The following is a 54322-nucleotide window of genomic DNA, read 5'->3' on the forward strand; positions in this document are numbered from 1 at the left end:
GAACATCTCGGCGGCGCTCTGCGCCCCGCCGATCACCACGGTGCGCAGCGGCGCGTCCTTGTCGACGGCGCTGATCCGGCTGCGGAACCGGGCGCTGTGGATGACCTTCTCGGCGGGCAGGTCGGCGAACACCGCCGGGATGTGCATGTCGCGGCCGGCACCGACGACCAGGTCGCGGCAGCGGATGGTGTCGCCGTCGGCGAGGGTCACCAGCCAGCCGACCAGCTTGCCGTCCGCGTCGTAGCGGGGCTCGGTGGCGGTGACCTTCGCGTCGTAGCGGATCCGCACCTTCTCCAGCGAGGCGGCCACCCACTGCAGGTAGTCGGAGAACTCCCAGCGGTGCGGGTGGAAGGTGCCCAGGTTGATGAACTGGTCCAGCCGTCCGTGCTGGTGCAGGAAATTGAGGAACGAGAAGCGGCTGCGCGGGTCGCGCAGCGTCACCAGGTCCTTCAGGAACGACACCTGGCTGCGGGCCCACGGCATCAGCAGGTCGCGCTGCCACTTGATGTCCGGGGCCTGCTCCAGCAGCAGGGTGCCCTCGGCCAGTTCGGCCGATCCGCTCTCTTCGATCGCGGCCGCGAGGGCCAGATTCGCCGGGCCGGCGCCGATCGCCAGTACGCCCACTTCCAGGTCAGCCATGCTCTCCCCCAACTCGGGTCTCTCCAGGGCGGGTTGTCGCGCCGAGAAACCTAGGGAGCCGGGGTTCCCGTCACATAGGGACGGGTTCCCGGGCCCGGGGGAAATTCCGGACGGGCCTGCGGAGGGCCCCGGGGAGCTCTCCCCGGGGCCCGGGGGCCGACGGGGGAAGCTCTCGGGGCCCGGCGGGGGCGCCTTCCCGGCCCGGGCCCGGGGCCGGGCGGCCCTACTCGGCCCACTCCGAGCCGAGGATCACCTCGACGAAGTCGCCGCGGACGAAGCCGGGCACGAAGTGCTCCAGTACGTCGGCCTTCACGTTGCCGAAGGTGGTGTCGGGACGGTCGGCGATGCCCGCGATGGCCGCGGCCACCGCGCTCAGCCCCCGCCACCTCACCCGGCTGTTCCGCACCGAACTCGGCACCACGCCCGCCCGCTGGGTCGAACGCGTCCGCCTCGACCACGCCCAGCGGCTGCTGCTCGCCGGACACACCGTCACCTCCGCCGCCCGGCACAGCGGCCTGGGCAGCGACGAGACCCTCCGCCGCGCCTTCGCCCGTCACCTGGGCGTCACCCCCACCGAGTACCGGCAGCGTTTCGCCACCACCGGCAGCCGGGCGTCCTGACCGTTTTCCCGGACCGCGGCGGGGCATGGCACAGGGGTAGCGCTGTGGTGTTCGGGACGAGAGGGGACGGGTGTGGGGACGGACTGGGCGCGGGGTGCGGTGCTGTACCAGATCTATCCGCAGAGCTTCGCGGACGGGAACGGGGACGGCATCGGCGACTTCGCCGGCCTGACGGAGCGTCTGGAGTACCTGCAGTGGCTGGGGGTGGACGCGGTGTGGCTGAACCCGTGCTTCGCCTCGCCGTTCGGGGACGCCGGCTACGACGTGGCGGACTTCCTGACCACCGCGCCGCGCTACGGCGCGCCGGAGGACCTGGCGAAGTTCACCGACGCGGCGCGCCGGGCCGGCATCCGGGTGCTGCTGGACCTGGTGGCCGGCCACACCTCGGACCGGCACCCGTGGTTCGTGCGCTCGGCGGACGACCCGGCCGACCACCGGTACGTGTGGGCGGACCGGCCCGCACCGGGCTTCGTCGCCTCGCCCGGCAGCCGCCCGGGCTGGTACCGGCCGAACTTCTTCGACTTCCAGCCGGCCCTCAACTTCGGCTACGCGCAACAGGATCCGGCCGAACCGTGGCGGCAGCCGGTGGACGCCGACGGTCCGCGGGCGAACCGGGCCGCGCTGCGCGAGATCATGGCGCACTGGTTCGGCCTGGGCGTCTCCGGCTTCCGGGTCGACATGGCCTCCTCGCTGGTGAAGGACGACCCGGGGTTCGTCGAGACCGGGAAGCTCTGGCGGGAGACCCGGGCCTGGATGGACGCGAACCACCCCGACCAGGTGATCCTCGCCGAGTGGGGAGACCCGGCGCGCTCCGTCCCGATGGGCTTCCACTGCGACTTCTTCCTCCAGTTCGGCGGCCCCACCGACGGCGCCGCGCTGCGCTCGGTGTGGGACAACGGCGCGGGCACCGTGCACGAGCACTGGCCGGAGCAGCCCTGCTACTTCGACGCCGACGGCCGCGGCTCGATGCAGCCGTTCGTCGCCGAGTGGGAGCGCGCCGCGCGCGCCACGGACGGCCGGGGCTTCGCCTCGCTGCCCACCGCCAACCACGACTGGTCCCGGCTGGCGACCGGCCCGCGCACCCGCGAGCAGCTGGCGGCGGCGTTCACCTTCCAGCTGACCTGGCCGACCGTCCCGGCGATCTACTACGGCGACGAGATCGGCATGCGGTACGTGCCCGGCCTGCCGGACACCGAGGGCAGCGTGCTCGGCCCGCGCTACAACCGGGCGGGCTGCCGCACCCCGATGCAGTGGGACGCGACGCCGGACGCCGGCTTCTCCTCGGCGCCCGCCGACCGCTTCTACCTGCCGCTCGACCCCGACCCGGCCGCCCGGACGTGGCCACCCAGCGCGCCGACGAGGCCTCGCTGCTGCACCAGGTGCGGAAGTTGATCGCGCTGCGCCGCGCGCACCCCGGCCTCGGACCGGACGCGCCGGTCGAACTGCTGTACACGGGCTACCCGTTGACGTACCTGCGGGGCGGCCGCTACCTGGTGGTGGTCAACCCGCGCCGCACGCCCGCGCACCTGCCGGTGGAGCGGGAGCTGCCCGGGCGGCTGCTGTTCGGCCGGGGCGTGTCGGTGACGCACTCGGCGCTGCACGCGGACGGCTTCTCGTACGGCGTCTTCACCTACTGACGCCCCGTCGGGTCGTCGACCCGCCCGCCCCGCAGAGCAGTTCGGCCGCGGCCGTGCGCAGGTAGAGCACGGTCCGGCCGGTGCGGTGACGGGCGGCGAGGCCCGCGGCGTGCAGGGCGTGCAGGTGGTGGGAGACGGTGGGGGCGGACAGGCCGGTGCGGGCGGCGAGTTCGGTGGTGGTGGCGGGCACGTCGAGCTCGGCGAGCAGCCGGACGCGGGCCCGGCCGAGCACCCGGGCCAGGCCCTCGGGAGTGCCGGCCGCCTCGGCCTCCCACAGCGTGGCGACGCCGCGCGGCGGGTAGATCAGGCCGGGCTGCCAGGGCGGGTTGAGCTGGGAGAACACGCCGGGCCAGGCGAACACGGTGGGGACCAGGACGAGTCCGCGCTCGCCGTCCAGCCGCCGGTCGGCGTCGAAGTGCCGGTGACCGATCCGCAGCAGGTCGTGCTCCCAGCTCACCGACGGGTGCAGGTCGGCGAACAGCCCGGCCGGCCCGCCGGCCGCCAACTGCCGGGCCCGGCGCAGGATCTCGCCCTCGACCAGCCGCTCGATCCGGGTCCAGGACGGCGCGATCGCGGCCGCCCAGTAGGCGCGCAGCTCGCCCACCAGCCGGGCCAGCCCGGCCTCCGGGTCGCGGGCCAACTCGGCGACCAGCGGCGGCGGTTCGCCCTCCATCCGGCCGAGGTCGCGGCGCACCGCGGCGGCCGGCAGGGCGGCGAGCCGGACCAACTGCTCGTCCAGGGTGGGGCTGCCGGCGGTCGGCACGGGGGTGAGGAAGTCCGGCACGTACAGCGTCGGCAGCCGGACCAGCTGGGACAGCAACTCCCAGGAGACGCCCGCCAGTCGGGCCCGCGCCTCGCGGATCCACGGCAGGTGGACGGCGCTCCGCCCCGGGTCCTTGAGCACCTCGACGCTGGTGGCGAGCTCGCACAGCGGCGAGTGCGCGAACCTGGTGCGGGCCAGGTCCTGCGCGGAGAACTTCCAGGTCAGCAACGGCCCTCCGGGGTCCGGGCCGGCACCCGTGCGGGCGGTCGCGGCGGCGAGGATTCGACCAGGATGGAATTCCTGGGCGCGAGCGATCCTCGCAGGAAGCCTGGTCCCGTGACCACCACGCCTCCCGTCCCGCTCCGGGACCGCCTCGGCCTGCCCGCCTCCGCGGGCCGGCACCGCCGGCTGATCGGCGCCCACCTGATCGACAGCCTGGGCACCGGCCTGATCCTGGCCTTCACCCTGGTGTACTTCGCCCGCACCACCCCGCTGTCGCTCACCGCGATCGGCGCGGCCGTCTCCGCCGCCCGCCTGCTGGCCCTGCCGACCGCGCTGGCCGTCGGCCCGCTGATCGACCGGTACGGCGCCCGGCCGGTGGCGGCCGCCGCGAACGCCCTGTCCGGGCTGGCCTACGCGGGCTTCCTGCTCGCCGACCGGGTGTGGCTGATCGGACTGGTCTGCCTGCTCGCCCAGATCGGCCAGGCCGGCTACTGGACCGCCAGCACCGGCCTGGTGGTGCTGGCCTCCCCGCCCGCCGAACGGACCCGCTGGTTCGCCCTGGTGCAGACGCTGCGCAACACCGGCCTGGGCCTGGGCGGCGCGCTCGGCGCGCTGCTGGTCGGCGGCGGCGCGGGCGGGCTGCGGCTGCTGGTCGCCCTGAACGCGGCGTCCTACCTGGCGGCGGCCGTCCTGCTGACGGTGTGGCGGCCCGGCGCCCCGGCCGTGCCCGCCGCGCCGGACCGCGCGGTGCGGGGCGGCTACCGGACCGTGCTGACGGACCGTCGGTACCTGCTGATGGTGGCGTCGAACCTGGCGTTCGTGCTGTCCTCGATGGCGCTGTCGGTGCTGATCGCGCTGCACGTCACGGAGGCGCTGCGCCTGGACGCCTCGGTGGCCGGCGCGCTGCTCGTCCTCAACGGCCTCCAGGTGGTGGCCACCCAGAGCCCGGTGTCGCGCCTCCTGGAGGGCGTCCGTCCGACCCGCGCGGTGGCCGCCGGGTCGGTCCTCAACGCCCTCGCCTTCGCCGGGTTCGCGCTGCTGCCCGGCGCGCCCGGGTGGGTGGTCGGCACCGGACTGGTCGCCGCGATGCTCGTCTACAACCTCGCCGAGACGGTCGCCACGCCCGGCCGCGAGGAACTCAGCGTGGCGCTCGCCGACCCCGCCCTGCGCGGCCGGTACCTGGCGGTCAACCAGCTCTCCTGGAGCATCGGCCAGGCCGTCGCGCCCGGCCTGCTGACCGTGCTGTTCGTCCACGGCCCGGCCTGGCCCTGGCTGTTCCTGCTGGCCCTCTCGCTGGCCGCCGTCCCCGCGCTGCTCCGGCTGGAACGCCCGGCGGCCGCGCTTCCCGACATTCCGTCGGAAAACGGGACGCTCCAACGGGTCTAGCATTCCGTCAGGGTGATGAACCGCAACGGGAGTTGACGATGGTCGAACTGGTGGTGGGTTCGCGGGCCAGCCAGCTGGCACGGGCCCAGGTCCGGGAGTTCCTCGCGCCGGTCCGGGAGCGCTTCCCGGAGCTGGTGATCCGCCACCGGGTGATCCTGGAGGACGGCGACCTGGACCGCAAGGCCGCCCTTCGGGAGGTCTCCGAGCGCGGCGGCGGGTCGGCGTTCTCCACCAACCAGGTGACCGCCCTGCTGAACCGCGAGGTGGACGTGATCGTCCACTCGCTCAAGGACCTGCCCACCGAGAACCCGGACGGCCTGATCCTGCTCCCCCCGCCGCCCCGCGCGGACGTCCGCGACGCGCTGTGCGGCGCGACCCTCGCCGCGCTGCCCACCGGCGCCCGGGTCGGCACCTCCGCCGCCCGCCGGATCGCCCAACTCCTGCACGCCCGGCCCGACCTGCGCCCCGAACGGATCCGCGGCAACGTCCCCACCCGGCTCGCCCGGCTGAAGGCCCTGGACGCCGTCGTCCTGGCCGCGGCCGGCCTGCGCCGCCTCGACCGCGACGCGGACATCGCCGAACTCCTCCCCCTCGACCGGTTCCCGCCCAGCCCCGGACAGGGCGCGCTCGGCATCCAGATCCGCGCCGACAACGCGCTGGCGCGCGAACTCCTCGCCGGCACGGGCGACTTCGACACCGACGCGGCGGTCCGCGCCGAACGCGCGATGCTCGCCGAACTGCACGGCGGCTGCTCCGTCCCGGTCGGCGCCTTCGCCACCACCACCGACGGCATCCTCACCCTCCACGGCCAGGTCACCTCCGTCGACGGCACCCGCCAGATCGAGGCCCACTCCTCCGGCACCCCGGCCCACCCCGAAAAGCTCGGCCTCGCCGTAGCCGGCCTCCTCCTCGACCAGAACGCCGAATCCCTCCTCACCGAGGCCCGCCACACCCCCTGACACCCCGCCCACCCCCGAACGCGGGGGCGGAATGCCGCCAGCGCCGGACGAGGCTGTCGGCAAGTATCGGTCGTATGAACCGACTTGAAGGAAACGTCGCCCTGGTGACCGGCGGCAGCCGGGGTATCGGTGCGGCCGTCGCACTCCGCCTGGCCGAGGAGGGCGCGGATGTCGCGCTGACGTACCGGGAGGGCGAGGCGCCCGCGCGGAAGGTGGTGGAGCGGATCGAGGGCCTGGGCCGCCGCGCGTTGGCCGTCCGGGCCGACAGTGCCGAACCGGTGGCGCTGGATGCCGCCGTGGCTCGCACCGTCGAGGTGCTGGGCCGGCTGGACATCCTGGTGAACAATGCCGGGGTCTTCCTGGTCGGCCCGCTGGAGCAGCTCGGCCCGGTCGAGATCGACGCCACGCTGGCCGTCAACGTCCGTGCCCCGTTCCAGCTCGCGCAGGCCGCGGCCCGGCACATGACCGACGGCGGGCGGATCATCAGCATCGGCAGCAACATCGCGGAGCGGGCCCCGTTCCCGGGTCTCGCGCTGTACTCGATGAGCAAGACCGCGCTGGTCGGCCTCACCAAGGGGCTGGCCCGTGAGCTCGGCCCGCGCGGGATCACCGTCAACCTGGTCCATCCCGGCCCCACCGACACGGACGCCAACCCCGCCGACGGCCCGAACGCCGAAGCGATCGCCGGTCTGACGGCGCTCGGCCGGTACGCCGACCCGGCGGAGATCGCCGCCACCGTCGCCCACTTGGCGAGCCCGGACGGCCGCTACGTCACCGGCGCGGTGGTCTCGGTCGACGGCGGCTTCTCCGCCTGAGGCCGTACGCCGACCCTGACGCTCCGTCAGGGTCGGCGTACCCCACCGGAATCATCCGCCCGGCCCCGGACTGCATCCGCAGCAGGGGCCGGGCTCGTCCCGCGCGGGGACGACCCGCCGGGCGGGCCCGTGATGGTCTGGTAGCCCCGGGAACGGTCACGTTCCCCCACCGGAGGACGCCGCCCATGCCCCGCCGCTCCCGTATGACCGCCTGCGCCGCGACGACCGTCCTGGCGCTGCTCGCGGCCGCCGCGCCCACCGTGGCCACCGCCGCTCCCGCCCCGCCGTCGCCGTCCGTGCAGCAGCGCCTCGACGCCCTGGTGGCGGAGCTCGGCGTTCCGGGCGCACTGGCCACCGTCCGCGACCGGCACGGCCGAACCAGCAGTGCGGGCGCGGGAGTCGGAGACCTCGCGGACGGGGCGCCGGTGCCGGTCGACGGGGAGGTCCGGGTGGGCAGCAACACCAAGACCTTCGTCGCCGTCGTGGTGCTCCAGCTGGTCGCGGAGGGGCGGGTCCGGCTGGACCGCGACATCGACCACTACCTGCCCGGGACGGTCCGCGGGGAGGGCATCGACGGGCGGCGCATCACGGTCCGTCAACTGCTCCAGCAGACCTCGGGCCTGCCGAACTACAGCGAGTATCTCGGCGAGGAGGTCCGGCACTTCGAGCCCGGTGAGCTCCTCGACCTCGCGCTCCGGCACCCGGCGGCGTTCCCGCCCGGCGAAGGCTGGCAGTACAGCAACACCAACTACCTGCTGGCGGGCCTGCTGATCGAACGCGTCACCGGCCACGACCTCGCCCACGAGCTGGACGCGCGGATCGTCCAGCGGCTGGGCCTGCGCCACACCTACGTGCCCGCCCCGGGCGAGACCGCCCTCCGCGGCCCGCACCCGCACGGCTACTACCGGGACGGCGCCGAACTGCTGGACGTCACCGGGTTCGACCCCTCCTGGGCCTGGGCGGCGGGCCAACTGGTGTCCACCAACGCCGACCTGGACGCCTTCTTCGCGGCCCTGCTCACCCCCGGCCGGCTCCTCCCCGCTCCCCAGCTCGCCCAGATGCGCGCCCGCACCGTCCCGGCCGACGCCACCTTCGGCCCCGGCGCCCGCTACGGTCTCGGCCTGGTCAGCCGACCGCTCTCCTGCGGCGGCCGGTACTGGGGGCACGGCGGCAGCTTCCCCGGCTACGAGACGCGCGGCGGCGCCACCGAGAACGGCCGCGCCGCGAACGTCGCCGTCACCGAGCAACTCACCACCCCCACCAGCCGCGCCCACCTGGACGACCTGGTCGACGCCGCACTGTGCGCCCCGAACACCTGATCCGATCCGTCATGCAGAGCTTCCTGTACGGGGCCGCCATGGCGGTGCTCGCCGTCCCGGTCCACCGCTCCATGCCCAGGAAGGCGCCGGAGCCCAGCTCCCCGCACCGGCCGGTCGAGACCCGGAGGCCCGAGCGGGCCTAACCGCCGCGCAGGCCCCCGTGGGTCAGCAGGAGGCCCAGGGCGACGGCCGTGGCCAGGATGACGGCCAGGAAGGGGAGTCGGCCGCGGGGGGCGAGGAGGGTGGCGGCGGCGGGCGGGGCGGTGACGGCGAGGACGGGCCAGCCGGGGGCGAGCAGGAGGGCGGCGGCGGTCGCGGCGAGGACGGCGAGGGCGGCGGAGGCCCGGAGGCCGAGGCGTTGCGGCAGGCCCCGGATGCCGGCGGCGCGGTCCGCGGTCAAGTCCGGGAGGACGTTGGCGAAGTGGGCGGCGACGCCGAGCAGCGCGCCCGCGCCGAGGACGGTGGCGGCGGGCCACGGCCGCCCCGGCAGGGCGAGGGTGACGAAGGCGGGGAGGAGGGCGAACGCCGCCGCGTACGGGAGCCAGGACCACGGGCCGGCCTTCAGCCGGAGGTTGTACGCCCAGCCGGTGGCCACGGCCGCCAGGTGCACGGTCGCCGCCGCCGTCCCGCAGGCCGCGGACAGCAGGACGCAGGCGGCGACCGCCCAGCCGGTGGCGGCCCGGACCCGAGGGGCCGTCACGTCGTCGAGCGCGAGCGGCTTGTCGGTGCGCCCGGCGGCGGCGTCTCGCTGCCGGTCGATCAGGTCGTTGCTCCAGCCGATCGACAGCTGCCCGGCCGCGACGGCGCCGGTGGTGAGCAGCGTCCCGGCGGGCCCGCGTCCGGCGCCGATCGCCATCGCCGCGGCCAGGCCGGTGACGGCGGCGGCGGGCACCGGGTGACAGGCCCGCACCAGGCCACCGATCCGCCGCCCCCGGGGTACCGCCGCCGCGCCGCTCACCCCGGTCACGCTAGCCGCCGCCGGCTCCGCAGCGACGCATTCACCGCGCCTTCCTGACGGTGTGTCACCGGCCTGGACGCGCCCGGTGTGCGGGGATTGCCCGGGTTCGGGACGGTCGGCTCCCTATCCTGGCCCGGTGACGCGGATCGCGGCAGTGTGCGGGGTCCTTCCGCCCCATCGGTACCGGCAGAGCGAGTTGGCCGGTGGGGTGGCGGCGTTGCGCGGTGGGGCGGGTGACGAACGGGCCCTGTCGGAGCGGTTCTTCGCGAGCGCGGGGGTGGAGTTCCGGCATCTGGCGTTCCCGCTGGAGCGGTTCGAGGAGTTCGCCGGGTTCGGCCGGGCCAATGACGCCTGGCTGGAGGGCGCTTCCGAACTCGCCTGCCGGGCCGCCGAGTCGGCGCTGGACACGGCCGGGCTGGCCGCCGAGCAGGTCGACCTGGTGGTGTCCACCACCGTCACCGGCATCTCGGTGCCCTCGCTGGAGGCGCGCGTCGCCGCCCGCCTCGGCCTGCGCGAGGACGTCCGGCGGGTGCCGCTGTTCGGCCTGGGGTGCGCGGGCGGCGCGGGCGGACTGGCCGTGGTGGACGCGCTGCTGACGGGCCGTCCGGACGGCGTGGCGCTGCTGCTGGCCACCGAGTTGTGCTCGCTGACCCTCCAGCGGGCGGACACCTCGCCGGCCAACCTGCTGGCCACGGCGCTCTTCGGCGACGGCGCGGGCGCGCTGCTCGCGGTCGGCGACGAGGTCCCGCGGAGCGGCGCCCCGGCGGGTGGCGGTCCGGTGGTGGTGGCGACCAGGAGCCGGCTGTATCCGGGCACGGAGCGGCTGCTCGGCTGGGAGGTCGGCGATTCCGGGTTCGGCATCCTGCTGGGGCCCGAACTGCCGGAGCTGGTACGGCTGCACGTCGGCGAGGAGGTGTCCTCGTTCCTCGCAGCGCACGACCTGAAGCCGGGTGACGTCGACACCTGGGTCTGCCACCCGGGCGGGCCCCGGGTGCTGGACGTGCTCGGCGAGGAACTCGGCCTGTCCGAGGCCGTGTTGGCGCCGAGCCGGGAGTCGCTGGCGCGCTGCGGCAACCTGTCCTCGGCCTCGGTGCTGCACATTCTGCGCGACGTGATTGCCCAAGGCCCGCCGCCGCCCGGCTCGTTCGGGCTGATGCTGGCGCTCGGGCCCGGTTTCGCCTCCGAACTCGTCCTGATGCGGTGGTAGTTGACGATGACTGCATACACTCTGCTGATCGCCCTGGTCGTCGTCGAGCGACTGGCGGAACTGCTGGTCGCCCGCCGGAACGCCGCCTGGAGCCTGGCGCTGGGCGGGGTGGAGTACGGGCGGCGGCACTATCCGCCGATGGTGGCCCTGCACACGGCGCTGCTGCTCGGCTGCCTGCTCGAAGTCCGCTGGGCGGAGCGGCCGTTCGTGCCCGCGCTGGGCTGGTCGATGCTGGCGCTGGTGCTCGCCGCGCAGGCGCTGCGCTGGTGGTGCATCGGCACGCTCGGGTCGCGCTGGAACATCCGGGTGATCGTGGTGCCGGGCCTGCCGCTGGTCACCGCCGGGCCGTACCGCTGGCTGCGGCACCCCAACTACTGCGCGGTGGTGGCGGAGGGCGTCGCGCTGCCCCTGGTGCACACGGCCTGGGTGACGGCGCTCGGGTTCACCGTGCTCAACGCCGTCTGGCTGGCCACCCGGCTGCGCTGCGAGGACGCCGCGCTGACCCTCTGCCGGGCCGCCGCGTGATCGACCTGCTGGTGATCGGCGGCGGCCCGGCCGGGCTGGCCACCGCGATCCACGCCGCCCGGGCGGGCCTGTCCACCACCGTCCTGGAGCCCCGCCCGACGCCGGTCGACAAGGCCTGCGGCGAGGGCCTGATGCCGGGCGCGGTACGGGCGTTGGCCCGCCTCGGGGTCAGCGCCGAGGGCCGTCCGTTCCACGGCATCCGCTACCTGGAGGCCACCGGTCCGCGTTCCGCCGAGGCCCGGTTCCGCACCGGCCACGGCCTGGGCGTGCGCCGCACCGTCCTGCACGCCGCCCTGGCCGCCCGCGCCGAGCAGCTGGGAGTGCAGCGCGCGACGGGCCGGGCGGAGCACCTCGGCACCGACGAACTCGCGGTTCACGTCGGCGAGCTGACGGCCCGTCACGTCGTTGCGGCCGACGGCCTGCACTCCCCCGTCCGGCACGCGCTCGGGCTGCACCTGCCCACCCGCGCCGGCCCGCCGGCCCGGTACGGGCAGCGGCGGCACTTCGCGGTGCGGCCGTGGAGCGACCTGGTGGAGGTGTACTGGTCGCAGCACGCGGAGGCGTACGTCACGCCGGTGTCCGGGGAGACGGTCGGGGTGGCGGTGCTCGGGTCGCAGCGGCTGCCGTTCGACCGCCAACTGGAGCAGTTCCCGGCCCTGTTGGCGCGACTGGGCGGCGCGCAGGCCGGCCCGGTCCGGGGCGCGGGACCGTTGCGGCAGCACGCGGGGGCCCGGGTGCACGGACGGGTGCTGCTGGTCGGCGACGCCGCAGGCTACCTGGACGCCCTGACCGGCGAGGGGATCGCCATCGCCCTGGCCTCCGCCGAAGCCGCCGTCCACTGCCTCACCACCGGCCGCCCCGCCGCGTACGAACGCGCCTGGCGGCGCGCCACCCGGCCCTACCGGCTGCTCACCACGGCCCTGCTGAGCGCCCGTCACCACCCGCTGCTCGGCCCCCGGATCGTGCCGCTGGCCGCCACCGCCCCGCCGCTGTTCCGGGCCGCCGTCAACCTGCTGGCGCGCTGACCCGCGCCGTCAGCCGCACCGGCTGCGGGCCGGGCGACAGCACCAGCCGGGGCACCGGGCGGACCGCACCGTCGGACACCGGGCGCAGCCGCCAGCGGCCGGCGACGGTGGCGAGGGCGAGGGTGGCCTCGACGGCGCCGAAGCGGTCGCCGAGGCAGCGGGTGGCGCCGAGGCCGAACGGCAGGTAGGCGTCCCGCTGGACGGCGCCGGGGGCGAAGCGGTCGGGGTCGAAGCGGGTCGGGTCGGGGAACAGGTCGGGGCGGCGCTGGAGCAGGTAGAGGCAGCAGACCACCAGCGCGCCGGCGGGCAGCCGGGCGCCGCCGAGTTCGACCGGGCGGGCGGTGGTGCGGCTGATCGCCCAGGCGGGCGGGTAGAGCCGCAGCGTCTCGTTCACCACCTGGCCGGCGTACGGGAGTTGGCCGAGGTCCTCCCAGCGGGCCGGCCGGTCGGCCGGGCCGGCGTCCACCTCGGCGTGCAACTTCCGCTCCACCTCCGGGTGTTCGGCGACCAGCCGGAGCGCCCAGGCCAGCGCGGAGGAGGTGGTCTCGGCCCCGGCCAGCACCAAGGTCGCCACCTGGTCGGCGAGTTCGCGCTCGTCCAGCGGCCGGCCGTCCTCGTCGCGGGCGGCGAGCAGCAGGGACAGCACGTCGCCGTGGTCGACGCCGCGGGCCCGGTAGTCGGCGACGATGCCGGCCACCCCGGCGTGCCAACTGCGCAGCGCCCGCCGGTACTCGAAGCGGGAGGGCGTCGGCAGCAAGTCGGCGGCGGGCAGCACGACCCGCAGGTAGAGGCCGCGCAGCAGCACGTCGAGGGCGTGGCGCAGCCGTTCGGCGGCGCCGGGGGTCAGTCCGGCCGAGAACAGGGTGCGGACGGCGACGGCGGTGGTGAGGGTGAACGCCTCGTGGGTGATGTCGACGGTCCGGCCGGGGCGCCAGCGGGCGGTGAGGGCGGCGGTCTCGGCCGTCATCGCCTCCGCGTAGCGCGGCAACAGGGCGCGCTGGAAGGCGGGTTGGACGATCCGGCGGAGCCGGCGGTGGTCGGCGTGCGGGCAGGTGGCGAGGCCGTTGCCGAGGAAGGTGCGGATCTTGGCGTAGAGCGGCCCGCTGCGGTCGTAGTCGGCGCGCTCGGTGAGGACCCGGTGGATCGACTCCGGTGTGCTGACGATGTACAGGTCGCGCGGGCCGACCCGGACGCGGACCGGGTCGCCGAGCGCGGGCAGCGTGTCGAGGAAGGCCAGCGGCCGGGTGACCATGGCCGGCAGGTGACCCAGCAGCGGCAGGCCGCCGGGGGCGGTGGCGGGGTGCACGGGCCCTCGATTCGGTGACGGAACGCGGATGGCGGACACGATACGTCACCACTCGGCCACGATGTGCAACAATCGTGCCGCATCCGGGTGGTGATGATGCGTCAGGCGCGGCTCTCGCCTCCGGCCCGGTTCCGTCCGGTTCCGGTCCAGCAACAGACGGGATGCCTGTGACCTCCACTCCCGCACCGACGGATGCCCGCACCGCCGAACCCCCCGGCACCGGTGCCGACCGCACCGCCACCGCCCTCGGCGACGCCGTCCGCCGCCGCCGCACCGCGACGGTGCACGTCGACCCGGCCGGGCGGGTGCTGCTGTACCGGCGCGCCGCCTCGGCGCCCGCCCACCCCGGCCACTACGACCTGCTGGCGGACGGCGCCCGCCCCCGGGGCGACCGCTCGACGGACGGCCCGCTGGTGGTGCGCCGCCTGCTGACGGACCGCCCGCCGGCGCCGGGCCCGGGCGAGGTGGACTGGTGCGCCTTCGTCCCGCCCGCCGAGCTGCTGACGGACCGCTACCGCCCGCTGGTCCCGGACGGCCGGGAGGTGCTGTGCCGCCTGCTCGCCGACGCCGCCGCGGGCACCCCGCCGCACGCTCCGCGACCGGCCGCGCACACCCCGCCGCCACCGCGCTGACCAGCACCGATGCCGGTCCGTCCGGGGCGCGCGACACTGGGGGTATGAGCGAGTCCGGAGACATATTCCACCCGCCGGTCGTGGTCCGCCCGCCGACCCGCGGGGCGCGGCCGTACCGGCGGGTGGAGATCTACGGGCGGACGGTGGGGCGGGCGACCGCGCCGCAGGACGTGGCGGAGTTCATCCGCCGCGCGGGCGTGGACGACCCGGACCTGGACGATCCCGACCTGGTGGCGTGGCGCGGCGGCGACCGCACCGTGTGGTCCCAGCCCGACCAGCCAGGGGCCGATCAGCCAGGACCCGACCAGCCCGAGCAGCCCGAAGCGGCCTCCTGAGCACCCGGCCGGGCGGTCAGACGGCCTTGCGGTAGAGCCAGACGCCGAGCGGCGCGAACGCCGCGACGATGCCGACGTCCCAGGCGAGGGCCTGCCAGACCTGGGAGCCGACCGGGGTGCCCAGCATCAGCGCCCGGACGGCGCCGGCGGTGATGGTGACCGGCTGGTGGTTGGCGAACACCTGGAGCCAGCCCGGCATGGTCGAGGTCGGGACGAACGCGGAGGACGCGAACACCAGCGGCGCCAGCACCGGGAAGGCGGCGGCGGTCGCGGTCTCCGGGTCGCCGACGGCCAGCCCGACCACGGCGAACACCCAGGACATCGCGAAGCCGAAGGCCAGCACCAGCAGCGCCCCGGCGAGGAACCCCCAGACGTCGCTGTGCACCCGGAAGCCGACCAGGAAGCCGACGCCGCTGATCAGCGCCACCACGAACACGTTCCGGGCCAGGTCGGCGGTGGTCCGCCCGGACAGCACCGCGGAGCGGGCCATCGGCAGCGACCGGAAGCGCTCCATCAGGCCGGTCTGCAGGTCGGTGGCCAGGCCGATCGCGGTGTTGACCGCGCCGAAGGTGACCACCTGCACGAACACGCCGGGCATCAGGTAGTCGACGTAGCTCACGCCGTGCAGGACCGCGCCGACCACCCCGCCGAACACGTAGCGGAACAGCAGCACGAACACGATCGGCTGCACCGTGGAGAAGATCAGCAGCCGGGGCACCCGGCGCAGCGCGATCAGGTTGCGCCAGCAGACGGCCAGGCCGTCCCGGACGGGGGCCAGCACGCGTTCGGACAGGCCGGGCGCGGGGGCGAGGGCGGTGGCGGCGGTCATGTCGGGCCTCCGGTGGTGCGGTGGCCGGTGAGGGCGAGGTAGACGTCGTCCAGGCTGGATTCGCGGACGGCGATGGTGCGCGGGGTGAGGCGTTCGGACTCCAGCGCGTGCAGGACGTCCATCAGCAGCAGCGACCCGTCCGGGCTGGGCAGGCGCAGCAGCGCGCCCTCGCGTTCGGGGGTCTGCGCCAGGCGGTCGGTGAGCAGGGCGGCGGCGCGGACGGCGCGCGGGTCCTCGCCCATGCCGAGTTCCAGCACGGTGGTGCCGAGGCGGGCCTTGAGGGCGTGCGGGGTGTCGTCGGCGACCACCCGGCCCTCGGCGAGGACGGCGATCCGCTGGGCGAGCCGGTCGGCCTCCTCCAGGTACTGGGTGGTGAGCAGGACGGTGGTGCCGTCGGCGACGAGTTCGCGGATCAGTTCCCACAGGGCGGTGCGGCTCTGCGGGTCGAGTCCGGTGGTGGGCTCGTCGAGGAAGAGCACGGGCGGTTCGGGGACGAGGGCGGCGGCCACGTCGAGCCGGCGGCGCATGCCGCCGGAGAAGGTCCGGACGGGCCGGTCGGCGGCCTGCGTGAGGTCGAACCGGGCGAGCAGGTCGGCGGCGCGCGGGGACCTGCGGTGGCGGGGGACCTGGGTGAGCCGGCCGATCAGCCGGAGGTTCTCACGGGCCGTCAGGTTCGGGTCGACGGCGGCGTACTGGCCGGCCAGGCCGATCAGCCGGCGCACCGTGCCCGGGTGGGCGACCACGTCGGTGCCGAGCACTTCGGCCCGGCCGGCGGTGGGCGGGATGATGGTGGTGAGGATCCGGATGGCGGTGGTCTTGCCCGCCCCGTTCGGGCCGAGCAGTCCGAACACGCTGCCGGGCGGGACTTCGAAGTCGACGTCGTCGAGCGCGACGAGGTCCTTGAACCGTTTGCCGAGCCCCCGGACCCGGATCGCGGGTGCGGTGCTGTGCCGGGTGGTCATGGGCGCCCCCTCGGGCGAGTCGTACCTCTCCAGTGTCCGCCCGTCGGGGCGGGGCGCGAATCGCCGCCGCCCGGGCAGTGGAGCTGACGGTCCGTCGGCTCCGGCGGTGGGCCGTCCAGGGCAATGGGGTACCTCCTGGTGCGGACCGGGCCCGCTCTGGAGTGGCCGGGCGGCGGACGGCGGGGCTGGATGGTGACCGAGCCCCGCCCCCCGCCGCTCCGTCGCCAGGAGTCGTGATGCCCCGTACCTGCCGTGTCGCCGCCGCAGTGCTGTCCCTGGCCGCCCTGTCGGCCCTCTCCGCCGCCTGCGGCGCCGATCCCGGCCCGAGCGCCCCGCCGGCCGCCGAGTCCGCGCGGCCGGCCTCGGCCCCGGCCTCGGCGTCGGGTTCGCCGGGGACGAACTCCTTCGCCACCGCGGTGGGCACCCAGGTGTCGCTGGCCAGCGTGGGGAGCCTCGGGCCGATCCTGGTCGACGCGCAGGGCCGCAGCCTGTACCTGTTCGGCGCGGACACCTCGGTGCACGGCAGCTGCCTGGACGAGTGTGCGAAGACCTGGCCGCCGGTGACCACGCCGGGCTTCCCGCTGGCCGGTCCGGGCGTGGACGACGGGCTGCTGGGCGCGGCGGCGCTCCCGGACGGGACGGCGCAGGTGCTGTACAAGGGCCACCCGCTGTACCGCTACGCGGGCGACCGCGGGCCGGGCGAGGCCGCCGGGCACACGGTGGCGAACCCGCAGGGGGGCACCTTCTACGCGGTGACCTCCCTGGGCGACCCGGTCGGGGTGGACATCTCGACGCTGCACGGCCCGGGCGCCGCCGCCGGCGTGCCGTCGGGCGCGGCGACGGCGGGCCCGGGCGCGACGGCCGACCCGAGCGCCGGAGCCCCGGCGGGCGGTACCGCCCCGTCGGCGGCCGGGACGGCGCCCTCCGTGCCCTCGGTGCCGACGCCGCCCTCCGTCCCGGCTGCGCCGTCCGCTCCGGCCGCGGTGCAGCCGCCCGACGCCTCCGGGAGCGGCGTGGACGACGGCACGGGGGCCGGCGCCGACACCGGTGCGGGGGGCGCCACCGGCGACGACGGTACGCAGGACGGCTGAGGTGCGGCGGGCGGGCGGGACCGCGTTGACGGTGCTGGCGGCGCTGGCGCCGTTGGCGGTCGTCGGGGGCTGCTGTGGTTCGGGCGGGTGCACGCACCCGAGCCGGGCCGCAGCCTGTTCGGGGCTGCCGCCGGCGAGGAGGCGCTGCGGCTGAAGTCGCAGCTCGGCTCGGCGTTGTTCGGCCTGGCGCTGGTGCAGGTGCTGCTGGCGCTGTGGATGTACCGGGGCGGCGCGAAGGTCCGGCAGGCGCGGACGGCGCACCGGCTGGGCGGGGCGGCGGCGTTCGTGCTGTCGGTGCCGATCGCCCAGCACTGCCTGCTGTCGTACGGGGTGCGGTTCACCGATGCGCGGGTGGCGGTGCACTCGCTGGCGGGGTGCTTCCTGTACGGGGCGTTCGCGGCGAAGGTGCTGCTGGTGCGGCACGGGCGGCTGCCGGGCTGGGCGTTGCCGGCGGCGGGCGGGGCGCTGTTCTGCGCGGTCGGGCTGCTCTGGTGGACGGCGGCGCTGTGGTTCCTGAACGACTACTCGACACCGGGATTCTGACTGCGCGTCGGATGGCGGGCGGCTGCGGTTGTGGGCGGCCCGGGCCGGTGTTCGAGTGGTAGGCAGTCGCGGCGGACGACCCTCGCCGCCGCGCGGCACGGCGCCCGGCGGGGCGCCCGAGGAGGAGTTCCCCCGATGTCCCAGCACGTCCCCTTCACCACGAACAACGCGGGTGTCCCGGTCGAGAGCGACGAGCATTCGCTGACGGCCGGTCCGGTCGGCCCGGTCCTGCTGCACGACCACTACCTGATCGAGAAGATGGCCCAGTTCAACCGGGAGCGGGTGCCGGAGCGGGTGGTGCACGCGAAGGGCAGCGGCGCGTACGGCACCTTCGAAGTGACGCAGGATGTCAGCCGGTTCACCAGGGCGGACCTGTTCCAGCCGGGCAAGCGGTGCGACATGCTGGCCCGGTTCTCCACGGTGGCGGGCGAGATGGGCTCGCCGGACACCTGGCGCGACCCGCGCGGCTTCGCGTTGAAGTTCTACACCGAGCAGGGCAACTACGACCTGGTCGGCAACAACACGCCGGTCTTCTTCGTCCGCGACCCGATGAAGTTCCAGGACTTCATCCGCTCGCAGAAGCGCCGCCCGGACAGCGCGGTCCGCGACCACGACATGCAGTGGGACTTCTGGACGCTCTCCCCGGAGTCCGCGCACCAGGTGACCTGGCTGATGGGCGACCGGGGCATCCCGAAGAACTGGCGGCACATGGACGGCTTCTCCTCGCACACCTACAGCTGGGTGAACGCGGCCGGGGAGCGGTTCTGGGTGAAGTACCACTTCAGGACGGACCAGGGCAACGACTTCCTCACCCAGGCGGAGGCGGACCGGCTGGCCGGCGCGGACGGCGACGCGCACCGGCGGGACCTGTTCGAGGCGATCGAGGGCGGCGACTTCCCGTCCTGGACGCTGCACGTGCAGGTGATGCCGTTCGACGAGGCGTGGGACTACCGGTTCAACCCGTTCGACCTGACCAAGGTGTGGCCGCACGGCGACTACCCGCTGATCGAGGTCGGCCGGTTCACCCTGAACCGCAACCCGGAGGACCACTTCGTCCACATCGAGCAGGCCGCGTTCGAGCCGTCCAACCTGGTGCCAGGCATCGGCGTCTCGCCGGACAAGATGCTGCTCGGCCGGATCTTCTCCTACCCGGACACCCACCGGTACCGGATCGGTCCGAACTACAACCAGCTGCCGCCGAACCGCTCGCACGTGCCGGTGCACTCGTACAGCAAGGACGGTCCGATGCGGTTCGACGCGGCCCGCACCGCCCGGCCGTACGCGCCGAACTCGTACGGCGGGCCGGCCGCGGACCCGGAACTGTGGGGCGGGCCGCTGGGGTGGGACGTGGCCGGGAGGATGGTCCGCGAGGCGTACCCGCTGCACCGGGAGGACGACGACTGGGGGCAGGCGGGCACCCTGGTCCGCAAGGTGCTGGACGACGCGGCCCGGGACCGGCTGGTCGCCAACATCGCCGGGCACCTGCTGGACGGCGTGTCCGCGCCGGTGCTGGAACGCGCCTTCCAGTACTGGCGCAACGTCGACCGGAACCTCGGCGACCGGGTCGCCGCCGCCGTCGCCCGCTGAACCGCCACCTCCGCCGCCCGCCCGCCCGGTGCACCTCGCCGGGCGGGCGGCGCTCGTTGACAACTCGGGCCCCCGGGGCAATCCTAAGCAAGCGCTTAGTCAGCCCACGTTCCCCTGCGAGGTGCCCCCGATGACCACCGCCGCTCCGCCCGGACTCGACCTGGAGAGGCTGCGCGCCCACCTGGACGCCGCCCTGCCCGCGCCCACCGCCGGCCCGCTGGCGGCCCGCCGGTTCGAGGGCGGCCGGTCGAACCTGACCTACCTGGTCGAGGACGCCGCCTCCCGCTGGGTGCTGCGCCGGCCCCCGCTCGGGCACGTACTGGCCACCGCGCACGACATGGCCCGCGAGTACCGGGTGCTGGGCGCGCTCGCCCCGACCGCCGTGCCCGTCCCGGAGCCGGTGCTGCTGGTCGAGGACGAGACCGTGATCGGCGCGCCGTTCTACCTGATGGAGTACGTCGAGGGCGTCGCCCACCGGGACGCCAAGACGCTGGCCGCGCTCGGCGAACAGCGCGTGCACGGCCTCGGCGTCCGGCTGGTGGACACCCTGGTCGCCCTGCACGCACTCGACCCGGAGGCGGTGGGCCTGGCCGGCTTCGGCCGCCCCGATGGCTTCCTGGAGCGCCAACTGCGGCGCTGGGGCAAGCAGTTGGAGGCATCGCGGAGCCGTGAGGTGCCGGGCGTCGACGAGCTGCACCGGCGGCTGGCGGACACCCTGCCGGACTCCCCCGCCCCCGCCCTGGTGCACGGCGACTACCGGCTGGACAACGTGCTGGTCGGCCCGGACGACCGGATCACCGCCGTGCTCGACTGGGAGATGTCCACCGTCGGCGACCCGCTCACCGACCTGGGCCTGCTGGTGATGTACACCGAACTGGCCCGCCGCTTCGACGGCGTGCTGCCCGGCGCGGCGCTCGCCCCCGGCTTCCCCGACACCGCCGAACTGGTCCGCCGCTACGCCGAATCCTCCGGCCGCGACGTCTCCGGGCTGGGCTGGTACGTCGGATTCGCCTCCTTCAAGCTGGCGGTGGTGCTGGAGGGCATCCACTTCCGCTACACCCGGGGCGGCACGCTGGGCGCCGGCTTCGACCGGGTCGGCGAACTGGTGCCGCTGTTCGTGGAGTTCGGACGCACGTCGGTGGAGGGCTGAGCAATGGACTTCGGACACGACGCCAGGACCGTCCACCTGCTGGGCGAACTCGGCTCCTTCATGGACGAGTTCGTCTACCCGGCGGAGCCGGTGCTGGCCGAGCAGCTGGCCGACCCGGGGCGCGACCCCTGGCGCATCCCGCCGGTGATCGGCGAGTTGCGGGCGGCGGCGAAGGCCCGCGGCCTGTGGAACCTCTTCCTCCCCGGCGAGCTGGGCGCCGGCCTGACCAACCTCCAGTACGCGCCGCTGGCCGAACTCACCGGCCGCTCCGTCCTGTTGGCCCCCGCCGCGGTCAACTGCGCGGCCCCCGACACCGGCAACATGGAGCTGCTCGCCCAGTTCGGCTCCGCCGAGCAGCGCGAGCAGTGGCTGCGCCCGCTGCTGGACGGCGACATCCGCTCGGCCTTCGCGATGACCGAGCCGGACGTCGCCTCCTCCGACGCCACCAACATCACCACCCGGATCGAGCGCGACGGCGACGAGTACGTGGTCAACGGTCGCAAGTGGTACATCACCGGGGCGATGAACCCGGACTGCCGGATCTTCATCGTGATGGGCAAGACCGACCCGGACGCGGACGTGCGCCGGCAGCAGTCGATGATCCTGGTGCCGCGCGACACCCCGGGCGTCCGCGTGCTGCGCGGCATGCGGGTGTTCGGCTACGAGGACGCCGACCACGGCGGGCACGCCGAGATCCTGTTCGAGGACGTCCGGGTGCCGGCGGCGAACCTGATCGGCGAGGAGGGCTCCGGGTTCGCGATCGCGCAGGCCCGGCTCGGGCCGGGCCGGATCCACCACTGCATGCGCGCCCTCGGCATGGCCGAACGGGCCCTGGAGCTGACCTGTCGCCGGGTCAACTCCCGGGTGGCGTTCGGGCGTCCGCTGGCCGACCAGGGCGTGGTGCAGGACTGGATCGCCGAGGCCCGGGTGCGGATCGAGCAGGCCCGGCTGCTGGTGCTGAAGACCGCGTGGCTGATGGACACCGTCGGCAACCGGGGCGCGCACACCGAGATCCAGGCCATCAAGATCGCCGTCCCGTCCACCGTCGAGTGGATCCTCGACAAGGCCGTCCAGGCGCACGGCGCGGCCGGCGTCAGCCAGGACACCGCCCTGGCCCAACTCTGGGCCGGCAACCGCACCTTGCGGCTCGCGGACGGGCCGGACGAGGTGCACAAGCGCTCGCTGGCCCGGCGGGAGCTGAAGAAGTACCGCTGAACCGGCCGAGGGCCCGTCTTCAAACCCGCGTCGCAGGCCCGCGGCGTCCGGTGCGTGCTCTCGGCGTGCCGGGTGGAAGGCCTCGTACTGGATGTAGTTGGTCTTTCGCCCGGTGCGGCGAGAGTGCGTGCCGGACGCCGCGGGGCAGGCGGGGGTTTGAAGACGGGCCCCAGGGGCGGTCGGACGGGCCGCCCCTGCTGGGCGGTCGGACGCTACGGCAGGACGGCGATCCGGCCCGTGGTGGCGCCGGTGACCACCCGGTGGACGGCCTCGGCGGCGCCGGCCAGCGGGACGCGCTCGGAGACCAGCGGGCGGACCGTCCCGGCGGCGGCGAGGGCGGTCAGCGCGGCGTGGCAGTCGCGGACGGCCTGCGGGTCCTCGGCCACGTACCGGCCCCAGTGCAGGCCCAGCACCGAGTAGTTCTTCACCAGGGCGTGGCCGAGCGGCGGCGCGGGGATGTCGCCGGAGGCGAAGCCGACCACCACGATGCGGCCCTCGAAGGCGATGCACTTGGTGGAGCCGGTGTACGCGCTGCCGCCGACCGGGTCGAAGACCACGTCGGCGCCGCGGCCGCCGGTGGCGGCCTTCACCGCGGCGACGAAGTCCTCGGAGGTCCGGTCGACCACCAGGTCGGCGCCCAACTGCCGGGCGGCGGCCGCCTTCTCCTCGCCGCCGACCACGGCGATCACGAACGCCCCGGCGGCCTTGCCGAGTTGGACGGCGGCGCTGCCGACGCCGCCCGCCCCGGCGTGCACCAGCAGGGTCTCGCCGGGAGCCAGCCGGGCGCGGCGGTGCAGCGCGAACCAGGCGGTCTGGTAGGCGATGTGGAGCGCGGCCGCCTCGGCGTCGTCCAGGGCGTCGGGGGCGGGGAGCGCGGTGGCGGCGTCCATCAGCGCGTACTCGGCGAACGCCCCGGCGGGCAACTCGGCGGTGCCGATGAGGCGTTCACCGGCGCGCGGGCCTTCGGCCGGCTCGCCGCAGAGCTCCACGCCGGGGGTGTACGGCAGCGGCGGGCGGACCTGGTACAGGCCGGCCGCCATCAGCGCGTCCGGGAAGTTGACGGCCGCGGCCCGGACCCGGACGAGGAGCTGCCGCTCGCCGGGGACGGGCCGGTCGGCGTCCTCGACGAGCTTCATCACGTGCAGCGGGGCGCCGAGTTCGGCGATCTGCCAGGCTCTCATCGGGTCTCCTGTCGGGCCTCGATCTGCTGCTGGAGCCGGTTCATGCCGTGCAGCCAGCGGTCGGGGGCGGTGGCACGCGCCGCGTAGTACTCGGCCACCTCGGGGTGCGGCAGGATCAGGAACTCGCCCGCCGCCATGCCCCGCAGGGCGGCCTCGGCGCACGCGGCGGGCTCGATCGCGGTCGGTGCGAGCAGCACCTGCCCGTGCTCGCCGGTGCCGTCCAGCATCCGCGTCCGCACGCCCTGCGGGCACAGCGCGTGCACCTGGACGCCGCGGTGCCGGTACGTGGCGGACAGCCACTCGGCGTACGCCAGCGCGCCGTGCTTGGTGACGGCGTACGGGGCGGAGCCGAGCATGGTGAGCAGCCCCGCGGCGGAGACGGTGGCGAGGAAGCGGCCGCGGCCGCGCTCCAGCCAGTCGGGGAGCAGCAGTCGGGAGGCCCGGACGTGGCCGAGCACGTTGACCTGCCAGGCCTGTTCCCAGGCGGCGGGCGAGGCGTCCGGGCCGCCGGTGGTGGCGACGCCCGCGTTGGCGCAGTACAGGTCGACGGCGCCGAGGTGGGCGCGGGCGGCGTCGATCAGCGCGGCGACGCCCTCGGCGCTCGCGGCGTCGCCGGGGCGGCGTGCGCGCCGAGTTCGGCGGCGACGGCGTGCGCGGCGTCCGGGTCGAGGTCGTTGACCACCACCCGGGCGCCGGCCTCGGTCAGCGCCCGGGCGAGGGCCGCGCCGATGCCGTGGCCGGCGCCGGTGACGACCGCCCCGACACCGGCGAACCCGCTTGCGGCAGAGGGTTCTTGAGGGCCGGTCACAGTCCGCCGCCGAGGGTGACGCCGCCGTCCACCACCAGGGTCTGGCCGGTGATCCAGCCGGCGTCCTCGGAGAGCAGGAAGGCGACCGCGCCGGCCACGTCCTCGGGCAGGCCGAGGCGGCCGAGCGGGTAGGCGCGGGCGACCTTCTCCTCGCGGCCCTCGAACAGGGCTTCGGCGAAGCGGGTCTTGACCACGCCGGGGGCGACGGCGTTGACCCGGATGTCGGGGCCGAGTTCGGAGGCGAGTTCCATGGTGAGGCGGATCAGCGCGGCCTTGGACACGCCGTACATGCCGATGCCGTTGGAGGAGCGGATGCCCGCGATGGAGGCGACGTTGACCACGGCGCCGCCGTGCTCGGCCATCCAGGCGGCGTGCGCGCGGCGGGTCCAGGCCAGCGGGGCGAGCACGTTGACGGCGAAGATCTTGGCGGCGGCGGCCGGGTCGGTGTCCAGGATCGGGCCGTAGACCGGGTTGATGCCGGTGTTGTTGACCAGCAGGTCGAGGCGGCCGTGGGCCTCCAGCACGCGGGCGACGGTCTCCTCCTGGTGCGCGGCGTCGTCGGACTTGCCGGCCACCGCCATCGCGTGGTCGGGACCGCCGAGTTCCTGCACCGCCTCGTCCAGGGCCTGCTGGGTGCGGGCGGTGATGCAGACCTTGGCGCCGCGCTGCACCAGTTCGCGCGCGATGCCGAGGCCGATGCCGCGGCTCGCTCCGGTGACCACCGCCACCTTGCCCTTGAACGACACTGTCATCGCCGTACCTCTCGGATGTGCTGCCGGATGGTTCCGCTGCCTCGCGCCGGTGCCGCCGACGGGGGCCGGCAGCTTGACTAAGCGCTTGCTTAGCATCTTGGCGACGGGCGACACTGTCAACAGCCGGGCCGCCCGGCGCCGCCCGGACCGGCCCGACCCATCTGCGAGGATTGCCCCATGACCGACCCAGCAACCGCCGCACTGTGGCCCGGGGAGCGGACCGAGGCAGCGCGGCGACTGCTGCTGGCCGCCGTGGACTCCTTCGCCCGCCGGGGCTACCACGCCACCACCACCCGGGACATCGCCACCGCCGCCGGCATGAGCCCCGCCGCGCTGTACATCCACTACCCGTCCAAGGCGGCGCTGCTCGCCGAGATCTCCCGCACCGGCCACCGGGCGACCCTGGACCTGGTGGAGCGGGCCGAGGCCTCCTCCACCGACCCGGTGGCGCAGATGCGCGCCCTGGCCGAGTCCTTCACCACCTGGCACGCCCGCGGCCACACGGTCGGACGGATCGTCAACCACGAGCTGCACGCGCTGCCGGAGGAGGATTTCGCGGCCGTCGCGGAGCTGCGCATCCGGATCGAGGAGACGGTGCTGCGGATCATCGCGCACGGGGTGGCGGAAGGCGCTTTCCAGGTGCCCGACCAGCGCACCGCGGCCCGCGCCGTCACCTCGCTCGGCATCGACGTGTCCCGCTGGTACACCGAGCGCAGCAGCGAGTCGCCGGAGGAACTGGGCCGCCGCTACGGCCAGTTGGTGCTGCGGATGCTCGGCGCGCCGGCCGCCGCGATCGAGGGCTGAGCGAGCGGCGCACTGGACGACCGCCTTCCGATTGCCTTAGGTTAGCCTTACCTGAGCAAGATCGAGGAGGCTCCCTGTGCTGCACCGGCCCGCCCGCCGCCCGTCCGCCCCCACCGCCGCCGAACGCGCCCGCACCCTGCTGGAGTTCGCCTCCTCCGCCGTCCTGGACGTCTCCGGCGCCGACCTCACCGCCCGCCCCGGCCTGCCCCGCTGGTCCGCTGCACCCTGCGGGCGGACGGCTCGGTGGCCGTCCGGGTCGGCCGCGAGTCCGCCCTGCACCGGATCACCGCGCTCGCCCGCACCCCGCTGACCGCCGAACTCGACTGCGTGGACGTCGCCCCCGTCGCCGTGCCGCACCGCGTCCGCGGCCGGCTCCGCGCCCGGGGCAGGCTCACCCGCTCCCCCGGCGAGAGCGCCGCCGAGGGCGTGCTGCTGCGGCTGGACCTCGACCACCTGGCGCTGGACGACCTGTGGGGCTCCGAGTGCTGCGTCGACCCGGCCGCACTCGCCGCCGCCGAGCCCGACCCGGTCGCCGCCGACGAGGCCGGGATGCTCCAGCACCTGGCCGCCGCGCACGCCGACCAGCTCCTGCTGCTCGGCGCCCGCGCTCTCGGCGACCGGCCCGACGGCCCGGGGCCGCGCCAGCTCCGCGAGGTCCGCCCGGTCGCCCTCGACCGCCGCGGCCTGCGCCTGCGGCTGCTCGGCGCCGACCCCGCCGCCCCGCTCGACGTCCGCTTCGACTTCCACCGCCCCGTCGGCCACCCGGACGAGCTCCCGGAGGCCATGCATCGGCTGTTCGCCCACACCCTCCCGCCGGTGCGTCAACTCCCTTGAGCGCGCCGCCCCGACGTGGCGCGGCGGCTCAACGCCCCGGCCCGAGCACGGAGAAGCGGCCGCCCTCCGGGTCCGCGAGGCGGGCCACCCGGCCGTACGGGCCGTCCGCCGGACCGTCCAGGACGCGCCCGCCGAGGGCGACGGCCCGCCGGGCGGTGTCGTCCACGTCGGCGGCGGAGAAGAACACCTCCCAGTGCGGGGCGAGGTCGTGGGCCGGCCGGAGCGCGGCCACGCTGCGGCCCTCGGAGCGCAGCACCACGCGCTCGTGCTCGTAGCGGACCTCGAACTTCTCCGGGTCGCGGCCGTCCCAGCGGAACACCTCGCCGTAGAACAGGGCGGCGGCGAACGGGTCGGCGGTGCGCAGTTCGATCCAGGCGGGCGCGCCGGGCGCGCTCATCCAGGTGTCGTCGCCGGGTTCGCCCTCCCAGATGCCGAAGGTCGCGCCGAACGGGTCGGCGGCCAGCGCCACCCGGCCCGCGTCGAAGGCCAGCGGCCCGACCGCGAGGGTGCCGCCGCGCTCGCGGACGCCGTCGGCGGCCCGGTCGGCGCTCTCGATTCCGAAGTAGGTGGTCCAGGCGACCGGGCGCTCCCAGTCGCCCTTCAACTGGCTGAGCCCGGCGACCTCGACGCCGTCGACGGTGGCCCGCAGGTACGGGCCCCAGCGGTCCGGGCCGGGCACGAACTCCCAGCCCAGCAGCGGCCCGTAGAACTGCTGGGCGACATCCAGGTCACGGACCGTCAGGCCCGCCAGCACGGCACCGCGGGCACACAGCGCACCGTGGCCGTCCGCTCCACCACCATCGGTCGGGCTCCCTTCGCCGCCGCGCCGGCCGCCGCGGCCGGACCGCTCCCAGCCTAGGACGGGGTCCCGGCCGGATCGTGCTCCGCCTCGCGGGCGGATCCCCGCCCGTCGGGAAGCGGCTTCCCCGCGCCGAGCAGCCCAATCCCACTCCTCCGTGACCGGCGCGGGTCCCCCGTTCGGAGGCGTGGCGGTGCCATCGTCGGGGAGACCGGGAGAGAGCCGGACGGCGGAAAGGAATTGGGCATGGACACCGGAATCGTGATCGTCGGGGCGAGCCTGGCCGGGGCGAAGGCGGCCGAGGCGCTGCGCGCGGAGGGCTACCGGGGGCCGGTCACCCTGGTCGGCGACGAGAACGAACGGCCGTACGAGCGGCCGCCGCTCTCCAAGGGGTACCTGCTGGGCAAGGAGGAGCGGGAGAAGATCTACGTCCATCCCGCCGACTGGTACCGGGAGCACGACGTGACCCTGCGGCTGGGCACGGCGGTCACCGCGATCGACCCGGCCGGGCACACCGTCGCGCTGGAGGGCGGCGAGCGGCTGCCGTTCGCCAAGCTGCTGCTGGCCACCGGCTCCTCGCCGCGCCTGCTGCCGGTGCCGGGCGGCGACGGGGACTTCGTGCAGACGCTGCGGAGGGTCGGCGACAGCGAGCGGCTGCGGGCCGCGTTCCGGCCGGGCGCCCGGGTGGTGATCGTCGGCGCGGGCTGGATCGGCCTGGAGGCGGCGGCCGCGGCCCGCACCGCCGGGGCGGAGGTCACCGTGCTGGAGGCCGCCGAACTGCCGCTGCTGCGCGTCCTCGGCCGGGAGGTCGCCCAGGTCTTCGCCGACCTGCACCGCGCGCACGGCGTGGACCTGCGCTTCGGCGTCCGGGTCGAGGAGCTGCGGGCGGACGGGGTGCGGCTGGGCGACGGCAGCACGGTGCCCGCCGACGTGCTGCTGGTCGGCGTCGGCATCAGCCCGAACACGGCGCTCGCCGAGCAGGCCGGGCTGACCGTCGACAACGGCGTCCGCACCGACCAGCACCTGGCGACCTCGCACCCCGACATCTACGCGGCGGGGGACGTGGCAAACGCTTTCCACCCGCTGTTCGGGAAGCCGATTCGGGTCGAGCACTGGGCGAACGCGCTCAACCAGCCCGCCGTCGCTGCGGCCGCGATGCTCGGCAAGGACGCCGTGTACGACCGGGTGCCGTACTTCTTCACCGACCAGTACGACCTGGGCATGGAGTACACCGGCTACGCGGAGCCCGGCGGCTACGACCGGGTGGTGTTCCGCGGCGACGTCGCCGGGCGGGAGTTCATCGCGTTCTGGCTGTCCGGCGGCAAGGTGCTCGCCGGCATGAACGTCAACGTCTGGGACGTGACCGACCCGATCCGTGAACTGGTGCGCTCCGGGCGGGCCGTGGACCCGGAGCGCCTCGCGGACCCGGCGGTGCCGCTGACCGCGATCTGACGGGCCGTCGGCTCAGCCGGGCTGCCGGACCTCCTGGTGGGCCTTGGTGAGCAGTTGCATGGCGAGGTCGTTCAGGGCGCGCGCCCCGGCGACCTCCTCGCCGACCCGCAGCTGCGGGCGGTCGGCGTGGTGACGGGTGGAGTAGCCGTGCGCGCGCAACTCCGTCCCGTCGGCGAGGCGGACCATCGCGGCGGCCCTGGTGCGGTCGCCGTCCTCCTCGAACTCCATCTCGACGTGCCATCCGACCAGCGTCCTCATGACCGCCACCTCCCGGGTGCGAGCGGGGTGTTCGGGGCGTCCCGGGGCTCGGGGCGCCTCCGGTTCGGAGTGTTCAGGGTGTCTCGCCCGTCGGCGTCCGGCTCTCCGGCCGGCCGGCCGGCGGGGTCCCGTCGGGGGCCAGGTCGCATTCCTCGCGGCCGGTCTCGGTGTGCAGCACCCGGATCGGGTGGTGCGGGTCGTCGCTGTGGACGACCGTCTGCGGCTCGCCGCAGCGCGGGCAGAGCAGGGGAATCGGGTGCATGTCGGTGTCCACGCGCCCGCGACGGGCGGCCGCCCGGGTTCGCGTGGCCTCCTCAACCCCAGTGTGCGCCGCCGGGCCGCTCCGGTCATGCGAGCGGCCCGCCGCCGGAACGCTCAGCGCTGCACCGGCACGACGACCAGCACCGCGTCGCCGGAGCGCACTTCGAAGCGGGCGATCGCCGACGAGGCCAGCCCGGTGCCGCCACCGGTGCGCAGCTCGGTGCCGCCGTCGTAGCCGGTGGCGGGGACGGTCCAGCTGGTGACGGTCTGCTGCGCGCCGTCCATGCCGACGGCGACCAGCGTGCAGCTCTGCGGGCCCCGGACGTGGCCGAGGTCCAGGGTGACCCGGCTGCCCCAGGCCGCCGGGTCGACGCCGACCGTGGCGGACACCCCGGTGGCCGGGTCCGTGGCACTGAACTGCTGGGCCACCGAGGCCACTTGGCTTCCCTCGGTGAGCGCCCAGGTGACCGCGGGACCGCCCAGCGCGATGATCGCCGCGACGGCCGCCAGCACCAGTCGGCGCACCCGGGCGCGCCGCCGCTCGGCGACCACCTGGCCGGCCAGCCGGCCGAACAGCTCGGGCGACGGCTCCGGGGCGGGGCCGGGGTCGGGGTCGGGGCGCTCGCGGTCTCCGGCGCCGTGCTCTCCAGTGCGGTGTGCTCCGGTGCGGTGTGCTCCGGTGCGGTGCTCTCCGGGCTTGCGGCCGGGGCGAGTTCGGCGAGCAGCGCGGCGACGGGGCCGAGCTGGGCGGCCTCGGCGGTGCAGCGCGGGCAGTGGGCGAGGTGGGCGGCGAACCGGGCGTCCTGCTCGGGTTCGAGGACGCCGAGCAGGTGGGCGGCGAGGTCGCGGTGCGGGTCGTCCGCGTGCGGGCCCCGGTCGGGCGGGCCGTCGTGGGGGGTGGTCATGGTGTCACTCCCCGTTCCTCCAGGGCGAGCCGGAGGGCTCGCAGGGCGTAGTAGAGCCGGGACCGGACGGTGCCGGGCGGGACGCCGAGGACGGTGGCGGCCTCGGCGGCGGTGCGGCCGCGCAGGTAGGTCTCGGTGATCGCGCGGCGGTGCGCCTCGGAGAGCGAGCCGAGCGCGTCGGTGAGGGTCATCAGCCGCAGCACGCGGTCGAGTTCGTCCTCGGCGGGGAACCGTTCCAGTTCGCCGTCGGGGACTTCCCGGGGCCGGGCCCGCTGCCCGCGCCGGCCGTCGATGACGATCCGCCGGGCGACGGTGGCCAGCCAGGGCCGCAGGTCGCGGTGGTCGGTGTCGAGCCGGTCGAGGTGCCGCCAGGCGCGGACCAGGGTCTCCTGGACGACGTCCTCGGCGCGCTGCCGGTCGCCGCCGACCAGGTGCAGCACCATGCCGTACAGCGGCCGGGCGTGCTCCCGGTACAGGGCGCGCATCAGCCGGTCCTCGGCGTCGGGGCCGGCGGTGCGCCCGGGGGCGGGTCCGGCGGCGTCGTCGTGACCGGTGGGGCGGGGGTGGTCGGCCACGGCGCCATCCTCGCGCGGGCGCCGTCGCGGGTCGATCGGTGGCAGCCGCCGGGGGCGCGGGGCGGGCGCGGGCTCTCAAGTCCGGCTCGGCTCGTGTCGATAACCGTGACGGGGGTGCGGCGCGGGCGCCCGCGCCGCACTCCTTCGGCCGCCATCGTCCGGACCGTTCGCCGGCGGTCGTTCAGTACCCGCCGCCGGACATCGCCGGCGGCGTGCTCGGCGAGGACGGGGCGGTACTGCCGGGCATCGCCTTGTCGCCGGTCGGGGTGGCGGCGAACCAGGTGCCGTCCACGCCCTGGCCGTTGGTCTGGCCCGGCTTGGTGTCGGGGCTGTAGCGGTACAACGGCCAGCCGTTCAGGGTGACTTGGTGGCTGCCGTCGGGCCGGGTGACGGTGCCGACCAGCTTGCCGTCGATGCCCTTGAGCGCGGGCGCGCCGCTGCCGGTGGTGAGTTCGGGCGGCCACAGGGTGGCGCAGGAGCCGGTGCAGTGCGTCGCCGACGGGTTGTTGGTGTCCTGGTCGAAGCGGTACAGGGTGAAGCCCTGCCCGTCGGTGACCAGGGTGCCGAGGGTGGCGTTGTGCTCGGTCATCAGCACGGCCTGGGCCTGGCCGCCGGTGTGCGCCGAGGACGAGCTGCCGCCGCCGGTGCTGCCGCAGCCGGCGATCAGCGCGGCGGCGGCGAGGGCGCCGGCGGCGAACAGGGTGGCGCGGTGGCCGCCGGGGGTCGTTCTGCCGGTGGTGGTCATGGGGGTTGCTCCCGTCGGGGAGGGTGCGGTCGGCCGGGCCGCCGGGTTGCCGGGCCCGGGGTTCGACCGGTTCGTCCGGGGGTACGTAGCGCGGGTCCGGAACGTTCAGGCGAGTCGGGTGCCCGGAATAGTTCCGCAGGTCGCGGGGTTGTGGCGGGCGTGGGTCCGGGACCGGGCCCGCTCCGGAGATACCCGGCTGTGGAAGGCAGGTGGCGGCGATGAGCACGGTGGAACTGACCAAGGACAACTTCGACGAGGTGGTCCAGGGTGAGGACGGCAAGGGGTTCGTCCTGATCGACTTCTGGGCGGCCTGGTGCGGTCCCTGCCGCCAGTTCGCGCCGGTCTTCGAGCGGGCCTCCGAGAAGCACGAGGACATCACCTTCGCGAAGGTCGACACCGAGGCGCAGCAGGAGCTCGCGGCGGCGTTCGAGATCCGCTCGATCCCGACGCTGGCGATCATCCGCGAGGGCGTCCTGGTCTTCGCGCAGCCGGGCGCGCTCCCCGAGGCGGCCCTGGAGGACTTGATCGGCCAGGCCCGCAAGCTGGACATGGCGGAGGTACACGCCGGGGTGGCGGCCCAGAAGGCCGGGCAGAACTGACGCGTGCGGCACGCGAGTCGGCCGTTCGAAGGGGCACCGGGAGTTCCCGGTGCCCCTTCGGCGTGTCTGCGGCGCCCCTGCGCCGACCACTTCGGCCGCCCGCCCTGCCTGCCGAAGGCCCCGCACGCCCCGCACGCCCCGCACGCCCCGCACGCCGAAGGCCCGCACGCCCCGCACGCCGAAGGCCCGCCGCACGGAAGCCGTGCGGCGGGCCTGGCGGACGGGCCGGCGGGCGCCTCAGTCGAGGGCGGCCGTCATCTCCCACTGGAGCAGCTCGGCCCCGTCCGGGCCGGCGGTGACCCGCTGGCCCTCGGCGGCGGTGATCCGCAGGGCGTCGCCCTCGTGCAACAGGCCGGCGCCTTCGACGGCGGCCTCGCCGCGCGCCACGTACAGGTGGACGAAGGGCGCGGTGGCGAGTTCCAGCGTCTCCTCGGGGCGCATCCGGGCGACGTGCAGCGCGGCGTGCTTCTGCCGGATGCCGATCGCGCGCTGGTTGGCGTGCTTGCCCATGCCGGACGCGAGGGTGGTCCAACCGCCCTGGGAGAGCTGGTCGTTGATGTCGAGCTGCTCGTAGCCGGGGACGATGCCGGCGGCGTCCGGGAGGGTCCACATCTGGATGAAGCGGACCGGGTCCTGGTGCCGGGGCTCGCCGGTGAGCGTCCAGGAGTCGTTCTTCTCGCTGTGCAGGATGCCGGTGCCGGCGCTCATCCGCTGGGCGAGGCCCGGGTAGATGACGCCGTTGTGGCCCTCGGAGTCCTGGTGGACCAGGCCGCCGTCGAGCACCCAGGTGATGATCTCCATGTCCCGGTGCGGGTGGGTCTCGAAGCCGGTGCCGGGGGCGACGATGTCGTCGTTGGAGACCAGCAGCAGCCCGAAGTGGGTGTTGGCCGGGTCCCAGTGGTGCGAGAACGAGAAGGAGTGCTTGGAGTCCAGCCAGCCGGCGCGGGTGTGGAAGCGCTGGTCGGCGCGGCGCAGGTCGATCGTGGATGCCATCGGGTCCTCCTCCGTCGGGGTGTTGTTGAATCGTAAACCATTCGGGGTGCGGATGCATTCCGCCGCGCCGGGGACGGCCTCGCGGCGCGGTGCCGTGCGACGGCCGGACCCCGGGTGGACACTGCTGCGAGACCGCGCACGACCGACTTCCGGATGGTTCACGATGAGCGACGAACGGGATGTCCTGCTGGCCGTCGGCACGCAGAAGGGCCTCTTCCTGGGCCGTGGCTCCGGCCGCGGGACGTGGGTGTTCGGCGGCCCGCACTTCCAGATGAACGCGATCTACTCGGTGGGCATCGACCGTCGGGGCGGCCGCACCCGGCTGCTGGTCGGGGCGGACAGCAGCCACTGGGGCCCCTCGGTGTGGTGGTCCGACGACCTGGGCGCGAGCTGGCAGGAGTCCTCGAAGCCGGCCGTGCGCTTCCCGGAGCGGACGGGCGCCTCGCTGGAGCGGGTCTGGCAGTTGCAGCCGGCCGGCGAGGAGGCCCCGGGCGTGGTGTACGCGGGCACCGAGCCGGCCGCGCTGTTCCGCTCCACCGACGGCGGCGAGAGCTTCGCCCTGGTCGACGCCCTCTGGGACCACCCGCAGCGCGAGCACTGGGGCGCGGGCTACGGCGGCCAGGGCATGCACACCGTCCTCACCGACCCGCGCGACCCGGACGTGCTGACGGTCGCGGTCTCCTCCGGCGGCGTCTACCGCAGCACGGACGGCGGCGACAGCTGGGAGCCGTCCAACACCGGCATCCAGGCGACCTTCCTGCCGGACCGCTTCCCCGAGTTCGGCCAGTGCGTGCACAAGATCGCCCGGGACGCGGCCGACCCGGACCGGATGTACCTGCAGAACCACGGCGGCGTGTACCGCAGCGACGACGCCGGCCGGACCTGGAAGTCGATCTCCGGCGACCTGCCCGCCGACTTCGGCTTCGGCGTGGCCGCCCACCCGCACGCCGCGGGCACCGCGTACCTGTTCCCGCTGGACGCCGACTACGCCCGGCTGCCGGTGGACCGCCGCTGCCGGGTCTTCCGCACCACCGACGCGGGCGAGACCTGGCAGCCGCTGGACACCGGCCTGCCGCCGGAGAACCACTACGGCGTGGTGCTGCGCGACGCGCTGTGCACCGACGACGCGGACCCGGCGGGCGTCTACTTCGGCAACCGCAACGGCGAGGTGTACGGCTCGGCGGACGACGGCGGGAGCTGGTCGCTGCTCACCGCCCACCTGCCGGACGTGCTCTGCGTGCGGGCGGCGACGCTCGCGCCCCGCCGGGCGGTTTGACGGCCCGTCAGGCGTCGGCGGCGCGCAGCCGGTCGGCGACGGTGCCGAGGGTGTCGGCCAGGGCGGCCAGCTGCTCCGGGGTGAGCACGTCGATCAGTGCCTCGCGGACGGCGGCGACGTGCCCCGGGGCGGCGGCCCGCAGCGCCTGCCAGCCCTGCTCGGTGAGTTCGGCGAACACGCCGCGGACGTCGCTCGGGCAGGACCGGCGGGCGACCAGTCCGGCCTTCTCCAGCTGGGTGACCTGGTAGGTCAGGCCGCTCTTGGAGGTGACCAGGCGGTCGGCCAGGTCGGTCATCCGCAGCGAGCCCGCGGGGGCGGCGGACAGCTGCACCAGGATCTCGTACTGGGTGTGGGACAGCCCCGCGTCGTCCTTCAGCTGGCGCTCCAGCCGGCGGGCGACCAGGTTGGTGGCCGCGACGAACCCGCGCCAGGCGGCCATCTCGGTCTCGTTCAGCCAGCGGGGTTCGTCCATGCCCGCATCCTACTCCGGTTGTTCAAATTCGAACTCGGGTGTACCGTCGAGCTCGTAAGGTTCAAATTTGAACCATCCGGCCCGGACGGACGGCCCACGACCAGGAGGACGGACCATGAGCCCCGCCACCACCGAGCGCATGCCCGCTCTCTACCTCTCGCACGGCGCTCCCCCGCTCGCCGACGACCCGGTCTGGCCCGGCCAGCTCGCGGCCTGGTCCGCGGACCTGCCCCGGCCCAAGGCGATCCTGATGGTCTCCGCGCACTGGGAGGAGGCCCCGCTGGCGATCGGCGCGGTGCGGACGATCCCGCTGGTGTACGACTTCTGGGGTTTCCCCGAGCACTACTACCGGGTGCAGTACGCCGCCCCGGGCGCGCCCGAACTCGCCGACTCCGTCCGCAAGCTGCTGCGCACCGCCGGCACCCCCGTGCAGGACGTCCCGGACCGCGGCCTGGACCACGGCGCGTACGTCCCGCTGGTCGAGATGTACCCCGGCGCGGACATCCCCGTCCTGCAGATCTCGCTGCCCACCCTCGACCCGCAGGAGCTGATGGCGATCGGCCGCAAGCTCGCGCCGCTGCGCGACGAGGGCGTGCTGATCGTCGGCTCCGGCTTCTTCACCCACAACCTGCGCGCCCTCTCCCCCGACGGCCGGGTCACCTCCGTGATGGCCGAGTTCGACGACTGGGGCCGCCGCGCGCTGGAGGCCCGCGACCTCGACGCGCTCCTCGACTTCGAGCACAAGGCCCCCGCCGGACGGCTCGCGCACCCCCGCACCGAGCACTTCGCCCCGCTCTTCGTCACCCTCGGCGCGGGCGAGGCCGACCTCGGCGAGCAGCGCAGCGTCATCGACGGCTTCTGGATGGGCCTGGCCAAGCGCTCCGTCCAGCTCGGCTGACCGCTCCTTCGACCCCCTCTGGCAGGATGGCCCGCCGAGGGGGTTCGTCATGATCGAAGACCGGGCGCTGTGGCGCCCGTGGGCCTGGTACTGCCCGCTGCTCGCACTCGCCGGCTGGGCCTGCACCGTGCCCGCCGCCGAGGCCCTGCTGCTCGACCTGAACGCCGCCCTCCGCTGCCACGACAGCACCGGCGTCCCCGCCTACGCCCTCCTCCTCGCCGCGACCGGCCTGGCGCTCGACCTCGCCGCCGTCCTCTGGAGCATCCGCCAGCTCGCCGCGGTCGTCCGCCGCCGCGCTCCGCTCTGCCGCCGCGGCCTGGCCCTGGCGGCCCTGCTGGCCGTGACCGTCCTCGGCTGCTGGTACCAGTGGCCGGTCGTGCAACTCGCCCACGAGTTCCTCGGCCCGCAGCAGCACTGCACGGGCTGAGCACGGCCGGTGACGGGCTCTCAGTAGCCGCAGGTGAAGCGTTCGCCGTGGTGGCGGGGGTGTTCGAGTTCGTCGACGAGGGCGGTGGCGAAGTCGGCGAGGGAGATGGTGGAGAGGCCGTCGGGGGTGGCGACCAGGTGGTCGGCGGCGGTGCGGTAGGCGCCGGTGCGTTCGCCCGGGAGCAGGTTCTGCGGGGGGCTGAGGACCGTCCAGTCGAGGTCGCTGACGGTGCGCAGGTAGTCGAGGGCGCGGCCGTGGGCGCGCATCAGTTCCAGCTGGCGGGGGGTGACGGTCGGGTCGTCCCAGAGGCAGGCGCCGGTGCGGGTGGTGAGGCTGCCGGCGCTGCCGACGACGAGGAGTCTCGGTGCGCCGTCGCCGAGTTGGCGCAGGCCCGCGACGAGCGCGTGCGCGGCGGGTTCGATCAGCCGGCCGCGGCCGGGGCCGTCGCCGCCGCCGACGGCGCTCACCAGCGCCTCGGCGTCCGCCGCGACCCGGGCCATGTCGGCGGGGTCCAGCACGTCTCCGCGTTCGACCCGGATCGCCAGCCCCTGGTACTCCTCCGGCCGCCGCACCACCGCCGTCACGGCGTGCCCGCGGGCCAGTGCCTCGGTCACCACGCACCGGCCGATCCCCCCGTTGGCCCCGACCACCACCACCCGCATTCCCGACCACCTCCCGCTCCAGCCGACTGACGTTTCATCAGACCACGCCGTCCGCCCCCGGCCCGGGAACGGCACCCCCGGAGCGGGCGGGCGGTGTGGCCGGGGGCGCGGTGGGGGTAGGAGTGGGGGCGTTGGCGACGGCGAGAGGGGTGTCGGGTGGACGGGCTGGTGGCGGATCTGCTGGCGGAGGGGGAGGAACTGGACTCCCTGGTGGCCGGGTTGGACGCGGCGGGCTTGGCACGGGAGACGCCGGCGGCGGGCTGGACGGTCGCGCACCAGCTGGCGCACCTGGCGTGGACGGACCGCTGGACGCTGCTCGCTGCACGCGACCCGGAGGGCTTCGCCGCGGCCCTGGGCCGGGAGTTCGCGGACGGCCTGGCAGCGGTGGACCGGGGCGCGGCGGAGGGCGTCGGGAGGAGCCGGCCGCGCTGCTGGGGCGCTGGCGGGCGGGCCGGGCCGAGGTGGCCCGGGTGCTGGCGGAGGTGCCGGGGGACGTGCGGGTGCCGTGGTTCGGGCCGCCGATGAAGGCGCGGTCGATGCTGACGGCCCGGCTGATGGAGACCTGGGCGCACGGGCAGGACGTCGCGGACGCGCTGGGCGTGGACCGCGTCCCGACGGACCGGCTGCGGCACATCGCCCACCTGGGCGTCCGGACCGTGGGCTTCGCGTTCGCCGCGCACGGCCGGCCCGCGCCGACCGTCCCGATCCGGTTCGAACTCCGTTCCCCCGGCGGCGGGTTGTGGGCGTGGGGCGAGGAGGGCGCGGCCGACCGGGTGTCCGGCCCGGCGCTGGACTTCTGCCTGCTGGTGACCCAGCGCCGGCACCGCGACGACCTGGCCCTGACCGCGGTGGGCGACACGGCGAACGCCTGGCTGCCGCGCGCGCAGGCCTTCGCGGGCCCGCCCGGCGAGGGGCGGAAGCCGCTGCGGTGAGGCCCGCGCGGGAGGGCCCGGCGCCCCACTTAGCTCCGACGGGTCGTCAGATGCCCAGGCGCAGCGGGGCGATCCGGGTGGCGACCAGGTTGGTCGCGCCGTGGGTGCGTTCGACGGTGCCGTGGACGAGCAGGCCGGCGCGTTCCAGGACGGTGCGGCGGTGGGCCTGCCAGACGGGGCGGTTGCAGATGACGTTGATCAGGCCGGTCTCGTCCTCCAGGCTGAGGAAGAGGACGCCGCCGGCGGTGGGCGGGCGCTGCCGGTGGGTGACCAGGGCGCCGACCACGACGGGGGTGCCGGGCGGGACGTCCCGGAGCTGCTCGGCGGTGACGGCGCCGACCCGGTGCAGGGCCGCGCGCAGGTGCTGGACGGGGTGGCTGGTGGCGGAGCTCCCGGTGGCCCACAGGTCGGCGATGGTCTCCTCGATCGGGGTCATCGCGGGCAGCGGCGGGGCGTCCGCGCCGGGGAGGGTGCCGGGCAGCGAGTCGGGGTCGGCGGCGGCGTACAGGCCGGCGGACCACAGGGCCTGACGGCGGCTCAGGCCGAAGCAGGAGAAGGCGCCGGCGGTGGCGAGGGCCTCCATGGCGGGCCGGGGCAGGGCGGTGCGGCGGGCGAAGTCCTCCAGGTCGGCGTAGGGGCGCCCGGCGGCGATGGTCTCGGCCTGCGCCTGTCCGAGTCCGCGGACCGAGGTGAGGCCCAGCCGGATCGCGGCCTGCGGGGTGCCGGCGGTGAGCGGGTGCGGGTAGGACGGGTGGCGCCCGGGTTCCAGGGTGGGGCCGGGGTCGCTGACCGAGACGTCCACGGAGCGCACCCGGACGCCGTGCCGGCGGACGTCGGTGATCAGGCTGAGCGGGGAGTAGAAGCCCATCGGCTGGTTGGCGAGCAGCGCGCAGGTGAACGCCGCCGGGTGGTGGTACTTGAGCCAGGCGCTGGCCCACACCAGGTAGGCGAAGCTGATCGCGTGCGACTCGGGGAAGCCGTAGTTGGAGAAGGCCTCGATCTTGGCGTAGACGTCCTCGGCGGTCTCCGGCGGGATGCCGCGCTCGGCCATGCCTTCGAGCAGCCGGGTGCGCAGCACGGCGACGCGTTCCAGGGAGCGCTTGGCGCCCATCGCCTGGCGCAGCCGGTCGGCCTCGTCGGGGCTGAACCCGGCGCAGTCGATGGCGAGTTGCATCATCTGTTCCTGGAACAGCGGGACGCCGAGGGTCTTGGCGAGGGCGCGTTCCATGGTGGGGTGCGGGATGTCGGCGCGTTCGACGCCGTCGCGGCGGCGCAGGTAGGGGTGGACGGAGCCGCCCTGGATCGGGCCGGGGCGGATCAGGGCGACCTCGACGACCAGGTCGTAGAACGTCCTCGGTTTGAGCCGGGGCAGGGTGGCCATCTGGGCGCGCGACTCGACCTGGAAGACGCCGACGGTGTCGGCCCGGCAGAGCATCTCGTAGACCTCGGGGTCGTGCTGGGGGATGGTGGCGAGGTCGAGCCGTTCGCCGTAGTGCTGTTCGATCAGGTCGCAGGCGTCGTGCAGGGCGGCGAGCATGCCGAGGCCGAGCAGGTCGATCTTGACGAGTCCGGCGCCGGCGGTGGAGTCCTTGTCCCACTGGAGGACGGAGCGGCCGGGCATCCGGGCCCATTCGGTGGGGCAGATCTCGCCGACGGGCTCCCGGGTGAGCACCATGCCGCCGGAGTGGATGCCCAGGTGGCGTGGCAGTCCGTGGAGTTGGCCGCCGAGTTCGAGGACGTCGGCGGGGATGACGGCGTCGTCCTGGACGGTGCCGTGGAACTCGACCTGCCGGGTGAAGGCGTCCACCTGCTCGGACGGGTAGCCGAGGGCCCGGGCGGCGTCGCGCAGGGCGAGCCGGGGCCGGTAGGTGATGACGTTGGCGACCTGGGCGGCGTGGGCGCGGCCGTAGCGCCCGTACACGTACTGGATGACCTCCTCGCGGCGGCGGTTCTCGATGTCGAGGTCGATGTCGGGCGGCCCGTCGCGGGCCACGCTGAGGAAGCGCTCGAACAGCAGGCCGTAGGCGACCGGGTCGACGGCGGTGATGCCGAGGGCGTAGCAGACCGCGGAGTTGGCGGCGGAGCCGCGGCCCTGGCACCAGATGTTCTCGCGGCGGCAGAAGTCGACGATGTCGTGGACGATCAGGAAGTACCCGGCGAGGTCGCGGGTCTCGATCACGTCGAGTTCGCGGGCGAGTTGGCGGCGGGCCTGGTCGTTGTCGGGGCCGAAGCGCTGCGGTCCGGCCTCGGCGACCAGGGCGCGCAGGTGGCTGCTCTCGGTGTGGCCGTCGGGGACGGGGTAGCCGGGCAGTCGCGGGTCGAGGGTGGAGAAGTCGAAGGCGCAGTCCCGGGCGAGCTCGACGGTGGCCTGCTGGACGCCGGGGAACCTGCGCAGCCGGGCCGCCATCTCGCGGCCGGAGCGCAGGTGCGCGGTGCCGGCGGCCATGGTGTACGGGGCTGCCTGTTCGAGGGTGCGGCGTTCGTGCAGGGCGGCCAGGGTCTGGGCGAGCCGGCCCTGCGCGGGTGCGGCGTGGTGGACGTTGTTGCTGGCGACCGTCGGCAGTCCGATGCGGGCGGCGAGCGCGGCGAGCCGGTCGTTGCGCAGGTCGTCGCCGGGCAGCCGGTGGTCGGTCAGTTCGACGTACACGTTCTGCGGGCCGAACGCCTCGGCCAGCGAACGGAGTTGCTTCTCGGCGGCGTCCTCGCCGGCGGTTTCCAGGGCGTGCCGGACCCGGCCGCGGCGGCAGCCGGAGAGCACCGCCCAGTGGCCGTGGTGGGCGTCGGCGAGTTCGTCGAACGCGTAGCGCGGGTTGTTCTTGGCGCCGCCGCGCAGCTGGGCGGCGCTGATCGCGGCGGACAGCCGCCGGTAGCCCTCGGGGTCGCGGGCCAGCACCAGCAGGTGGTCGTCCGGGCCGACGGTGAGTTCGGCGCCGAACACGGTGCGGACGCCGGTGCCCTTGGCGGCCTCGGCCAGCCGGACCGCCCCGTAGAACCCGTCGTGGTCGGTGACCGCCAGCGTCTCGATGCCCAGGGCCACGGCCTCGTCGAGGAGCTGCTCCGGGTCGCTGGCGCCGTCGAGGAAGCTGAACGCGGAGTGGACGTGCAGTTCGGCCCACGGGACGGCGTCCGGCGGCGGCGCGGGCCGGGGGTCACCGGGCTCCGGCCGCTCGGGGACGGCCGGGGCGGCGGGGCCGGTGCCGGACATCCGGCGCTGCAGCTCCGTCCAGGGGAGCGAGGGGTGGCTGGTGAATCCCATCGCGGGTGGTGCTCCGGTCTCGGGGGTCGGGTTTTGCCGCTCCCCCCGGGCGGCGCGTGCACTGCTGGCGCAACGTCAGTTCGGTTCAGTCATAGGCTCCTTCGACGTACCAGCGGCCGCCCTCGACGGTGAGCAGCAGGGCGCGGCCGCCCTCCACCGCGACCTGGAACCTGGCCCGGCGGCGGGCGGTGCGCGGGTCCCACCAGCGTTCGACGGCGGGCCACGGGCCGGTCCAGCCGAGCACTTGCAGGGTGCGGCCGTGCAGTTCGACCCGGTCGGGCGGGGCGGACACCTCGGCCCGGCCGTCCACGCCGACGGGCTGGCCGTCGCGGTCCAGCACCAGGACCGGCACCGGGTCGGGCGGCACCACGGACGGCGACGGGTCGGTGAGCCGGCCCGGCCAGGGGCCGTCCGGGGTCCGGTCCTCGCGGAGCGCGGCCTCGTCCCACGGCAGCCGGGCCTGCTGCTCGCCGGGGGCGCGGCCGCCCTCGGGGGCGCCGCGCCGCAGCCCGGCGTAGCCCAGCAGCGACTGCACCCGGGCCACCGCCCGCTCCACCCGGTCCTCCGCGACGGCCTCGCCCCACAGCGCCAACTGCCGTCCCCGGTCCGGGAACAGGCCGTCCGGGACGAGGCGCAGCGCGGTGAACGCGCCGTCCGCCTCGGTGAAGGCGCCGGTGGACTGCCAGGCGTTCAGCTGCCAGCGGATCCGTTCGGCGAGGGCGGCCGCGGTGAGCCGGCCCTCGTGCTGCCAGAGCCGGGCGACGGTGCGGCCGCCCGCGCAGGAGACCTCGACCGCGACCCGCTGGCAGGCCAGTCCGACCTCGGCCAGCCGGGTGTGCAGGCGTTCCGCGAGGGTGCGGCCGACGAACACCAGGGGTTCGGTCAACTCCTCCGGCGGGTCGAAGAGTTGCTCGACGGCGAGGTCGAGTCCCTGGTCCTTGGGGGCGAGCGGGCGCGGGTCCAGTCCGCGGGCCTGCCGGTGCGCGGCGCTGCCGGTCGGGCCGAAGCGGTTGGCCACCAGGTCCGCGGCCAGTTCGGCGAACGCCCCCACCGTCTCCACGCCGAGCCGGTGCAGCAGTTCCGCCAGCTCCGGTTCGCCCAGCGTCGACACCGGGTACGGCGCGAGGAACTCCGGGGTCCGGCCGGCCGGCACCAGCAGTTCGGCGCGGGCCGCCAGGACGGCGGCGAACAGGCCGTCGGCGACGCCGAGCAGGCCGCGCGGGGCGGCGCGGCGGGCCCGGCTCCGGCTCCTCCGGCTGCGGGCGCGCCTGCGGCCGCGGTTCGGGCTCCGGCCCGGCGGGGGCCACCAGGGCGAGCGGGGCGGCGGGGCGGGGCGGGGCGGGCTCGGCGGAGCCGCCGTCGATCACGGTGAGCGGGGGGCGGCCGGCGGCGTCCTCCGGCTCGGTGAACACCTCGTCCACCCAGGCGGGTTCGGCCTCGGGGCCGGTCAGCGCGTCGGCGTCCGGCTCCGGGGCGGCGGGCGCGGTGACCGGCCAGGTCAGCGCCAGGACGGCGGCGACCGCGTCCCGGACGCCGACCGTCAGGGCCTCCTCGCCGCCGAAGTACCGGGCCGGGCCCTTCACCGGGATCGCGCACAGGCCCGGCCGGAGCACCTCCACCCGAGGGGTGAACGCCTCGACCGCCGCCACCACCGGCTCGAACCGGCGCGCCTCCGCCTCCTCGTCGCGGTCGCGCAGCCGCAGCTCCGGGCAGAACCGCTGCGCCAGCCGCAGCGGCTGCCCGCGCCGGACGCCCGCGGCGCGCGCCGCCTCCGAGGAGGCCAGCACCCGGCCGCCCTCCACCACCGCCACCGCCCCGGGTCGCCGCCCGCCGGGGCGGTCGCCACCAGCGGCCAGTCCGGGCACCACACCACCAGCACCCGCTGCCCCGCCGGCCCCCACCCCGTGCCCTCCGCCGCCCGCGGGGTACCCCACAGCGGCCCGCCGCTGCTCGCGGACGGCGCCGGCCTACGGATCGGATTGGGGTGCTTCATGCTTGGACGCTCGGGGGAATCGACGGAACAGGGTCGGTGGGGAGCTCGTGCGCTTCCTGACGGTGCGTCGGCTCACTGGGCCGCTTCTCAGACCGCCTCCAGGGCCGGGCGGGCCGGCAGCGGTTCGGCGGGCGCGAAGGCGCGGGCCGCGCCCTGCGCGTCGGGGAGCCAGAGGTGGGCGGTGCGGGGGCGGGTCGCGGTGCCGCGGCCCTCGGCGACGGCCTCGACCTGGCGGCCGGTGAGCTGGCCGTGGCCGTCGCCGAGGCCGAACCAGCGGCCGGTGCGGATGCTGAGCCGCTGGACGGCGCCGGGCCACGGGCCGGCGACCAGCAGGGCGCAGCGGGTGCGGCGCAGGACGGCGGTGAGGCGGGCGGCGAGGGCGGGGGCGACGGGGCCGGTGGGGCGCAGCAGGATCAGGCCGACGGCGCCGGCGAGGGCGGCGACCACGTCGGGCCAGTGCGGGCCGGGGTGGTCGGCGAGCAGCAGGCGGCGCAGGTCGTAGCCGTAGCCGGCGGCGGCGGACAGGCCGAGTTCGGGGAGTCCGACGGCGGCGGCCCAGGCGGTGTCCCCGGCCTGTTCGGTGAACGCGCCGGCGCCGAGGGCGAGCAGCAGTCCGGTGTCGCCGGCGACGGAGACGGCGGTGCCGGGGCGCAGTCCGCCGCCGGGGAGCAGCGGGGCGAGCGCGGGGAGGACGGGCACCAGCTCGGGTTCGCCGGGCGCCGGGGCGCCGGGCGGGGTGGGTGCGGCGGGGGTGGCGCCGGGCCGCAGCGGGACGACCGTTCGATCCCGTTCGAGCGGGTGGCCGGGCTCGGGCGTTCGAACGCGGTCGGCCGTCCGAACGGGGGAAATCGGGGCGAAAGCGCCCGTTCCGGACGGGCCGAGCGAGTGAGGTTCGAACATGTGCACGAGTCCAGCATCGAACACTCGTTCGCAAATATTCAAGTCCGAGAATCTGACTGAGCTGCAGAAACACCCTTTCGGCGACCCTCGGTGACCGCCGGGCGGCCGATCAGCGGACGCCGCCCGGGCGGAACTGGATGCTGATCCGCGGCCCGACCGCCCCGGCGCTCTTCGGGACGGCGTGCTCCCAGGTGCGCTGGCAGGAGCCGCCCATCACCAGCAGGTCGCCGTGGCCCAGCGAGCGGCGGACCGTCGGGCCGCCGCCGGCCAGCGGGCGCAGCAGCAGGGGCCGGGCCTGGCCGACCGAGAGGATCGCGACCATGGTGTCCTCGCGGTCGCCGCGGCCGATCCGGTCGCCGTGCCAGGCGACGCTGTCCCGCCCGTCCCGGTAGAGGCAGAGCCCGGCGGTGGCGAACGGCTCGCCGAGCTCCGCCCGGTAGTGCGCGCCCAGCGCGTCCCGGGCCTCCGCCAGCACCGGGTCGGGCAGCGCCTCGCCCTCCCGGTAGAACGCCAGCAGCCGGGGCACGTCCACCACCCGCTCGTACATCTCGCGCCGCTCGGCCCGCCACGGCACCCCGTCCACCAGCCGTTCGAACAGCGCGTCGGCCCCGCGCAGCCAGCCGGGCAGCACGTCGATCCACGCCCCGTGCCCGAGCACCGTCCGCCCGATCCCGCCCAGCGGGCCGAGCGCGGGCCCGGCCTCGGGGCCGTCGGCGTCGAACAGGGAGCCCTGCAACTGGTAGCTCATGCCGCCAAGCGTACGCCCGATTCGAACATCCGTACGATGAGCGGGGTGGGGCCCGGCAGCGCGGTACGCCGCGCCTCCGCCCCGTTCGGAGCCCCTCGAAGGGTCAGCGCTGTTCGAACTGGAAGCTGCGGATGAAGCAGTCCCGCGGCTGGCCGATCGCGAACAGCACGCAGTCCGTCACGGACTGGGCGGTGAGCGGGTCCTCGGCGGTGCGGGAGGCGGTGTCCCAGGCGGGGGCGAGCGGGTCGGCGTCGTCGAAGTCCGGCGGGTAGAGCGAGATGACCCGGATGCCCTCGGGGCGCAGCCGGGCGGAGAGGACGTCGGCGAAGCCGGCCTGCGCGGCCTTCGCCGCGTAGAAGGCGGGGTGCGAGGCGGAGCGGTGGTTGCGCGGTTCGGCGACCGCGGAGACCAGGTTGACCACGTCCGCGGCGGCCGAGGCCCGCAGCAGGGGCAGCAGGTGACGGGTGATCAGGACGGTGCCGGTGGCCCCGGACGCGATCGTGTCGGCGATCGCCTCGTCGTCGCCGTCCAGCAGGTCCGCGCCGTGCAGGTAGCGGGCCCCGTTGTTGACCAGCACGTCGACCCGGTCGGTGCGGGCCGCGACCCCGGCGGCGAACTCCCGTACCGAGGCGGGGTCGGAGAGGTCGCAGGCCAGTCCCTCGGCCGCCGCCCCGCTGTCCGCGGTGATCTCCTCGGCCGTCCGCCGGGCCGCGTCCGCCCCCGCGCGCCCACCAGCAGCCGCGCCCCAGCCGCCCGGCGCGGAGCGCGAGCGCCCGGCCGGTGCCTCGGCCCGCGCCCGTGACGACCATGGTGCGTCCGGTGAGATCCATGACCTGACCCTTCGTCGGCTTCCCGGTGCTGCTGGGACTATAGGCACGGCGACAGGAGGGCCGGAGTGACGGGGTGGGGTGCGGTGTTCACCGTGCGGTGCGACTGCGGGGCCGAGGCCGAGCAGGACGTCGGGCAGGCCGTCCGGGACGGACGGCTCTGCTGGGACTCGGAGTTCCACTGCCGGGCGTGCGGCGCGGCGGCCTGCCTCGGCTTCGACGCCGGTGACGCGCCGCCCTGGGTGCGCGGCCCGCTGATCGCCGAGCACGGGACGGTGCGGCTGCGGCTCGCCGACCCGGACACGGGACGGATCCCCATCCTGAAGACCCTGCTCGAGACGTGGGACCTGTCGCTCACCCAGGCCATGCTGCTCTCCGAGCAGTTGGCCGGCGACGGCCTGCCCGGGACGCTCCCCGAGGCGGAGTGGCTGCGCGAACAGCTGGCCGCCCGCCGGGTCCGGACCGAGATCGTGCCCGGCGCGGCGACCGACGACGCCGACTTCCCCTGGGCCACCGGCTGCTGACGCCTCGACGGAGCGGCGGGCCGCTCAGTCCTCGGTGTCCGCCGGCTGCTGCCGGGCGCGGCTGAACTGGCCGGTGCCGACCCGGGCGGCGAGGGTGTCCTCCGGGCCGGAGAGGAGGGAGCCGTAGCCGGTGGCGGCCCACAGGCTGCGCTCGGCGGGGACCTCGAAGTACGGGACGGTGCGGCCCTGGTCGCGGACGGCGAGGACCTGCGGGGCGCGGCGGCCGCGCAGGGCCTGCGAGCAGTCCGCGCAGACCGCGACGTCGACGCGTTCGCGGCGGCCGAGCGGCCGCCAGTCGGTGCGGCCGGCGGCGGCGCCGTGGCGGGGGTCGAAGAAGCACAGCGGCAGCCGCGGTTCGGTGGCGAGCGCGGCGCGGCCTTCGGCGGCCAGCGCGAGGACGCCCGCCAGGTCGGGGATGTCGCGGGCGCCGTCCAGGACCCGGCCGGCCGCGTCGTAGGCGTCCAGCGCGCGGGTCAGGCCGGGGGTGGTGGCGCCGTCGGCGCCGTTCACGGCCTCGCCGAGGGCGAGCACCTCGGCGGCGGCCTGCCGGCGCAGTCCGGCCTCGTCGGCGGCCCGGTCGGCGGCGAACACCGCGTCGGGGAAGCTGAACGCGGTGTGCCGGGGCGCGCGGCGGCGGCGCACCACGAGGTACGAGCCGGCCGCGACCAGCACCGCCGGCACCGCGACTCCCGCCACCAGCAGGCCGGTCGGGCCTCCGTCCGAGGAACTCCCGGACCCGGCGCCGTCGGTGTGCGGGCGCGCCGAGCGCTCGCGGTCCATCCGGGCGATCTCGGCCTTGTAGACCTCGGTGCCCTTCCCACTGGCGATCAGGTCGATCGCCCGGCCGACCCGGGCGGCCAGTCCGGCGTCCTTGAGCTCCTTGAGGAAGCCGACGGCGGCGGCCGAGTCGCGGGCCTGGTGGGTGTCGGCCGGCCACTCGGTGCCGGTCAGCCAGCTGCCGTAGTCGTCGTTGGTGAGCAGGATCAGCTGCGGCTGGCCGAGCCGCTCGTTGACCACGGCGGCCAGCGACTTGGACTTGCCGTCGAAGGCGTCGCCCTTGTTCAGCGGCAGCAGCACCACCTTGATCGGCAGGCCGGTCGCGGCGATCCGGTCGGCGAGTTCCTTCTGCTGGGCGGCCGTGACGGCGGCGGCGAACGCCGGGTCGACGTACACCGGGCCGGTGCGCAGCGCGTCCACCACGCTGTTGACGGATCCGGCGGCCGGGGTGCCCTCGGCGCGGGCCGGGGCGCCGGTGCCGAGCAGGGCGGCGCAGGCCAGCAGCGTGGCGAGCAGGCCGCCCGCGAGGGAGCGGCGGTCGGTCGGGCGGCGGTCACTGGACACTGGCGGACTCCCTGGCCCTGAGGATGAGCGGTTCGAGGCCTTCGCGGGCGGCCGGCAGGATCTGCCCGGCCTCGTCCCAGGCGGTGCGGGCGGCGCGGTCGTCGGCCGCGGGCAGGCGCAGCAGGCGCTCCTCGGCGGCCCGGCGGCGGGCAGGCGTGGCGGTGGTGGAGTCGGCTCCGCGGAAGGCGTCCCGGCAGGCGGGGCAGAGCCGGGTGGACCGCGGGCCGATGCCGAGCGCGGCGAACCAGGGCGGCACCCGGCCGCCGGTGGCCGCGCCGTGCAGCGGGTTGAGCCGGCAGACGGTCGGGGTCGCTTCGCCGTGCAGCGCGGCCAGTCCGCCGCGGGCGAGCACCAGGACGGCGGCCAGGTCGCCGGCCTCGTCCGTGTGCTCCGTCCGCCCGTTGCCGGTGAGCAGTTCGGCGGCGTCCAGGCAGTCCCAGGCGCGGGCCCGGCCGGGTGCGTCCTGGTCGGCGGCGGCGAGCCCGGCGGCGAGTTCGCGGACGTCCTCGGCGGCCCAGCCGCGGAGCTGACGGAGCGTCGGCTGCGCGGGGGCGTGCCGGGGTTCGGCGTGCCGTGCCGGGGCGAGGGCGCGGGCCCGGCGGGAGCGGAGCACGGCGCGGACGGTGGCGACGGCGGCCCAGGCGAGCAGCAGCAGCACGCCGAGCAGCATGGCGCCGAGCACCGTCCCGCCGCCGAAGTCGTTGCCGAACAGCGGCGGCAGCTTGTTGTCGCGCAGCGGCGGCAGCGTGAGCCCGGTGGGGACGGGGTCGTCGCCCGGTCGGGGCCGGGCCTCGGCGACGGCGTCCAGCACCCGGTCGAGGCGGGGCTTCGCCTTCAGGTCGTCGCCCGCCCCGTACGGGTAGCGGATGTCGGAGTCCAGCCGGGCGAACCGGCGTCCGGTGTCGCGGTCGGTGCCGAAGCTGCGCAGTTCGATCCGGCCGAGCAGCGGGTCGATCAGGATGTAGACGCCGTTCTGCCCGGTGCGTTCGCGGATCAGCGAGAGCAGCAGGCTGCCGCTGTGGTCGGTCTCGTCGGCGCCGGTGGACGGGGTGACCACCACGTGCACCGGGCCGACGGGGGCCAGTTCGGCGATCCGCTGCCGGAGCGCGGGCAGGTCGGCGGCGTTCAACGCGTCGGGCGCGGACGGGTCCTGGTAGATCGGGCTGTCGGCGAGCCCGGCGGCGACCTCGTCCACCCGGGCGTCCAGGTCGGCCCGGGTGACCGTCAGGTGCGGGCTGTCGACGGTCTGCGGGAACACCTCGGGCGCGGCCAGCACCACGCCGAGGACGGCGGCGACGGCGGCCAGCCCGGTCGCCGCCAGCACGCCCCGGCGCAGCGGCGGCCGACCGCCCGCCGGCCTCTTCGGCTTCTCCGTCCGCTTCGCCTGCTTCGCCTGCTGCGTCGCCTTGGTGAGCCGGACCTTCCCGTTGCCCTGCTCGGCAGGGGTGTACGCGGCGGCGGCGCCGCGGCGACGGGAGAGGCGGAGGCCGAGGGCGATCAGCAGGCCGGGGAGCAGCACCACGGCGATGCCGAGCAGCAGGTTCTGGTTCTGCCGGTCGGTGGAGCTGATGTAGAGGTGGGGCCGGCCGTCCGACTTCCGGTCCTGCGCGGCCAGTTGCTCGGCCCTGGCGGCGGCCTGCTGCTTGCCCAGGGCGACGGTGTCGACGAACACCTCGAACTCGGCGAGCGGCCCGGCGCCGTACGGGGTGCCGTACAGGGCGGCCCGGGCGGCCTCCTGGGCGGGCGCGTCGGTGCCGAACGCGGCGGCGGTGAGGCGGCCGTACGTGCCGATCAGCACGTACAGGCCGTCCTGGCCGAGTCGGTCGTGCACCAGGGCGAGGAGTTGGGCGCCGTCGCGGCTGTCGGGCAGCGCCAGCACGTAGGTGGGGACGCCGGTGCGGCGGGCGAGTTCGGCGATCTGCGGGGCGAGCGAGCGCGGGAGTTCGCGCGGCTGGGCGGCGGAGAGGTACACCGGGTTCTTGCGCAGTTCGTCGGCCAGCCGGTCGGCCCGGGTCCGCTGCTCGGCCGCCGCGGACGGGCCCGCCGTCGCGGTCTGCGGGCCGGCCGTCGCGGACGGGCCTGCGGACGGGGCCGCCGGGTCGGCGGCGGCGACGGGGCCGGCGCCGAGCAGCAGCAGGGCGGTGAGCGCCGCGGCGCCCGCCCGGGTCGCGTACGTCCCCGTCCGCCCCGGTATCGGTGTCTGTGTCCGCATCGGCGCCCTCCCGGTGGTTCCGGCCGGTCACTTTACCTGCGCTTGGTGACGACGACGGCGGACGCCCTGCCGGTTTCCGGCCCGGCGGAGTGGTTGGATCGGGGCGGCGGCGTCGCCACGGGCGCCGCCGGACGGAGGGACGAGGACGATGAGTGGCGCCGAGCGGGCGGACGGCAGGACCGGCGGGCATCACCCGGCGGACAGTCATGATCTGATCCGGGTGCACGGGGCCCGGGTGAACAACCTGAAGGACGTCAGCGTCGAACTGCCCAAGCGCAGGCTGACGGTGTTCACCGGGGTGTCCGGTTCGGGCAAGAGTTCGCTGGTGTTCGGCACCGTCGCGGCGGAGTCGCAGCGGCTGATCAACGAGACGTACAGCGCCTTCGTGCAGGGCTTCATGCCGACGCTGTCCCGCCCCGACGTGGACGTGCTGGACGGCCTGACCACGGCGATCATCGTCGACCAGCAGCGGATGGGCGCCGACCCGCGCTCCACGGTCGGCACCGCGACGGACGCCAACGCGATGCTGCGGATCCTGTTCAGCCGGCTCGGCGACCCGTTCATCGGCCCGCCGCCGGCGTTCTCCTTCAACGTGCCGACGGTGCACGGCGCCGGGGCGATCACCGTGGAGCGCGGCGAGAGCTCGAAGGCCGAGAAGCGGACGTACTCGCGGGCCGGCGGGATGTGCCCGCGCTGCGAGGGGCGCGGCACCGTCTCCGACATCGACCTGGGGCAGCTGTACGACGACGGGAAGTCGCTGAACGAGGGCGCGCTGACCGTCCCCGGGTACAAGCCGGGCGGCTGGAACTACCGGCTGTACACCGAATCGGGGCTGGTGGACCCGGACAGGCCGATCCGCGAGTACACGAAGAAGGAGCTGCACGACTTCCTGTACCTGGAGCCGACCAGGATGAAGATCGCCGGCATCAACATGACCTACGAGGGTCTGGTGCTGCGGATCCAGAAGTCGATGCTGTCCAAGGACCGGGCCGCGCTGCAGCCGCACATCCGGGAGTTCGTGGACCGGGCGGTCGCCTTCACCACCTGCCCCGACTGCGACGGCACCCGGCTGAGCGCCGCCGCCCGCTCCTCGAAGATCCGCGGCCTCTCGATCGCCGACGCGTGCCGCATGCAGATCAGCGATCTCGCCGCGTGGGTGCGGGAGTTGGACGAGCCGTCGGTGGGCCCGCTGCTGGCCTCGCTGCGGCAGGTGCTGGACTCGTTCACCGAGATCGGCCTCGGCTACCTGTCGCTGGACCGCCCGGCCGGCACGCTGTCCGGCGGCGAGGCGCAGCGGGTGAAGATGATCCGGCACCTGGGGTCCTCGCTGACCGACGTCACCTACGTCTTCGACGAGCCGACCACCGGCCTGCACCCGCACGACATCCGGCGGATGAACGACCTGCTGCTGCGGCTGCGCGACAAGGGCAACACGGTGCTGGTGGTGGAGCACAAGCCGGAGACCATCGCGATCGCCGACCACGTGGTGGACCTCGGACCGGGCGCGGGCTCGGCGGGCGGCACGGTCTGCTTCGAGGGCGGCGTGGACGGGCTGCGCACCAGCGGCACCGTCACCGGCCGGCACTTCGACGACCGGGCCGCGGTGAAGCCCGAAGTCCGCACCCCCACCGGCGTGCTGGAGATCCGCGGGGCGGACACGCACAACCTGCGCGAGGTGGACGTGGACGTGCCGCTGGGCGTGCTGACGGTGGTCACGGGGGTGGCCGGCTCCGGGAAGAGTTCGCTGGTGCACGGCTCGCTGGTGAGCGGCGCGGCGCTGAAGGGCGGGGCGCCCGAGGGCGTGGTGGCGATCGACCAGAGCCCGATCCGGGGCTCGCGGCGCTCCAACCCGGCCACCTACTCGGGGCTGCTGGAGCCGATCCGCAAGGCCTTCGCCAGGGCGAACGGGGTGAAGCCGGCCCTGTTCAGCGCCAACTCCGAAGGCGCGTGCCCCACTTGCAACGGCGCCGGGGTGGTGTACACCGACCTGGGCATCATGGCCGGGGTGGCGACGGTCTGCGAGGAGTGCGACGGGAAGCGCTTCCAGGCCGCGGTCCTCGAGTACCGCCTCGGCGGCCGGAACATCGCCGAGGTGCTCGCCATGTCGGTCGACGGGGCGGAGGCCTTCTTCGCCGCCGGCGAGGCCCGCACCCCCGCCGCGCACGCCGTCCTCCAGCGCCTCTCCGACGTCGGCCTCGGCTACCTGACGCTCGGTCAGCCGCTCACCACCCTCTCCGGCGGCGAACGCCAGCGCCTGAAGCTGGCCGCCCGGATGTCCGAGAAGGGCGGCGTCTACGTCCTCGACGAACCCACCGCCGGCCTGCACCTCGCCGACGTCGAACAGCTCCTCGGCCTGCTCGACCGCCTCGTCGACTCCGGCAAGTCCGTCATCGTCGTCGAGCACCACCAGGCCGTCATGGCCCACGCCGACTGGATCATCGACCTCGGCCCCGGCGCCGGCCACGACGGCGGCCGCGTCGTCTTCGAGGGCACCCCCGCCGCCCTCGTCGCCGCCCCCACCACCCTCACCGGCCGGCACCTCGCCGAGTACGTCGCCTCCTGACGGGGCGTCATGCCGGGTAGTGCGCGCGGGTCCAGGCGCAGGCGGTGTCGAGGACGGCGATGAGGGAGCGGCCGGTGTCGGTCAGCGCGTACTCGACGTGCGGCGGGTTGCCGCCGCGGTCGGTGCGGGTGAGCCACCGGTCGCGCTCCATCGCGCGGAGCGTCTCGGCGAGGACCTTCGGGCTGACGCCGAGCAGCCGGGCCTTGAGTTCGGTGAAGCGGTGCGGCCCGCCCTCCAGGCAGCGCAGCACCGCGCCGGACCACTTGTCGCCGACCTGGATCGGCGGGCGGTGCGCGCACTCCCGGAGGTCGAACACGCCGGCGTCGTCGGGGTTGGCCATGGACACGACGATAGCCGCACCCGGGGGCCGGTTCCGTTGCGGTAACCGGGGGTGCCCGTCCTAGCGTCGGCGACGACACGGAGGAACGGGCACCGAGGAGGAGCCATGGGCGGGATCGTGATTTTCGGCGCGGGCGGGCGGGTCGGCCGGGCGGCGGTCGCGGAGGCGGTACGGCGCGGGCACCGGGTGACGGCGGTGGTCCGCGACCCGGCCAAGTACCCGGAACTGGCGGGCCTTCCGGGCGTGACGGTGGCGCGCGGCGACGCCACCGACCCGGCGGCGGTGGCCCGGACGGCGACCGGCCACGACGCGGCGGTCAACGCCTCGGTGCGCCTGGACGTCCCGTCCGAGGAGTACTTCACGGGCGCCGCACGCGCCCTGACGGAGGGTCTGCGCCGGGCCGGGGTGGGCCGGCTGCTGGTGCTGGGCATCGCCACCACGCTGGAGACCGCGCCGGGCGTGCGCCTCATGGACGACCCCGCGTTCCCCGAGCAGTACCGGACGTTCTCGCAGGGCCACGTCGCCGAGTTCGAGCTGCTGACCGCCGAGGCGGGCGGGCTGGACTGGCTGATGGTGGTGCCCCCGATGGACCTGACCCCGGACGCCCCGGCCACCGGCGGGTACGTCAGCGCGGTCGGTGCCGTCACCGGCACCGGCCGGATCTCGCACGCGGACCTGGCGGTGGCCCTGCTCGACGAGATCGACGCGCCGAAGCACCACGCCGTGCAACTGGCGGTCTCGCACTGACGCCCCGTCACCACTTCGGCGCGGCACCGCCCGTGGCCTGCGGGAACGACCTAGGCTGGGCCCGTCGTCAGCTCGGAGGAGGCCGGAGATGACCGGGGCCGCCGTTCCCCCGCCACCGCAGGTGTGGCCCACGCTGCGGGCGCGCGACGCCCGGTCGCTGATCGCGTTCCTGGTCGAGGCGTTCGGCTTCGAGGCCACCGCCGTGTACGCGGACGGCGACCGGGTGATGCACGCCGAACTGGCCTGGCCGCCGGGCGGCGGCGTCATGCTCGGCTCCGCGAAGGACCCGGCGGAGGGCGGGCAGGACCCGTGGCCGCTGCGCCCGGGCGCCTTCGGCGCGTACGTGGTGACCGACGACCCGGACGGGCTGTTCCGGCGGGCGGTCGGCGCGGGCGCCGAGGTGACGGCCGAACCGCACGACACCGACTACGGCTCGCGGGACTTCGCGGTCCGCGACCCGGAGGGCAACCACTGGTCGTTCGGCACCTACCGGGGCGAGCCGCGCCGGCCCTGACGGCCGACTGTCCGACCTCGCTGTCAGGCTGGCGGCATGACGACCGAACCGCAGCACCTCTCCCCCACCTGGGCCGACGACGACGGGCGGGTCACCCCGCCGCTGGTCGGCGACGAGCGGGAACTCCTCACCGCGTACCTGGACTACCACCGGGAGACCTTCGCGCTGAAGTGCGCGGGCGTCCCGGTGGAGCGGCTGTCCGAGACGGCGGTGCCGCCGTCGGGGCTGAGCCTGCACGGGCTGGTGCGGCACCTGGCCGGGGTCGAGCAGTGGTGGCTGGAGACCCAGTTCGCCGGCAACGAGGACAAGCCGCTGCACTACTACTCCGACGACGACCCGGACCAGGACTTCGAGCGGCTGGACGGCGACTTCGCGGAGGCGCTGGCGGTCTGGCGCTCCCAGGTGGAGATCTCCCGCCGGATCGTCGCCGAGGCCCCCTCGCTGGACGCCACCGGCATCCACAAGGGCAGCGGGCAGCCGGTGTCGCTGCGCCGCATCCTGCTGAACATGCTCGCCGAGTACGCCCGCCACAACGGGCACGCCGACCTGCTCAGGGAGCGGATCGACGGGGCGACCGGCTACTGACCGCCCGGGCGCCGGCCGGCCCGGCGTCAACAGGTCGACCACAGATCGACGGGATACCGACACTCTCCGGTAACCGTACGGGCGGGGGTTGTAACCTGGTGGGGTGCTCCTACTCGTCAGTCGTCGCCACGTGGACCTGCTCCGCGTCACGAGCATGTCCTGTCGACGCTCCGGCTGACCGAACCCTTCGCATCCCCCGCCCGTCGCGGTCCATCCCGACCGCGCGGGCACCACCCTCCCCGGCCCCGTCCGGCGCGACCCGCCGTACCCGCCGGGCCTTTCCCCGTGGACGCGCACCCATGACGCAGCAGCACCCCACCGCCCTCCCCGTCATCGACCTCTCGCTCGCCGACGGCACCCCCGCCGAGCGGGCCCGGCTCCACCGGGAGCTGCGCGAGGCCGCCACCGGAGTCG

At 75.4% G+C, this 54322-nt stretch carries 55 protein-coding genes and 7 pseudogenes (2 of these 62 running past the window's edge); 33 read left to right on the top strand and 29 right to left on the bottom strand.

What is annotated here, in order from left to right; translation table 11 throughout:
* Positions 1-639: the start of a lysine N(6)-hydroxylase/L-ornithine N(5)-oxygenase family protein gene (locus KCH_RS08650; protein WP_035860953.1), read on the bottom strand. Its footprint begins 648 nt before the window's first position; only the first 639 of its 1287 coding nucleotides appear in the window; it begins with the start codon at positions 637-639; the stop codon falls past the left edge of the window.
* A 223-nt stretch (positions 640-862) separates the two neighbouring features.
* Positions 863-1006, bottom strand: a pseudogene (locus KCH_RS39360) (HD domain-containing protein); the annotation flags it as partial.
* Between KCH_RS39360 and KCH_RS08655 the strand changes: the two are divergent.
* Positions 984-1259 (top strand): annotated as a pseudogene (locus tag KCH_RS08655) (helix-turn-helix domain-containing protein); the annotation flags it as partial. The pseudogenes KCH_RS39360 and KCH_RS08655 sit on opposite strands and share 23 nt — an antisense overlap.
* A gap of 72 nt (positions 1260-1331) precedes the next feature.
* Positions 1332-2896: pseudogene (locus KCH_RS08660) on the top strand (alpha-amylase family glycosyl hydrolase).
* On the opposite strand, the gene KCH_RS45930 reads toward KCH_RS08660, so the two are convergent.
* Complete coding sequence (locus tag KCH_RS45930; protein ID WP_035860959.1) at positions 2886-3887, bottom strand: DUF5937 family protein; 1002 nt, start codon at positions 3885-3887, stop codon at positions 2886-2888. The pseudogene KCH_RS08660 and the gene KCH_RS45930 overlap by 11 nt on opposite strands.
* 108 nt (positions 3888-3995) lie before the next feature.
* Between KCH_RS45930 and KCH_RS08670 the strand changes: the two genes are divergently transcribed.
* From KCH_RS08670 to KCH_RS45935, 5 genes are all read left to right on the top strand, one after another.
* Positions 3996-5267, top strand: coding sequence for an MFS transporter (locus KCH_RS08670; RefSeq protein WP_035860962.1), 1272 nt, complete (start codon positions 3996-3998; stop codon positions 5265-5267).
* Between the two features lie 38 nt (positions 5268-5305).
* On the top strand, positions 5306-6226 hold the full coding sequence (gene hemC / locus KCH_RS08675) for a hydroxymethylbilane synthase (RefSeq protein WP_035860963.1): 921 nt from the start codon (positions 5306-5308) through the stop codon (positions 6224-6226).
* A 74-nt stretch (positions 6227-6300) separates the two neighbouring features.
* Positions 6301-7041 carry an SDR family NAD(P)-dependent oxidoreductase gene (locus KCH_RS08680; protein ID WP_035860965.1) on the top strand — a complete coding sequence of 247 codons (741 nt, stop codon included), beginning with the start codon at positions 6301-6303 and terminating at the stop codon, positions 7039-7041.
* A gap of 185 nt (positions 7042-7226) precedes the next feature.
* Positions 7227-8360 (top strand): serine hydrolase domain-containing protein, encoded by a 1134-nt coding sequence (locus tag KCH_RS08685; RefSeq protein ID WP_244305242.1) that lies wholly within the window; start codon positions 7227-7229, stop codon positions 8358-8360.
* A gap of 11 nt (positions 8361-8371) precedes the next feature.
* On the top strand, positions 8372-8503 hold the full coding sequence (locus KCH_RS45935) for a hypothetical protein (protein ID WP_279635847.1): 132 nt from the start codon (positions 8372-8374) through the stop codon (positions 8501-8503).
* Here KCH_RS45935 and KCH_RS08690 read toward each other — a convergent pair.
* On the bottom strand, positions 8500-9318 hold the full coding sequence (locus KCH_RS08690) for a UbiA family prenyltransferase (RefSeq protein ID WP_208865935.1): 819 nt from the start codon (positions 9316-9318) through the stop codon (positions 8500-8502). The genes KCH_RS45935 and KCH_RS08690 overlap by 4 nt on opposite strands.
* A gap of 136 nt (positions 9319-9454) precedes the next feature.
* Here KCH_RS08690 and KCH_RS08695 point away from each other — a divergent pair, with 136 nt between their 5' ends.
* The 3 genes from KCH_RS08695 to KCH_RS08705 are packed head-to-tail and all read left to right on the top strand — an operon-like array spanning position 9455 to position 12075.
* Entirely contained in the window at positions 9455-10525 is a 1071-nt protein-coding gene (locus KCH_RS08695) for a type III polyketide synthase (RefSeq protein WP_035860971.1), read from the top strand.
* A 6-nt stretch (positions 10526-10531) separates the two neighbouring features.
* On the top strand, positions 10532-11050 hold the full coding sequence (locus KCH_RS08700) for an isoprenylcysteine carboxyl methyltransferase family protein (RefSeq protein ID WP_035860974.1): 519 nt from the start codon (positions 10532-10534) through the stop codon (positions 11048-11050).
* Positions 11047-12075, top strand: a complete 1029-nt coding sequence (locus tag KCH_RS08705; RefSeq protein WP_035860990.1) for an NAD(P)/FAD-dependent oxidoreductase — start codon at positions 11047-11049, stop codon at positions 12073-12075. Before KCH_RS08700 ends, KCH_RS08705 begins: the two co-directional genes overlap by 4 nt.
* Here KCH_RS08705 and KCH_RS08710 read toward each other — a convergent pair.
* Complete coding sequence (locus KCH_RS08710) at positions 12056-13381, bottom strand: cytochrome P450 (RefSeq protein WP_035860993.1); 1326 nt, start codon at positions 13379-13381, stop codon at positions 12056-12058. The two genes, KCH_RS08705 and KCH_RS08710, sit on opposite strands and share 20 nt — an antisense overlap.
* 161 nt (positions 13382-13542) lie before the next feature.
* Here KCH_RS08710 and KCH_RS08715 point away from each other — a divergent pair, with 161 nt between their 5' ends.
* Positions 13543-14013, top strand: a complete 471-nt coding sequence (locus KCH_RS08715) for an NUDIX hydrolase (protein ID WP_157031953.1) — start codon at positions 13543-13545, stop codon at positions 14011-14013.
* Positions 14014-14057: 44 nt separating this feature from the next.
* On the top strand, positions 14058-14348 hold the full coding sequence (locus KCH_RS08720; protein WP_063750131.1) for a hypothetical protein: 291 nt from the start codon (positions 14058-14060) through the stop codon (positions 14346-14348).
* A gap of 16 nt (positions 14349-14364) precedes the next feature.
* On the opposite strand, the gene KCH_RS08725 is transcribed toward KCH_RS08720, so the two are convergent.
* Both KCH_RS08725 and KCH_RS08730 read right to left on the bottom strand, forming a co-directional pair.
* Entirely contained in the window at positions 14365-15177 is an 813-nt protein-coding gene (locus tag KCH_RS08725) for an ABC transporter permease (RefSeq protein ID WP_035860996.1), read from the bottom strand.
* Positions 15174-16139: a daunorubicin resistance protein DrrA family ABC transporter ATP-binding protein gene (locus KCH_RS08730; protein WP_035860998.1), complete on the bottom strand. Its 966-nt coding sequence runs from the start codon at positions 16137-16139 to the stop codon at positions 15174-15176. The genes KCH_RS08725 and KCH_RS08730 overlap by 4 nt, the downstream gene beginning before the upstream one ends.
* A gap of 236 nt (positions 16140-16375) precedes the next feature.
* Here KCH_RS08730 and KCH_RS37095 point away from each other — a divergent pair, with 236 nt between their 5' ends.
* The 5 genes from KCH_RS37095 (at position 16376) to KCH_RS08755 (ending at position 21725) form a co-directional block, all read left to right on the top strand.
* Positions 16376-17230 carry a COG4315 family predicted lipoprotein gene (locus KCH_RS37095; protein ID WP_051652897.1) on the top strand — a complete coding sequence of 285 codons (855 nt, stop codon included), beginning with the start codon at positions 16376-16378 and terminating at the stop codon, positions 17228-17230.
* 87 nt (positions 17231-17317) lie between these two features.
* Positions 17318-17773, top strand: coding sequence for a DUF6529 family protein (locus KCH_RS08740; protein WP_244305244.1), 456 nt, complete (start codon positions 17318-17320; stop codon positions 17771-17773).
* Positions 17774-17908: 135 nt separating this feature from the next.
* Positions 17909-19360: a catalase gene (locus tag KCH_RS08745; RefSeq protein WP_035861001.1), complete on the top strand. Its 1452-nt coding sequence runs from the start codon at positions 17909-17911 to the stop codon at positions 19358-19360.
* 130 nt (positions 19361-19490) lie between these two features.
* Positions 19491-20510: a phosphotransferase family protein gene (locus KCH_RS08750; protein ID WP_035861003.1), complete on the top strand. Its 1020-nt coding sequence runs from the start codon at positions 19491-19493 to the stop codon at positions 20508-20510.
* Between the two features lie 3 nt (positions 20511-20513).
* Positions 20514-21725 (top strand): acyl-CoA dehydrogenase family protein, encoded by a 1212-nt coding sequence (locus KCH_RS08755; protein ID WP_035861006.1) that lies wholly within the window; start codon positions 20514-20516, stop codon positions 21723-21725.
* Positions 21726-21937: 212 nt separating this feature from the next.
* Here KCH_RS08755 and KCH_RS08760 read toward each other — a convergent pair whose 3' ends face one another.
* From KCH_RS08760 to KCH_RS08770, 3 genes and pseudogenes are all read right to left on the bottom strand, one after another.
* Positions 21938-22906: an NADPH:quinone oxidoreductase family protein gene (locus KCH_RS08760; protein WP_035861009.1), complete on the bottom strand. Its 969-nt coding sequence runs from the start codon at positions 22904-22906 to the stop codon at positions 21938-21940.
* Positions 22903-23714: pseudogene (locus KCH_RS08765) on the bottom strand (SDR family NAD(P)-dependent oxidoreductase). Before KCH_RS08765 ends, KCH_RS08760 begins: the two are co-directional and overlap by 4 nt.
* Positions 23711-24466, bottom strand: coding sequence for an SDR family oxidoreductase (locus tag KCH_RS08770; protein WP_035861011.1), 756 nt, complete (start codon positions 24464-24466; stop codon positions 23711-23713). Before KCH_RS08770 ends, KCH_RS08765 begins: the two are co-directional and overlap by 4 nt.
* A gap of 177 nt (positions 24467-24643) precedes the next feature.
* Between KCH_RS08770 and KCH_RS08775 the strand changes: the two genes are divergently transcribed.
* From KCH_RS08775 to KCH_RS08785, 3 genes are all read left to right on the top strand, one after another.
* A complete protein-coding gene (locus tag KCH_RS08775) occupies positions 24644-25270 on the top strand; it encodes a TetR/AcrR family transcriptional regulator (protein WP_035861014.1) in 627 nt (208 codons plus the stop codon).
* Positions 25271-25346: 76 nt separating this feature from the next.
* The gene (locus KCH_RS08780; RefSeq protein WP_035861016.1) at positions 25347-25580 is read left to right on the top strand and encodes a hypothetical protein; all 234 of its coding nucleotides are present in this window, start codon (positions 25347-25349) and stop codon (positions 25578-25580) included.
* Complete coding sequence (locus tag KCH_RS08785; RefSeq protein WP_051652899.1) at positions 25514-26104, top strand: DUF2470 domain-containing protein; 591 nt, start codon at positions 25514-25516, stop codon at positions 26102-26104. Before KCH_RS08780 ends, KCH_RS08785 begins: the two co-directional genes overlap by 67 nt.
* A gap of 28 nt (positions 26105-26132) precedes the next feature.
* On the opposite strand, the gene KCH_RS08790 is transcribed toward KCH_RS08785, so the two are convergent.
* A complete protein-coding gene (locus KCH_RS08790) occupies positions 26133-26858 on the bottom strand; it encodes a VOC family protein (protein WP_244305246.1) in 726 nt (241 codons plus the stop codon).
* A 291-nt stretch (positions 26859-27149) separates the two neighbouring features.
* Between KCH_RS08790 and KCH_RS08795 the strand changes: the two genes are divergently transcribed.
* Complete coding sequence (locus tag KCH_RS08795) at positions 27150-28355, top strand: NAD(P)/FAD-dependent oxidoreductase (protein WP_035861018.1); 1206 nt, start codon at positions 27150-27152, stop codon at positions 28353-28355.
* A gap of 12 nt (positions 28356-28367) precedes the next feature.
* On the opposite strand, the gene KCH_RS08800 is transcribed toward KCH_RS08795, so the two are convergent.
* From KCH_RS08800 to KCH_RS08825, 6 genes and pseudogenes are all read right to left on the bottom strand, one after another.
* Positions 28368-28613, bottom strand: a complete 246-nt coding sequence (locus tag KCH_RS08800) for a DUF1876 domain-containing protein (protein ID WP_035861021.1) — start codon at positions 28611-28613, stop codon at positions 28368-28370.
* A 73-nt stretch (positions 28614-28686) separates the two neighbouring features.
* A complete protein-coding gene (locus KCH_RS08805) occupies positions 28687-28875 on the bottom strand; it encodes a hypothetical protein (RefSeq protein WP_035861023.1) in 189 nt (62 codons plus the stop codon).
* A 113-nt stretch (positions 28876-28988) separates the two neighbouring features.
* Positions 28989-29426, bottom strand: a complete 438-nt coding sequence (locus tag KCH_RS44220) for a hypothetical protein (protein ID WP_051652900.1) — start codon at positions 29424-29426, stop codon at positions 28989-28991.
* A gap of 221 nt (positions 29427-29647) precedes the next feature.
* Positions 29648-29779 (bottom strand): annotated as a pseudogene (locus KCH_RS47120) (hypothetical protein); the annotation flags it as partial.
* A complete protein-coding gene (locus tag KCH_RS08820; RefSeq protein WP_244305627.1) occupies positions 29776-30264 on the bottom strand; it encodes a sigma-70 family RNA polymerase sigma factor in 489 nt (162 codons plus the stop codon). The gene KCH_RS08820 and the pseudogene KCH_RS47120, both read right to left, overlap by 4 nt.
* Positions 30265-30535: 271 nt before the next feature.
* On the bottom strand, positions 30536-31099 hold the full coding sequence (locus KCH_RS08825; RefSeq protein WP_051652901.1) for a hypothetical protein: 564 nt from the start codon (positions 31097-31099) through the stop codon (positions 30536-30538).
* Between the two features lie 218 nt (positions 31100-31317).
* On the opposite strand from KCH_RS08825, the gene trxA reads away from it, so the two are divergent.
* Complete coding sequence (gene trxA / locus KCH_RS08830; protein WP_035871199.1) at positions 31318-31698, top strand: thioredoxin; 381 nt, start codon at positions 31318-31320, stop codon at positions 31696-31698.
* Positions 31699-31935: 237 nt separating this feature from the next.
* Here trxA and KCH_RS08835 read toward each other — a convergent pair whose 3' ends face one another.
* A complete protein-coding gene (locus KCH_RS08835; protein ID WP_035861030.1) occupies positions 31936-32691 on the bottom strand; it encodes a pirin family protein in 756 nt (251 codons plus the stop codon).
* Positions 32692-32854: 163 nt separating this feature from the next.
* On the opposite strand from KCH_RS08835, the gene KCH_RS08840 reads away from it, so the two are divergent.
* The gene (locus KCH_RS08840) at positions 32855-33967 is read left to right on the top strand and encodes a WD40/YVTN/BNR-like repeat-containing protein (RefSeq protein ID WP_035861033.1); all 1113 of its coding nucleotides are present in this window, start codon (positions 32855-32857) and stop codon (positions 33965-33967) included.
* Between the two features lie 7 nt (positions 33968-33974).
* On the opposite strand, the gene KCH_RS08845 is transcribed toward KCH_RS08840, so the two are convergent.
* Entirely contained in the window at positions 33975-34439 is a 465-nt protein-coding gene (locus KCH_RS08845; protein WP_035861036.1) for a MarR family winged helix-turn-helix transcriptional regulator, read from the bottom strand.
* A 115-nt stretch (positions 34440-34554) separates the two neighbouring features.
* Between KCH_RS08845 and KCH_RS08850 the strand changes: the two genes are divergently transcribed.
* Positions 34555-35337 (top strand): dioxygenase family protein, encoded by a 783-nt coding sequence (locus tag KCH_RS08850; protein WP_035861037.1) that lies wholly within the window; start codon positions 34555-34557, stop codon positions 35335-35337.
* A 49-nt stretch (positions 35338-35386) separates the two neighbouring features.
* Positions 35387-35764, top strand: a complete 378-nt coding sequence (locus KCH_RS08855; RefSeq protein WP_035861039.1) for a hypothetical protein — start codon at positions 35387-35389, stop codon at positions 35762-35764.
* A gap of 20 nt (positions 35765-35784) precedes the next feature.
* Here KCH_RS08855 and KCH_RS08860 read toward each other — a convergent pair whose 3' ends face one another.
* Positions 35785-36426: an NAD(P)-dependent oxidoreductase gene (locus KCH_RS08860; RefSeq protein ID WP_035861041.1), complete on the bottom strand. Its 642-nt coding sequence runs from the start codon at positions 36424-36426 to the stop codon at positions 35785-35787.
* A 165-nt stretch (positions 36427-36591) separates the two neighbouring features.
* Here KCH_RS08860 and KCH_RS08865 point away from each other — a divergent pair.
* Positions 36592-37358, top strand: a pseudogene (locus KCH_RS08865) (TIGR03084 family metal-binding protein).
* A gap of 46 nt (positions 37359-37404) precedes the next feature.
* Here KCH_RS08865 and KCH_RS08870 read toward each other — a convergent pair.
* The 6 genes and pseudogenes from KCH_RS08870 to KCH_RS08890 all read right to left on the bottom strand — a co-directional run bounded on the left by KCH_RS08870 (position 37405) and on the right by KCH_RS08890 (position 45132).
* Positions 37405-40614 (bottom strand): error-prone DNA polymerase, encoded by a 3210-nt coding sequence (locus KCH_RS08870; protein ID WP_035861045.1) that lies wholly within the window; start codon positions 40612-40614, stop codon positions 37405-37407.
* 85 nt (positions 40615-40699) lie between these two features.
* The gene (locus tag KCH_RS08875; RefSeq protein WP_051652902.1) at positions 40700-41767 is read right to left on the bottom strand and encodes a DNA polymerase Y subunit UmuC family protein; all 1068 of its coding nucleotides are present in this window, start codon (positions 41765-41767) and stop codon (positions 40700-40702) included.
* A gap of 355 nt (positions 41768-42122) precedes the next feature.
* Positions 42123-42548: pseudogene (locus KCH_RS47125) on the bottom strand (Y-family DNA polymerase); the annotation flags it as partial.
* Positions 42549-42694: 146 nt separating this feature from the next.
* The gene (locus KCH_RS08880; RefSeq protein WP_157031956.1) at positions 42695-43507 is read right to left on the bottom strand and encodes a hypothetical protein; all 813 of its coding nucleotides are present in this window, start codon (positions 43505-43507) and stop codon (positions 42695-42697) included.
* Positions 43508-43616: 109 nt separating this feature from the next.
* Positions 43617-44255 carry an alpha-ketoglutarate-dependent dioxygenase AlkB gene (locus tag KCH_RS08885; protein ID WP_035861047.1) on the bottom strand — a complete coding sequence of 213 codons (639 nt, stop codon included), beginning with the start codon at positions 44253-44255 and terminating at the stop codon, positions 43617-43619.
* A gap of 103 nt (positions 44256-44358) precedes the next feature.
* Positions 44359-45132: an SDR family oxidoreductase gene (locus KCH_RS08890; protein WP_341865363.1), complete on the bottom strand. Its 774-nt coding sequence runs from the start codon at positions 45130-45132 to the stop codon at positions 44359-44361.
* Between the two features lie 18 nt (positions 45133-45150).
* Between KCH_RS08890 and KCH_RS37100 the strand changes: the two genes are divergently transcribed.
* A complete protein-coding gene (locus tag KCH_RS37100; RefSeq protein ID WP_157031957.1) occupies positions 45151-45606 on the top strand; it encodes a hypothetical protein in 456 nt (151 codons plus the stop codon).
* Positions 45607-45630: 24 nt separating this feature from the next.
* Here the strand turns inward: KCH_RS37100 and KCH_RS08900 are convergent, their stop codons facing one another.
* A complete protein-coding gene (locus KCH_RS08900; RefSeq protein WP_051652904.1) occupies positions 45631-46947 on the bottom strand; it encodes a hypothetical protein in 1317 nt (438 codons plus the stop codon).
* Positions 46937-49159: a hypothetical protein gene (locus KCH_RS08905; RefSeq protein WP_035861050.1), complete on the bottom strand. Its 2223-nt coding sequence runs from the start codon at positions 49157-49159 to the stop codon at positions 46937-46939. Before KCH_RS08905 ends, KCH_RS08900 begins: the two co-directional genes overlap by 11 nt.
* 148 nt (positions 49160-49307) lie before the next feature.
* Between KCH_RS08905 and KCH_RS08910 the strand changes: the two genes are divergently transcribed.
* Positions 49308-51722, top strand: coding sequence for an ATP-binding cassette domain-containing protein (locus KCH_RS08910; protein WP_035861053.1), 2415 nt, complete (start codon positions 49308-49310; stop codon positions 51720-51722).
* Between the two features lie 7 nt (positions 51723-51729).
* Here the strand turns inward: KCH_RS08910 and KCH_RS08915 are convergent, their stop codons facing one another.
* A complete protein-coding gene (locus tag KCH_RS08915; RefSeq protein WP_051652905.1) occupies positions 51730-52062 on the bottom strand; it encodes a winged helix-turn-helix transcriptional regulator in 333 nt (110 codons plus the stop codon).
* A 105-nt stretch (positions 52063-52167) separates the two neighbouring features.
* Between KCH_RS08915 and KCH_RS08920 the strand changes: the two genes are divergently transcribed.
* The 5 genes from KCH_RS08920 to KCH_RS08935 all read left to right on the top strand — a co-directional run.
* Positions 52168-52809, top strand: coding sequence for an NAD(P)-dependent oxidoreductase (locus KCH_RS08920; RefSeq protein ID WP_208865936.1), 642 nt, complete (start codon positions 52168-52170; stop codon positions 52807-52809).
* Positions 52810-52897: 88 nt separating this feature from the next.
* Complete coding sequence (locus KCH_RS08925) at positions 52898-53323, top strand: VOC family protein (protein ID WP_035861056.1); 426 nt, start codon at positions 52898-52900, stop codon at positions 53321-53323.
* 36 nt (positions 53324-53359) lie between these two features.
* The gene (locus KCH_RS08930; protein WP_035861058.1) at positions 53360-53908 is read left to right on the top strand and encodes a DinB family protein; all 549 of its coding nucleotides are present in this window, start codon (positions 53360-53362) and stop codon (positions 53906-53908) included.
* Between the two features lie 103 nt (positions 53909-54011).
* A complete protein-coding gene (locus KCH_RS47130) occupies positions 54012-54086 on the top strand; it encodes a putative leader peptide (protein WP_354644872.1) in 75 nt (24 codons plus the stop codon).
* Between the two features lie 121 nt (positions 54087-54207).
* Positions 54208-54322: the 5' end (the start) of an isopenicillin N synthase family dioxygenase gene (locus KCH_RS08935; protein WP_035861062.1), read on the top strand. It continues 902 nt past the right edge of the window; only the first 115 of its 1017 coding nucleotides appear in the window; it begins with the start codon at positions 54208-54210; its stop codon lies off the right edge, out of view.

The organism is Kitasatospora cheerisanensis KCTC 2395, assembly GCF_000696185.1.
GTDB lineage: Bacteria > Actinomycetota > Actinomycetes > Streptomycetales > Streptomycetaceae > Kitasatospora > Kitasatospora cheerisanensis.

Coding starts and splice junctions, on each gene's coding strand:
- hemC (WP_035860963.1), top strand. CDS start 5,306: ATGGTCGAACTGGTGGTGGGTTCGCGGGCCAGCCAGCTGGCACGGGCC.
- KCH_RS08680 (WP_035860965.1), top strand. CDS start 6,301: ATGAACCGACTTGAAGGAAACGTCGCCCTGGTGACCGGCGGCAGCCGG.
- KCH_RS08685 (WP_244305242.1), top strand. CDS start 7,227: ATGCCCCGCCGCTCCCGTATGACCGCCTGCGCCGCGACGACCGTCCTG.
- KCH_RS45935 (WP_279635847.1), top strand. CDS start 8,372: ATGCAGAGCTTCCTGTACGGGGCCGCCATGGCGGTGCTCGCCGTCCCG.
- KCH_RS08700 (WP_035860974.1), top strand. CDS start 10,532: ATGACTGCATACACTCTGCTGATCGCCCTGGTCGTCGTCGAGCGACTG.
- KCH_RS08715 (WP_157031953.1), top strand. CDS start 13,543: ATGCCTGTGACCTCCACTCCCGCACCGACGGATGCCCGCACCGCCGAA.
- KCH_RS08720 (WP_063750131.1), top strand. CDS start 14,058: ATGAGCGAGTCCGGAGACATATTCCACCCGCCGGTCGTGGTCCGCCCG.
- KCH_RS08725 (WP_035860996.1), bottom strand. CDS start 15,177: ATGACCGCCGCCACCGCCCTCGCCCCCGCGCCCGGCCTGTCCGAACGC.
- KCH_RS08730 (WP_035860998.1), bottom strand. CDS start 16,139: ATGACCACCCGGCACAGCACCGCACCCGCGATCCGGGTCCGGGGGCTC.
- KCH_RS37095 (WP_051652897.1), top strand. CDS start 16,376: ATGCCCCGTACCTGCCGTGTCGCCGCCGCAGTGCTGTCCCTGGCCGCC.
- KCH_RS08745 (WP_035861001.1), top strand. CDS start 17,909: ATGTCCCAGCACGTCCCCTTCACCACGAACAACGCGGGTGTCCCGGTC.
- KCH_RS08750 (WP_035861003.1), top strand. CDS start 19,491: ATGACCACCGCCGCTCCGCCCGGACTCGACCTGGAGAGGCTGCGCGCC.
- KCH_RS08755 (WP_035861006.1), top strand. CDS start 20,514: ATGGACTTCGGACACGACGCCAGGACCGTCCACCTGCTGGGCGAACTC.
- KCH_RS08760 (WP_035861009.1), bottom strand. CDS start 22,906: ATGAGAGCCTGGCAGATCGCCGAACTCGGCGCCCCGCTGCACGTGATG.
- KCH_RS08770 (WP_035861011.1), bottom strand. CDS start 24,466: ATGACAGTGTCGTTCAAGGGCAAGGTGGCGGTGGTCACCGGAGCGAGC.
- KCH_RS08775 (WP_035861014.1), top strand. CDS start 24,644: ATGACCGACCCAGCAACCGCCGCACTGTGGCCCGGGGAGCGGACCGAG.
- KCH_RS08795 (WP_035861018.1), top strand. CDS start 27,150: ATGGACACCGGAATCGTGATCGTCGGGGCGAGCCTGGCCGGGGCGAAG.
- KCH_RS08800 (WP_035861021.1), bottom strand. CDS start 28,613: ATGAGGACGCTGGTCGGATGGCACGTCGAGATGGAGTTCGAGGAGGAC.
- KCH_RS08805 (WP_035861023.1), bottom strand. CDS start 28,875: ATGCACCCGATTCCCCTGCTCTGCCCGCGCTGCGGCGAGCCGCAGACG.
- KCH_RS08820 (WP_244305627.1), bottom strand. CDS start 30,264: ATGCGCGCCCTGTACCGGGAGCACGCCCGGCCGCTGTACGGCATGGTG.
- KCH_RS08825 (WP_051652901.1), bottom strand. CDS start 31,099: ATGACCACCACCGGCAGAACGACCCCCGGCGGCCACCGCGCCACCCTG.
- trxA (WP_035871199.1), top strand. CDS start 31,318: ATGAGCACGGTGGAACTGACCAAGGACAACTTCGACGAGGTGGTCCAG.
- KCH_RS08835 (WP_035861030.1), bottom strand. CDS start 32,691: ATGGCATCCACGATCGACCTGCGCCGCGCCGACCAGCGCTTCCACACC.
- KCH_RS08840 (WP_035861033.1), top strand. CDS start 32,855: ATGAGCGACGAACGGGATGTCCTGCTGGCCGTCGGCACGCAGAAGGGC.
- KCH_RS08845 (WP_035861036.1), bottom strand. CDS start 34,439: ATGGACGAACCCCGCTGGCTGAACGAGACCGAGATGGCCGCCTGGCGC.
- KCH_RS08850 (WP_035861037.1), top strand. CDS start 34,555: ATGAGCCCCGCCACCACCGAGCGCATGCCCGCTCTCTACCTCTCGCAC.
- KCH_RS08855 (WP_035861039.1), top strand. CDS start 35,387: ATGATCGAAGACCGGGCGCTGTGGCGCCCGTGGGCCTGGTACTGCCCG.
- KCH_RS08860 (WP_035861041.1), bottom strand. CDS start 36,426: ATGCGGGTGGTGGTGGTCGGGGCCAACGGGGGGATCGGCCGGTGCGTG.
- KCH_RS08870 (WP_035861045.1), bottom strand. CDS start 40,614: ATGGGATTCACCAGCCACCCCTCGCTCCCCTGGACGGAGCTGCAGCGC.
- KCH_RS08880 (WP_157031956.1), bottom strand. CDS start 43,507: ATGTTCGAACCTCACTCGCTCGGCCCGTCCGGAACGGGCGCTTTCGCC.
- KCH_RS08885 (WP_035861047.1), bottom strand. CDS start 44,255: ATGAGCTACCAGTTGCAGGGCTCCCTGTTCGACGCCGACGGCCCCGAG.
- KCH_RS08905 (WP_035861050.1), bottom strand. CDS start 49,159: ATGCGGACACAGACACCGATACCGGGGCGGACGGGGACGTACGCGACC.
- KCH_RS08910 (WP_035861053.1), top strand. CDS start 49,308: ATGAGTGGCGCCGAGCGGGCGGACGGCAGGACCGGCGGGCATCACCCG.
- KCH_RS08915 (WP_051652905.1), bottom strand. CDS start 52,062: ATGGCCAACCCCGACGACGCCGGCGTGTTCGACCTCCGGGAGTGCGCG.
- KCH_RS08920 (WP_208865936.1), top strand. CDS start 52,168: ATGGGCGGGATCGTGATTTTCGGCGCGGGCGGGCGGGTCGGCCGGGCG.
- KCH_RS08925 (WP_035861056.1), top strand. CDS start 52,898: ATGACCGGGGCCGCCGTTCCCCCGCCACCGCAGGTGTGGCCCACGCTG.
- KCH_RS08930 (WP_035861058.1), top strand. CDS start 53,360: ATGACGACCGAACCGCAGCACCTCTCCCCCACCTGGGCCGACGACGAC.